The following is a 55,991-nucleotide window of genomic DNA, read 5'->3' as shown; positions in this document are numbered from 1 at the left end:
CCCGGGTCAGGTCGTTCGGGACCTCGAGGTACAGGGTGCCGGCGAGCACGCCCTTCGGCTCGACCAGGTTCAGGAACCCGTGGAGCTGCGGCGTGATGCGGGGGTCCTCGGCGAGGAGTCCGAGTACGGATGACCAGAGGTCCTCGACGGGGTCGGCCGGCATCGTCATGTCGCGCTCGTCTCCAGGGGTCGTGTCGTGCGTTCGCTGCCGGACGAGGGTGCGTCCTGCGGGGTCGGACATGCCGTGGCGTCCTCGGCGACCGCACTCGGGACCAGGTCGTCGCCGGCGGATCGTCGGTGGCTCCGGGGGCTTCGTCGACGCCTCGTTGCCGCGGAGGTTCCCACAGGGTTGTCCACAGTGTTGTCCACGACCACCTCGAGCCGTCCGACAGGAGTACTTCCCTGTCGTACCGGCCATCGGGGCGATCGATCACACCACTGTAAAGGACCGGACCGAGTCCCACCGAACGGAAGTTGTCCCCAATGTGGAGAATGGGCTCGAGCGACGGCAGACCCGACGGCGCCGACGCAACCGGTCCGGGCGGGGTTTGACCTGCTCGCCGCTGTCACGTACCGTTAACCAGTTGACTGCGGCCCTTTGGTCGCGCCCATCTGCGTCGTTCGACACCCGGACGGCTACACATACGTGACGGCTCGCCGCGAGCAGCCGTGTGGAGAACATCATGAGCAAGCGCACCTTCCAGCCGAACAACCGCCGCCGCGCCAAGAAGCACGGCTTCCGCCTCCGCATGCGGACGCGTGCCGGCCGCGCCATCCTGTCGGCGCGCCGCGCCAAGGGCCGTACCGAGCTCTCGGCCTGATCAGGCTCACCGCCTGATCCGGTCCTCGGTCTGACCCCGGCGTCGCAGTGTTGGCCAGCGCCAACCGCATCGTGCGCGGGGATGACTACCGGAACGTCGTGCGTCGTGGTCGCAAGAGCGCCACGGCGCACGTCGTCGTGTCCGTGGTCCGTCAGCCGGTCGATCGCAACGGACCGACGCGGTTCGGCTTCATCGTCGCGAAGACGGTGGGGAACGCCGTGACCCGGAACCTGATCAGGCGGCGGCTCAAGGCGATCGCGCACGACCTGCTCGCCGAGACCCCACAGGGCTTCGACGTGGTGGTCCGTGTACTGCCAGCCGCATCGCAGGCCGGATGGCCTACCCTGCTCGAAGACGTCACGCGCTCCTTCGCGCGCGGGGTGGAGAAGGCAGCATGAACCGCACTCTGTGGACCCGGCTTGCCTGGGTCATCGCGTTGCTCCCACGCAACGCGTGCGTCGTCGTGCTCCGGGCCTACCGTGCGGTGATCTCCCCGCTGTACGGCAACGTCTGCCGCTACCACCCGTCGTGCTCCCGGTACGCCCTCGACGCGATTCAGCAGTACGGCGTCGTGCGCGGATCCGCCATGGGCGCCTGGCGCATCGCCCGTTGCAACCCCTGGGCTGCTGGTGGCATCGACGACGTCAAGGAACGTCGTCACCCGTTCGTCGTCAACCGGTTCGGGTTCGTCCTCGCGCCGATCCCGCAGCAGCCGCACCCCGCGGTCGGAACGGTTCGGCCGGTCCTGCTCCCCCAGCGCACTCGAAAGGCGTAGCCGTCCCCATGGACATCATCGGAACGATCCTCTGGCCGCTCAAATGGGTGGTCTCGGCCATCCTCGTCGGGTTCCACTGGATCTTCGAGAACATCGGCATGGACCCGAACGAGGGCATCACGTGGGTGCTCTCGATCATCTTCCTGACGTTCGTCGTCCGCGCAGCGTTGATCCCGATCTTCGTCCGGCAGATCAAGTCGCAGCGCCGCATGCTCGAGGTCGCGCCGCAGCTGAAGAAGATCCAGGACAAGTACAAGGGCAAGAAGGACCAGTTCTCGCGTGAGGCCATGAGCCGCGAGACGATGGCGCTCTACAAGGAGACCGGGACCAACCCGCTCAGCTCCTGCCTGCCGCTGCTGCTGCAGATGCCGATCTTCTTCTCGCTGTACTCGGTGCTGCACGAGGCCCAGATCAACAAGACGGGCATCGGCCTGCTGACGAACGACCTCGCGGCGTCGTTCGGCAACGCGGCCCTGTTCGGTGCTCCCCTGCACGAGACGTTCACGAACGCCTCCGGGTGGGAGGTCCGTGCGATCGCGGGCTTCATGATCGTCGTGATGACGGCGTCGCAGTTCATCACGCAGCTGCAGCTCGTCGCCAAGAACATGTCGCCGGAGACCAAGGAGTCTCCGATGTACCGCCAGCAGAAGATGATGCTGTACATCCTCCCGCTGGTCTTCGTGATCTCGGGTCTGAGCTTCCCCCTCGGTGTCATGTTCTACTGGCTCGCCTCGAACCTCTGGACGATGGCGCAGCAGTACTTCGTCATCCGCAGCATGCCGACTCCCGGCTCCGAAGCCGCTCTGGCTCGTGAGGCCCGCCTGGCCAAGAAGGCACAGCGTCGCGGAACGGCCACCCCGGTCCTCGCCGAGGCTGGTGCCGGCGCCGGTGCGACGGAGATCGAGCCCGTGCGCGTCACCACCCAGCGTCAGCAGCCGGTCGGCAAGCAGCGCCAGAAGAAGAACGGGAAGAAGTAAGTGACCGAGCAGGACACCGCAGGCGCCGTCGAGACGACGGAGACCGAGACCGAGGACGTCCGCGACGAAGCGGACATCGCAGCGGACTACATCGAGGAACTCCTCGACATCTGCGACCTCGACGGCGACATCGAGATCGAGGAACGCGCCGGTCGGGTGTACCTGTCCGTCACCGATGACGGCGAGGCACTCCGCGTGCTGTCGAAGCCCGACACCGTGACGGCGCTGCAGGAGCTCACCCGGATCGCCGTGCAGGCCGAGACCGGCGAGTTCAGCCGGCTCATCCTCGACGTCGGTGGCTCGCGGGATGCCCGTGCTGACGAGCTGCAGCGGCTCGTGGACACCGCTGTCGAGCGCATCGAAGCCGGGTCGTCGTCGGCTGCGCTCCCCCCGATGTCGTCGTACGAGCGCAAGCTCGTCCACGACCTGGTCGCTGAGAAGGGCTTCCACTCGGAGTCCGAGGGTGAGGGTCGGGACCGCCACACGGTCGTCACCCGATGACGGACGCACCCGTCCCGACCGAGGCAGCACCGGTGCTCGAGGCTGAGCCCGCGGCGGCTGCAGCACTCTTCGGTGACCAAATCGAGGTTGCGCGCTCGTTCACCAACGAGCTCGCGCGGCGGGGTGAGGAGCTGGGCCTGATCGGCCCGCTCGAATTGCCCCGCCTCTGGACGCGACATATCCTCAATTCCGCGTTGCTCGCACCCCTCCTGGAGGCCCGGGGTCGCGTTGCCGACGTCGGTTCAGGAGCAGGATTGCCGGGTCTCGTGCTCGCGATCGCCCGTCCGGACGTCGAGTTCGTCCTCATCGAGCCGATGGAGCGCCGGACGGATTGGCTTCGCAGTGAGTCTGATCGGCTCGGCTTGCAGAACGTCACGGTGCTCCGCGGCCGTGCTGAGGACGTAGCGGACGACGTCGTGGTCGACCAGGTCACCGCACGCGCCGTCAGCGCCCTGTCGAAGCTCATCCCCCTCACGGTGCCGCTGGTCCGCTCCGGCGGCCAGCTCATCCTGATGAAGGGTGCGCGGGTCGACGAAGAGATCGAGAAGGCCCGGAAGGTCATCCTTCGGAAGCGCCTCTCGGATGTCGAGGTGCTCGAGCTCGGAGAAGGTGTGGTCGACGAGACCACCCGCGTCTTCCGGGCTACAGTTGACTGACGCTGCGGCTCGGGCCGGGTCATCCGGCCGCCAGTGGCTCCGCGTTCCACGTGAAACATCGAACCGGGGAAGAGGCACTCGTTGAGTTCATCGACCGACTACGACGCGTCGACACCGCTCGCTCGCGAGATCGCCGACTTGAACCGTCGCCGCCGCGCGATCGCCACGCAGCAGTTCCCGCTCCCTTCTGAGACACGGATCATCACCGTCTCGAACCAGAAGGGTGGCGTCGGCAAGACGACGACGACCGTCAACCTGGCAGCGGGCCTCGCCCATGGCGGCGCTCGTGTCCTGGTCATCGACCTGGATCCGCAGGGCAACGCATCAACCGCGCTTGGCGTCGATCACCAGGCGGAGGTCGCGAGCATCTACGACGTGATCGTCGACGAGGCACCGATGGCCGACACTGTGCAGGCCTCCCCTGAGTCGGACACCCTCTGGTGTGTGCCGGCCACCATTCACCTCGCCGGCGCCGAGATCGAGCTCGTGTCACTGGTGGCACGTGAGCAGCGTCTCCGGACCGCGCTCGACATGTACCTGCAGTCGCTGGACGAGCCGTACCACTACGTCTTCATCGACTGCCCGCCGTCGCTGGGCCTGTTGACGATCAACGCCTTCGTTGCCGCGCAAGAGGTACTGATCCCGATCCAGTGCGAGTACTACGCGCTCGAAGGACTGAGCCAGCTGCTGCGGAACATCGAGTTGATCGAGCGACACTTGAACCCGAACCTCCGGGTCTCCACGATCCTGCTGACCATGTACGACGGCCGCACGAACCTGGCGAACCAGGTGGCGAACGACGTCCGGGAGCACTTCGGTGACCAGGTCCTCAAGGCGATGATCCCCCGCTCCGTCCGCGTGAGCGAAGCACCGAGCTACGGCCAGAGCGTCGTCGCGTACGACGTGAACTCCACCGGGTCGCTGTCCTACCTGGAAGCGGCCGCCGAGATCGCAGCACGAGGAGCGAAGCACTGATGGCACCGAAGCGAACCGGACTCGGCCGAGGCATCGGCGCCCTGATCCCAACGGCGACCGATCAGCAGGACCGTCCCGTCGACGTGTTCTTCCCGACCGGGGGCTCGCCGGCATCCGCTCCGACGGCAGACGAGCTGGTGGCCGTGCCGGGAGCCCGACTCGCGAACGTCAATCCGCTGGACGTGATCCCGAACGCGCAACAGCCGCGGAAGGAGTTCCGCGAGGAGGAGCTCCAGGAGCTCGTGCACTCGATCCGCGAGATCGGTGTTCTGCAGCCCATCGTCGTCCGGCCGATCCCCGGCGCGACGGGCACCGAGCCCCAGTACGAGCTCATCATGGGTGAGCGCCGTCTGCGGGCCACGAAGGAACTCGGCCTGAGCACGATCCCGGCGATCGTGAAGGACACCCCCGATGACGCAATGCTGCGGGACGCGCTGCTGGAGAACCTCCACCGGGCGCAGCTCAACCCCTTGGAAGAGGCATCGGCGTACCAGCAGCTCCTCGCAGACTTCGGGATCACCCAGGAGCAGCTCGGGCAGCGGATCGGTCGATCGCGCCCGCAGATCACGAACACGATCCGACTCCTGCGGCTCCCCTCCCCCGTGCAGCGGCGAGTGGCCGCAGGCGTGCTCTCTGCCGGACATGCTCGTGCCATCCTCGCCGCTCCGGACGCCGAGGCGATGGAGTACCTGGCCGAGAAGATCGTCAACGAGGACCTGTCCGTCCGTGCTGCTGAGGCGATCGCGCAGCAGCTCTCCGCGAAGACGCCGCCGGCGAAGCCGAAGACCGAACCGTCGAAGCGTCAGGCGCACTTCAACGACCTCGCTGAGCGGCTCGGCGACCGCTTGAACACGCGGGTGAAGATCGCAGTCGGTGCTCGCAAGAGTTCCGTCACGATCGACTTCGCAAACGGCGACGACCTGAACCGGATCCTCGGTGAGCTCGGGGTAGAGGACCTCGAGGGCTGAACCAGCTTCGCGCAGCTCTGTGCGGCGCTGTGACGCCCTGGGGCGCCCGGGCTGGGGTTGGCGCACCTGCGGCTCATTTCGGCAGCCCTGGTGGCAACGCAGCGTGCCGAGCGGCTGCTCCAGCAGTGAGGGTGGTGGGCCTCAGGTGAGATGGTGGTGACGTGACCACCATCGGCTCGCCCTTCATGCCGGCGGTTCGAGGGAGGTTCCTCCGCGCGGTCGACCCGAGGTTTCGTGAGTTCGCTCTCGCGGGATCGCGTTCCGCCGGCCGCTACTCCAGAGCGGACGAGACAACGCTGTACCTCAGCTCTTCAGTTGACGGGGTGCGTGCCGCGATGATCGCCCACAATGAAGCCCGGCCTGATTCGCTGGACATCGTCGCGGTCGACGTCGAGGCGTCCGGCATCGCCGTCAGGCCATCGCCGAGGCTGGGGGGCACCGCGGTCCTGGATGGTGCGTGACCGCCTCATAGACGTCGGTGCGAACAGTTTGATCGCGCTATTGCGAAAGAGCCCGGGCCACTGGCACCTGGTGCTGTTCCGGTGGAACATGGCGGAAGCGCCGAGCGTCCGTCTGCTCGATACACTCTGCTTCGGCCAGTGAAGCGACGTTCCACGTGGAACATCGAGGCTCGGCCGCAGAGCAGCGGGACACGATGTGCCGGTGTTCCACGTGGAACATCGGCTGCAGGGTCAGGCGCGGTGGTCCCGGATGGCCTGCTCTGCGAGCTCGGCGTAGGTCCAGCCGAGGTCGAAACCGGACGCGGACAGCGCCTGCGGCAGCAGTGACGTCTCGGTGAGCCCGGGGAGCACGTTCGCCTCAAGGAACCAGGGTGTGCCGGCCCCGTCGATGATCAGGTCGACGCGGGACAGATGCCGGAGTCCCAGAGCTACGTGCGCGGCCACCGCAGCCTCCGCGGCTGCTCCGGCGAACTCATCGGACAGTCGTGCGGGGGTGTAGAAGGTCGTCTCCCCCGCGTTGTAGCGCGCTTCGAAGCCGTAGATACCGTTGCGCGGCACGATCTCCACGGCGGAGAGCGCCACGGGGCCGTCGCCGGTGTCGATGATCCCCACGGCGACCTCGGTGCCACGGATGAGCTGCTCGACCACGACGTCGTCGCAGTACGTGTACGCCGTCACCATGGCCCGGGGCAGGTCCTTGACGTCATCGACGAGGGTCACGCCCTGCGCACTTCCGCCGCGCGCCGGCTTCACGGCGAGCGGTACCGGGTGCTCGGTCGCGATGGCCTCGAGGACACCGACAGCGCCGAGCTCGCGGAACACGTCGTGGGAGAGCGTCACCGAACGAGGGGTACGGACGCCGGCGCGGGCGACCAGTGCTGACGCCGTGGGCTTGTCCCATGCCAACCGGGCCGACGTCGAACGTGAGCCGACGAACGGGATGTCCACGGCCTCCAGGATGCCCCGCAGGGCACCGTCCTCACCGGAGGCGCCGTGCAGGGCCGGCCACACGACGTCCGGGCGTGATTCGGTGAGAGCCGGCAGGAGCATCGCGTCGGCGTCGCGCAGGTCGACCTGCCAGCCGTAGCCGGTCAGTGAGTCGGCGACCCGACGACCGGAGCGGAGGGAGACATCGCGTTCGTGCGAGATGCCTCCGGCGACGACGACGACGTGACGACGGGTGAGCTCGGCCATGCGGGGTCCTCCGGTGTGGAACTGCGGTGCTGTGCGATCAGTACCGAGGAAAAGCGCTGATCAGGAGATGTTCGGGGGCGGTGCACTGACGGACGACGTCTCGCGGACCACCGTGTTCGGGCGGGTGGTCGGGCCGAACGTCTCGATGAGTTCGAGTTCGTCGTTGACGACGTTGGCGAGTCGCTTGACGCCCACCCGGATCTGCTCCGGGGTCGGGTAGCAGAACGACAGACGGATGTGGCCGCCTCCGCGTCCGTCGGCGTAGAAGGCCGTGCCGGGCGTGTAGGCCACGAGCTCCTTGACCGCGCGCGGCAGCATGCCCTTGGAGTCGAGTGACTCGGGCAGGGTCAGCCACACGAAGAAGCCGCCGTTCGGCTTCGTCCAGGACAGGTCGGGCAGGAACTCCCCCAGTGCGGACAGCATGGCGTCACGACGCTCGGCGTAGATGCCCCGGAAGGTGTCGACCTGACCCTTCCAGTCCGCGGCGTCGAGGTACGCGTTCACGACGTACTGGCCGAAGGAGTTCGGCGCGAGGACAGCTGATTCGTTGGCGAGCACGAGCTTCTCGCGGATGGCGTGCGGTGCGAGTGCCCAGCCGACGCGGAAGCCCGGTGCGAGGGTCTTCGAGAAGGAGCCGAGGTACACCACGCCCTCTTCGTCGATCGATCGGATCGCCTGCGGCGCGGGCTCGTCGAACCAGAGGAGCCCGTACGGGTTGTCCTCGAGCACGAGGATGTTGTTCGACCGGCAGATGTCGAGCACCTCGATGCGGCGCTCGCGGCTCATGGTGACGCCGGCGGGGTTGTGGAAGTTCGGGATCGTGTAGAGGAACTTGATCCGCTTGCCCTGGGTGCGGAGGTTCGCGATCGCCTCGCGCAGCGCCTCGGGGACGAGACCGAGTTCGTCCGTCGTGACGTGCACCGTCTCGGCCTGGTACGACCGGAAGACCCCGATCGCGCCGACGTACGACGGTGACTCGGCGAGCACGACGTCACCCGGGTCGATGAACAGTCGTGTGACGAGGTCGAGGGCGTGCTGCGAGCCCGTGGTGACCACGACGTCCTCGGCGCTGGCACGGATGCCCTCGAGGCTCATGACGTCCACGATGTGCTCACGGAGGGATCGCAGGCCCTGTCCGCCGCCGTACTGGAGCGCCATGGCAGAGTGCTCGTTCATGACACGGTCCAGGGAGCCCGTGACGAGCTCTCTGGGCAGCGCGGAGACGAACGGCATGCCGCCAGCCAACGAGACCACTTCGGGGCGCGAGGCGACGGCGAACAGGGCTCGAACCTCGGAGGCGCTCAGCCCGGCGGTGCGCTGGGCGTAGGAGTCGTACCAGGGGTCGAGGCTGTTGCCGTTCGTCATCGAGTGCTCCGTTCAGTGGGACATTCCCGCCACACTACGACATCGGCCCGGGGAACCAGGGTTCCACGACGGGGCCGATCGTGATCCGGTGCCCTGCGAAGGCCTCGCCCAGAGAGATTGGCGACGCGCCACTCACCCGCACGTAACAGGACTATAACATTGCGTGTGAAACCTCGTATATGACCGTTACCGTCAATTCGAGGCCAAATGGTCTCAGCGGGGGCTGGCGCGATCCAGCCCAGGTGTATCGGAAGGCAGACAGACAATGAGGTTCAAAAAGTCATCCTTGATCTTGGTAACAACGGCCTTGGTCAGTACCTTCTTCTTCGGAGCTACAGCGGCCCAAGCCTCCCCCGGCGACCCGCGAGCTGCGCTCGGTCCTTGTAACTCGCCTCAAGCCATCAAGTTCTCCAATAGTGGGATCAACGGGGGCACATCGACCATCCAAAACTGCTTCTCCTCCAAGAAGCGTGTCGCGATGAGGATTCACAACGTCGTTGGTCTGATCGGTTGGGATCAGAACGGGAGTTGTGTGACCTTGAATCCGGGCGCGAAGACCAGTATGCGAAATGCAACGACAAGTTACGGCTTCGGTTGGGTGTCCTGCTGACGGGTAGGTAAGAAACCACCAGCCCGCTTCGACGGCCGAACACGCTTGGACGAAGAAAACGCCCCGCCCTCCGATGCAACGGAGGGCGGGGCGTTCGGTGGTGCTGGTGCGACCTACGCGAGGAACTCGGCGAGGTCGGCCTCGAGCGCGGGCTTCGGCTTGGCACCGATGACGGTCTTGACGACCTCGCCGCCCTTGAAGACCTTCATCGCCGGGATCGACGTGATCTGGTAGTTCATGGCCGACTGGGGGTTGTCGTCCACGTTGAGCTTCACGATCTCGATCTTGCCGGCGTGCTCTTCGGCGATCTGGTCGAGGATCGGCGAGACCGCGCGACACGGGCCACACCACTCGGCCCAGAAGTCGACGAGGATCGTCTTGTCGGACTTGAGGACCTCGTCCGAGAAGGTGGCGTCGGTGACAGCCTTGGCGTTGGACATGTGTGCTCCTTCGAGAAGTCGTTCAGGGGGTACAACGGCGATGCCGTCGTGGTATTCCGAGGCGGGTCAGGCCCGTGCGGCGATGACGTCGACCATGGCGGGCTCGGTCGGGGCGACGCCCTCGGCCTCGTCCGTCAGTGCGTCGTCGAGCTCGGCGAGGTACTTCTCGGCGTCGAGCGCGGCGACCGTGCCCGAACCAGCCGCCGTGATGGCCTGACGGTAGGACGGGTCGATGACGTCACCGGCGGCGAAGACACCCGGCAGGTTGGTCTTCGACGAACGGCCCTGGACGGCGATCGTGCCCTCGGGCGCGATGTCGATCTGGCCGTGGATCAGGTGCGTGCGCGGGTCGTTGCCGATCGCGATGAACAGGCCGTCCAGCGCGAGCTCGGACTCCTCGCCCGTCACGGTGTCCTTGAGCGTGACGCCCTCGACCGCGGAGTCACCCGTGATGCCGGTGACCTCCTTGTTCCAGGCGAACTCGATCTTCGGGTCGTTCATCGCGCGGTCCTGCATGATCTTCGACGCACGCAGGGAGTCCTTGCGGTGGATGACCGTGACCTTGTCGGCGAAGCGGGTGAGGAACGTTGCCTCTTCCATCGCGGAGTCGCCACCACCGACGACGGCGATGTTCTTCTGTCGGAAGAAGAAGCCGTCGCAGGTCGCGCACCACGAGACACCGTGGCCGGACAGGCGCTCTTCGTCGGGGAGCCCGAGGTGACGGTAGGCCGAGCCGGTGGCGTAGATGACCGCGAGGGCCTCGTACGTCTCGCCGGAGCCGACGGTGACCTTCTTGACCTTGCCGGTGAGGTCGACGGAGACGGCGTCGTCGTACAGGACCTCGGCACCGAACTTCTCGGCCTGTTCCTGCATCTTGATCATGAGGTCGGGGCCCTGGATCCCTTCGGGGAAGCCCGGGAAGTTCTCGACCTCGGTCGTCTTGGTGAGTTCACCGCCCGTCTCGACACTGGAGGCGACGATGAGCGGCTTGAGCTCTGCGCGCGCTGCGTAGATGCCGGCGGTGAACCCGGCCGGGCCGGAACCGATGATGATGAGCTGGCGCATGCCTGATTGCCCTTCCGTTGCGTCTGACCGGGTCAACCCATCGTACCGGCGAGGCATTCCACACGCCCCGTGAGCGTGCGGTGCCTGGCAGGGATCAGCGGCCGAGCTTGCTGCGGAGCATCCGGACGGCGTTGCCGATCTCGCCGTTCTTCGCGACGACGAGGGCTCCGAAGTACACGGCGACCATCGCGGCGCCGGTGAGGATGATCGTGATGAGGGCACCGGTGCGGTCGGACATCGCGAACCCGGCCTCCGAGAACGCGCCGAAGAAGTTCACGACGAGGAGCCCGACGACGCCGGAGATCAGCGCGGCGATCACGAACTGGACGTGCGACCGGGTGATGACCGGACCCTCGATGCTCCCGAGCCGCTTGCGGACGAGCACGAGTGCGACGATCGTCTGCGCCGACCCCGCGATGGTGGTGCAGGCGGCGACCCCGATGCCGATGACCGAGGTGGGGAACGTCGAGACCGCCAGGGCCCCGATGACGAAGAGCACCGACTGGATGCACTGCATGAGGAACGGGGTGCGGTGGTCGTGCATCGCCCAGAAGACGCGCTGGATGACGAACAGCATGCTGAACAGGACGAGACCAGGCATGTAGGCGACGAGCACGGCACCGACCTGCAGGGCGCTCTCGAACGTGCCCTCGTACAGGCGGCCGAACGGGACGGCGACGACGATCAGCGCGACCGAGGCGAAGACAGTGAAGAGCCCGACGATGCGCAGTGACAGCGACAGGTTGCGGCGGACCGCGTCGAGGTCGCCGCGTTCGGCGTCGTGGCTCATGCGGGTGAAGTACGCCGTCGCGATGGACACCGTGATGATCGAGTGCGGGAGCATGAAGATCAGCCACGCGTTGCCGAGCACGGCGTTGCCCGGACCGTCGTCCCGGCCGAGCCATGCGACCTGTGACTGCACGATGCCGGCGATCTGGGTGACGAGGATCATCGCGAAGAGCCAGCCGGCGGCGGTGCCGGTGGACTTGAGGCCGACGCCGCGCCACCGGAAGTCGGGGCGGAACGACAGGCCGGCGCGCTTCCAGAAGAACGGGAGGAACGCAGCCTGGGCGAAGACGCCGAGCGATGCGCTGCCGGCCAGGAGTGCGATCTTCGCCGGCGTCCACTGGTCGAGCTGGCTGCCGCTGGTGCCGTACAGGGCGATGAACACGACGAGGCCACCAATGGCGATGACGTTGTTGAGCAGCGGCGCCCACGTGAACGGCCCGAAGACCTGCTTCGCGTTGAGGACCTCGCCGAGCAGCGAGTACATCGCGTAGAAGAGGATCTGCGGCAGGCACCAGAACGCGAAGGCGACGGCGAGGTCGGTCGCCTCGGGCCCGGAGCCGACCGATGAGCTCGTGTAGAACCGGACCAGCAGCGGTGCGAACACCGTCGCCACGATCGCGATGACGATGAAGACGGAGCCACCGAGCGTCACGATCTTGTTGACGTACGCCTGCCCGCCGTCCGTACCGGTCTTCATCGCCCGGACGATCTGCGGGATGAGCACGGCGGACAACAGGCCGCCCGCGATCAGCGCGTAGATGTTGTTCGGCAGCTGGTTCGCAACGGCGAAGGCGTTGGCCGAGGGGCTCGCGTTCTGCCCGATCGCGTACGCCAGGACGAAGGTCTTCGCGAAACCGAGGATGCGGCTCACCATCGTGCCGGCGGCCAGCATCGCGCTCGCCCGGCCGAGGCTGCGCTCGGCGACCGGCTCGGCGTCGACGTCGGGCTGGGGCTGGCTGGTGCTGATGGTCGGCTCCTCGGGGTCGCGGTCGTCCGCGACGGTGTTGCGTGCGGCGTCGGACGGGAGGCTCGGCTCGGCTCCGGCGCGCGCGATGGCGTCCTGCAGGGGGCCTTGGTCCACCGCCGCGGTCGCCGCTCCGGTGGCCGTGCCGGCCGTGGACGCGGCCACGCTGGGGGCGGGGGCCGCTCCGGAGCGGTGATCCGTGCCTCCAGGCCGGGTGGTGGACGCCTGCGCGCCCCCGACCGTCGGCTGGACCGCCAGGGGGCGGTTCGGGTCGTCGTCGTCCTCGTCGTCGAGCTCGCCGTTGCGGCGGCGGATGCGCTTGCGGATGCTGCGGAAGATGCCGAAGCCGAAGATGCCGATCAGGGCGATCGCGGCGGCCGCGGTGATGACCGTCTCCCACTGCGCCTGCACGTTCAGCTCGACGGTCGCGGGCTGGGCCACGGCGACGCCGGTCGGGCTCGAGAGCGACATCGTCAACTCGACCTTGCCGTTCGCGACCGACTGCACGGGGACGGTCGCACGGGTGGAGGAATCGGGCTGGATCTCGACGACGATGTCGTTGCGGACGACCCGCAGCGCCGAGTTGGACGGCTGCACGGACAGGTGCACCGTGACCGGGTAGGCGGAGCTGTTGCGGATCGACACCGGCAGGGACGACCGGTCGCCGAGCAGGGTGAGGCTGCTCGAGTCGACGATGCCGACCTCGGTGGTGCTCTTCGCCCAGGCGGCCGTGCGGGCCTCCACCGCGGCGGCGAGGCCCTGGTCGTCGTCGCGCCACGCGTTCGAGGCGAGCGCGAGCAGACGGAGCCGAGCCGGGGCGGTCAGCTGGTTCGGGTCGCCGAGGATCGTCGCGAACGCGGAGAGCCCCTGTTCCCCCCGCACGAGTCGCTGCAGCTGGTCGATGCGGGCCTCGCCGGTGGACGCGCTGGCGAGCGTGAGCGACCCGGCGACGGCCTTCGAGGCGGTGGAGAGGTCGGCCGGGGCGACCCAGGCGGTGCTCTCGAGGGCGTCCAGCGCCTGGCTGAGCCGGGTGGAGTCGGACGGCCACTCGCGCCCGAGGGTCAGCAGGATCGGCCCCGTGGCGGTGGCGGCACGGGCCGAAGTGGCCAGCGTCGCGGTGAGCTCGGACATCGTCGACGACCAGGTCTGCCGGTCGGTGGCGGCGGCGGCTCGGCGGAGCATCGACGACATCGACTGGTCGGAGACGAGTACATGGTCGTCGCCGATCTTCTCGGATGCGGTGATGGTGGTGTCCGCGCCGGCCGAGGTGTTGCCGCTCGAGACGATGGTGGTCTTCGTGCCAGCACGCTCGAGGGCGGGCAGGTCGGCGGAGGACACCGTGCCCTCGGTCGGCCAGGCGATCGAGTCCATCGAGTACGGGAAGTCGAGCAGGGACTCCGTGGTCGGCAGCGTCTCCTGCGCCTGGTCGGCACCGTCGTCGGTCGTGGTGCCGTCGCTCGAGGCCTCGGTGGGGGCCGGCGACGAGGTCTGCCCCGGTGTGGCCGTCGGAGTCGGTGCCGGGGTCTCGGCACCGGGGAAGTTCTCGGACTTGACGGACTGGTCGAGGGAGATCGGCGCCAGGATGCCGTCGGACCCGGCCTGGCGCAGGCCGGTGACGTCGGCGTCGGCGTAGGGCAGCGCGAAGGTCTCGTTGCGCAGTGCTTCGAGACGCTGCAGCCAGGTGATCGCACTCGACGGGGCGTTGTCGCCGAGGATCCGGATCGAGGCGATGATCCGCGGGTCCACCGCCACGGCGACGTTGTGGTCCTCGGCTGCGTCGAGCTGCTGCGTGAGCGTGCCGTCGACCGAGGTCGCGGCGGCCAGCACGGGGGCGGTGAGGATGCCGTCGGTCGACTTCGGCACGGTGATCGGCATCGCGACCGAGACGCTGACCGGGGCCTGTTCGAAGTCCGGGTACCAGGTGATGGCGGAGCGGTCGACGGCGAAGGCGTCGCCCGCCGTGTACTCGGCCGCGATGCGGCGGGCGCCGAACGAGGAGTACCCGCCGAGCGCCACGTTGCCGGAGACGATCTCGACCGAGTCGATGGTGATCGAACGGTGCGCCGGGATCGCCGGGATGTCCACGGAGTCCATCGGGGCGCCGAGGTAACCGGTTGTGGTGGTGTCGCTGAGCCAGCTCGCCAGGACGTCGCGCGTGCTCACCGAGCGGAAGATGTCGAACTCCGCGGTGCCGGCCGGCAGCGCCGCGTCGGTGTCGTTCGTGACGGTGACCGACAGGGTGAGGTCCTGGTCGCGCTGGACGACGCCACGGTTCGCGGGGGCGATCGAGATGGTCGCCTTGCCCGCGTCTGCGGCGGCCGGATCGGCGACGTGGCTCTTGGCTGCGGACACCGTGGCGGCCGAGGCGTGATCGGTGGCGACGGGCGCGACGACCAGGCCGAGCGCGACGAGGGTCGACGCGGCTGCGGCGAGCGTGGTGCGGAGCATCTGCATACGGGGAGCGGGCCACGGGGTCGGTTCGGGCCGAGCACGAGTGTATGAGGCGCGACCATGAACAGGTCCCGTGCGCGCGCGGCTTGTGGAGAACTCGGGGCCTCGATCTGGGAGGATGAGCACCGTCATGCAGTCCGTTGCCCAGGCCGTCGAACGACTCGACGCACTCGCCACCACCGAGCCCGTCGACCTCCTCGCTCGGGCCTTCGCCGACGCCGGACACGAACTCGCCCTCGTCGGCGGCCCCGTCCGTGACGCGTTCCTCGGCCGTCCGGTGACCGATCTGGACTTCACCACCGACGCCCGGCCGGACGAGATCCTGCGGATCGTCGAACCCATCGCGAGTGCCACCTGGGACGTCGGTCGCCAGTTCGGCACCATCGCCGCACGGGTCGCCGGTGAGCAGGTCGAGATCACCACGTACCGCAGCGACATCTACGACGGCGAGACCCGCAAGCCCGAGGTCGCGTTCGGCGACACCATCGAGGACGACCTGCTCCGTCGCGACTTCACCGTCAACGCGATGGCCCTGCGGCTGCCGGACCGCGAGCTCGTCGACGTGCACGGCGGCGTCGAGGACCTGCTCGCCGCACGGCTCCGGACGCCCCAGACCGCGGTCGTCTCGTTCCGCGACGACCCCCTGCGGATGATGCGCGCCGCACGGTTCACGTCCCAACTGGGCTTCACCGTCGACGACGACGTGCGGGCCGCGATGCAGGACCTCGTCGCATCGATCGACATCGTGTCCGCCGAACGGGTACGCGACGAACTCGTCAAGCTGCTCAACACGGACGACCCGGTCCCCGGCCTCCGGCTGCTCGTCGACACCGGGCTCGCCGAGCGGTTCCTGCCCGAGCTGCCCGAGATGCGGCTCGAGGTCGATGAGCACCACCACCACAAGGACGTCTACGAGCACTCGCTCACCGTGCTCGAGCAGGCCATCGGGTACGAGGCCGAGCGGCACGCCGGCGATCCCCCGGACACCGTGCTCCGGCTCGCGGCGCTGCTGCACGACATCGGCAAGCCCGCGACGCGCAAGCTCGAGCCCGGCGGCGCCGTGAGCTTCCACCACCACGACCTGGTCGGTTCGAAGATGGCGAAGAAGCGACTCCGCGCGCTCCGCTTCGACAACGACACCATCGCCGCGGTGTCCCGCCTGATCGAGCTGCACCTGCGTTTCTTCGGGTACACCGAGGGCGCCTGGACCGACTCCGCCGTCCGCCGCTACGTCCGCGACGCCGGACCGCAGCTCGAACGGCTGCACGAGCTCACCCGTTCGGACGTCACCACCCGCAACCGCCGCAAGGCCGACCGGCTGGCGTTCGCCTACGACGACCTCGAGGACCGCATCAAGGTGCTGTCCAAGCAGGAGGAGCTCGAGTCGATCCGTCCGGACCTGACCGGTGACGACATCATGCGGATCCTCGACATCCCGCCGGGGCGTGCCGTGGGCGAGGCCTACCGGTTCCTGCTCGAGGCCCGGATGGACGAAGGACCCCTCGGACCGGAGACGGCCGAGGAGCGCCTGCGCGAGTGGTGGAGCACCCGAGGCGACGCCGACGCCTGAGGCGACACCAGCGCCCGAGGCGACCCGACGCCTGAGACGCGACCGTCTGTCGGGCGGGACCGCTCTCCACAGGCCGGTGGCGCGCCTCCAGGCAGTCCGGTAGGCTACCCAGGTTGCCCCTCGCGCACCTGCGTGGTCTGGGGCACATGCATCAACCCTCCTGCCCCGGGAACCGCCCGGGGCCGCTGAGACCAGAGGAGGTGGGTTCCGCATGCACCAGTACGAACTGATGGCGATCCTCGACCCCGAGATCGATGAGCGCACCGTCGCTCCCAGCCTGGACAAGTTCCTGGCCGTGATCCGCAACGCGGGTGGCACCGTCGACAACGTGGACGTCTGGGGCCGTCGCCGGCTCGCTTACGAGATCGCGAAGAAGTCCGAGGGCATCTACGCCGTCGTCGACTTCACGTCGTCGCCCGAGGCCGCCAAGGAGCTCGACCGTCAGCTCGGTCTCTCCGAGGCCGTGCTCCGCACGAAGGTCCTCCGCGCTGAAGAGGGCATCGCGCAGGTCGCCGCCCAGAAGCAGCGTGACGAGGCTCGCGCGGCCCGCAAGGCCGCCAACGCCTCCGCAACCGCGACCGCGAGCGCCGAGTAACCCGTGGCCGGCGAAACCGTCATCACGGTGGTGGGCAACCTCACCGCGGACCCCGAGCTGCGCTACACGCAGAACGGGCTCGCCGTGGCGAACTTCACCATCGCGTCGACCCCTCGCACGTTCGACCGTCAGGCGAACGAGTGGAAGGACGGCGATGCGCTGTTCCTCCGCGCGAGTGTGTGGCGCGAGTTCGCCGAGCACGTGGCGGGGTCGCTGACGAAGGGCTCGCGCGTCATCGCGCAGGGTCGTCTGCGTCAGCGTTCCTACCAGGACCGTGAGGGCCAGCAGCGCACGAGCATCGAGCTCGAGGTCGACGAGATCGGCCCGTCGCTCCGCTACGCGACCGCACAGATCACCCGCGCAGCGGGTGGCAGTGGCGGCGGTCGTGGCCAGGTCAGCGGCGGCGGCAGCGCCCCCGCGGGCAACGGCGGCGGCAACTGGAACAACAACGGTGGCGGTCAGTCGGACGCGCCCTGGTCTCCCCAGGGCGGCCAGCAGGGTGGCGGCAACGCACAGTCGAACGACGTGTGGAGCACCCCCGGCGGCAACTTCGACGACGAGACCCCGTTCTGATCCTCAGCGTTCCGACGGACACACAACTTTTCTTCTAAGGACAAATCACTATGGCTGGAAAGAGCACCGGCGACCGCCGGAAGCCTCGCGGCAAGGGCGGCAAGAACGCTGCTCCCGCGAAGTCGATCAAGGTCGGCGTCATCGACTACAAGGACGTTGCGACCCTTCGCAAGTTCATCTCGGAGCGTGGAAAGATCCGCGCCCGTCGCATCACCGGCGTCTCCGTCCAGGAGCAGCGCCTCATCGCCCGTGCCGTGAAGAACGCCCGTGAGATGGCGCTCCTCCCCTACGCCGGCTCCGGCCGCTGATCGGAGGTCGACACATGTCGAAGCTCATCCTCACCCACGAGGTCTCCGGCCTCGGTTCCGCTGGCGACGTCGTCGACGTCAAGAACGGCTACGCCCGCAACTACCTCATCCCCCAGGGCTTCGCTGTCGCGTGGTCCAAGGGCGGCGAGAAGCAGGTCGAGTCGATCCGTGCCGCGCGTACCGCGCGCGAGCTCGCCACCATCGAAGAGGCACAGGACCTCAAGATGAAGCTCGAGAACGCGACCATCACCCTGTCGGTCAAGGCCGGCAAGGACGGTCGTCTGTTCGGCTCCGTCCGTCCGGGCGACGTCGCTGACGCCGTCCAGGCGCAGGGCGTCGGCTCGCTCGACAAGCGCAAGGTCGAGGTCCCCGCGACCATCAAGACCGTCGGTGACCACGAGGCCACCGTGCGCCTGCGCGAGGACATCACTGCCGTGATCTCGCTCAAGGTCGTCGCTGCCAAGTAGCACTGACGTTCCGCTCCACGACGGGCGGGTCTCCTCCGGGAGGCCCGCCCGTCGTTGCGTTCCGGGGGCGGTCGCGCGGCTTGTCCCACGGCTGTCGCCGACATGGTCACGGGCCTGGAGGCGCGGCTCGACTCGGGCTGGCTGGTTACGGTTCAGACGGGGTCGCGCTGGCTGGGAACAGGCCGAGAACTCTTCCCACAGGAGGGGTCCTTGTCAAGTCGTTTTACACAGTGGAAACGTGTCAAATCGGAACCTTCAAGGGGTACTTGAACCCCACTTTTCCACACACCGTGTGCAACAGAAAACCCCAGGTCAAATGGTCGAAAGTGTGTTCGTACGGGTCTTTTTCCACAGGCCCGTCCACCGTTCTCCACACAGCGCTCCGGCGTGTTCCGCAGGCTCTCCACAGAGTTATCCACAGGGCCGTTTGTTGGGGATAACTCTGGGGCCGTACGTTGGCCCAGCGACTCGGGGATGTCGGTTGCCGGGGGTAGAAACAGGGGTGCGGGTTCCGGCCGGTGGGTGCTGTCCCGCCGGTCCAGGTCCGTGTCGTCAACAGAGGAGAGCGTGTGTCGATCGCACATCTTGAGCCCGCACCGCAGGACTACGCGGAGCGCGGTATGGAACGCACCCCGCCGCACGACATGCTCGCGGAGCAGTCGACCATCGGTGGCATGCTCCTGTCGAAGGACGCCGTCGCCGACGTCATCGAGACCGCCCGTGGCGTGGACTTCTACGTCCCCAAGCACGAGGTCATCTTCGACGCGATCCTGTCGCTCTACTCGCACGGTGAGCCCACCGACGTCATCGCCGTCACCGACGAGCTGACCAAGACCGGGCTGCTGTCCCGCGCCGGCGGCGCCGAGTACCTGCACAGCGTCACGAGCATGGTGCCGACCGCCGCGAACGCCGGCTACTACGCCGGCATCGTCGCCGAGAAGGCGGTGCTCCGCCGCCTGGTGGACGCCGGCACCCGCATCGTCCAGATGGGGTACGCGTCCGAGGGTGAGGTCACCGACCTCGTCAACAGCGCGCAGGCCGAGGTCTACAACGTCGCCGGTGGTGTGCAAACCGAGGACTACGTCCCGCTGACCGACGCCATCTCGGCCGCGCTCGACGAGATCGAGGCCGCCAAGGGCCGCGACGGCCAGATGACCGGGGTGCCGACCGGGTTCGCGCAGCTCGACGGCCTGACGAACGGCTTCCACCCCGGACAGCTCATCATCGTCGCCGCCCGACCCGCCCTCGGTAAGTCGACGCTGGCGCTCGACCTGTGCCGCGCCGCCGCGATCAAGCACGACCAGACCGCCGCGTTCTTCTCGCTCGAGATGGGTCGTGCCGAGATCGCGATGCGTCTGCTCTCCGCCGAGACCAGCGTGCCGCTGCAGAACATGCGCAAGGGCACCGTGGACTCCCGCGACTGGACCACCATCGCGCAGACCCGCGGTCGCATCAACGACGCCCCGTTCTTCATCGACGACTCCCCCAACATGACGCTCGTCGAGATCCGCGCCAAGTGCCGTCGACTCAAGCAGCAGCACAACCTGAAGCTCGTGGTCATCGACTACCTGCAGCTGATGACCTCGGGCAAGAAGGTCGAGAGCCGCCAGCAAGAGGTCTCCGAGTTCTCGCGTGCCCTGAAGCTGATGGCCAAGGAGCTCCAGGTCCCCGTCATCGCCCTGTCGCAGCTGAACCGTGGCCCGGAGCAGCGTGCCGACAAGAAGCCGGCGATCTCCGACCTCCGTGAGTCCGGCTCCATCGAGCAGGACGCCGACATGGTCATCCTGCTGCACCGCGAGTCGGCGTACGAGAAGGACAACCCGCGTCAGGGTGAGGCGGACCTGATCGTGGCGAAGCACCGTAACGGACCGACGGACACCATCACCGTGGCGTTCCACGGGATGTTTTCGCGGTTCGTCGACATGCCGCAGTAGGCGCGTGTGTCGCCGCGCACACAACTTGTCTCCTTCGCGCACAACTTGTCGCCGGAGCGCGTTCCTCGGTGCTGCCTCAGTCAGGGGTCGTCAGGAGCAGCGTGCCGTGCGCGCTAGGTTGTTGTCGCGTGGACATGGGGTTCTGCGGGGTCGTGCTCGAGCGGGACGCGCAGCGATCTGGCCTCCGCGCTGGCGTCACCCGACTGGAAGTGCCGCGCCCTTCCGCGGGCGCGTGAACGGTGTTGCGTTTAGCGCCCCTTCACCGGGCATTTTCGCGGGACAGTCATGCGGGAATCCCCAGGTCAGACAAGACACGGGGAAGTTGTCGTGGTTGTCGCCGCCAGCGGTGTGCCGGTGGACGACCGGCTACCGGGACTCCATGGTTCGATCAGTCGTGCGCTCGCACGGGCGCGAAGTTCGAGGATAGGAACGCATCGGATGGCTAAGTTCTTCAACTCGCCTCATCCAGTCGCAGAGATGGGGCTCGGGGCGGTTTTCGTCATCATGGGCGTCGTCGTCGGACCGATGGTTGCGGTTCCGGAAGATCGCGTGAATCAAGGGCCTCTGAACATGATTCCGACGCCGGTGCTGGTCGGTGTTCTCGTCGTGTGTGGGGTCGTCGTGTTCGCGCAAGGGCTCGGCACTTGGATCAGGCGAAAGCGCCTGAGGTAGGAGCCGGTGGCCGATCGGCTACCGGGCACCATTGTTATCGTTGAGGTCGAGGCAGGAGGAAGCGCGTCTTGAGCCAAAACTGGGCCCCCCTCATCACCGGACTCATAGGAGCCGGATGCCTGGCAGCCGGCATGCTCACCAGGAAGATCATCGCGTCCGTCCGTGGACGGAATCCCCGCGAGATCAGTCGTCGCGAGCGCCCTAAGGAAGCCGAAGCGCGGGAGGCCAGCCATGCGGTCGAGCCCGGCGGGTCAACGCCTGGTGTCATCGACAGTGCAGACGAGTCGACCGAAAACGACGCCGGGTAGACCATCACCTCTACGGTTGCTCCTCCCGACGGATGGAGGTGATCAGGTTCCTGCCCTCGCCACTGTCCGGCAGCGGATCGGCTATCGGGACTGGTTTAGCCTCGTCCGATGGTGGATCTCGATGCTCGTCTCGTCGCGTTGTACGACGAAGACAACCCTGACGGTGCCGACAGTGACTTCTACCGAACGCTCGGCATGTCGATGGCCGCGCGATCCGTAATCGACCTTGGGTGCGGAACCGGCTCACTCACCGTGAGCATGGCCGACGCCGGGATGTCTGCAGTCGGGGTCGATCCCTCAACGACGATGCTCGACTACGCCAAGCGCCGGCCCGGCGCTGACGGCGTGACGTGGGTACTGGGGGATAGTCGCGACCTCCCGAACGTCGGCGCCGACTACGCCGTGATGACCGGCAACGTCGCGCAGCACATACCCGATGGGGACTGGCAGCGGACGCTCGCCGATCTTCACCGTGCACTCCGCCCCGGCGGGACCCTCGCGTTCGAGAGTCGGAATCCCGCCGCCGAAGCGTGGCGCGCTTGGTCCGCGCCGGAGCACACCATCCGCGAGACCACGAGCGGTTCTTTGGAAGAGTGGTCGGAAGCTCGGGAGATCTCGCCCGGAGTCGTCCGCCTGGTCGCTCACAACACCCTCACCGACACAGGCGAACAGCTCTCATACCCAGAGGACCTGTTCTTTCGCGAGTCGAGCTCGAGCATCAGCTCGAGCACGCAGGCTTCCGAGCCGAGGCGGTGTACGGCGACTGGCGGTGCGGTGCGTTGACCGACTCGTCCCAAGTCTTGGTCCTGGTTGCCACTGCCCGGTAGCCGATCGGCTATTGAGACACATATCGGTGTGGTCGTCGGATGGGAAACGTGCTTGCTGCCAAGCTCAACGAGGGCAGTCTGGTTACCGTCCGTGAGCGTCAGGAGTGAGATGCCGCAGCCGAAGGTTGCTCGTGAGTCCGTGTCGTTCTTCGTCAGCAGCCCGGAAGCGGTGTGGGTATGGGAACCGGGACGAGGCCTCATTAAGCTCACCGCGCCGTTCCGAGAGAACCCCCGCGACCTTCAACTCTCGGCCGACGGCACGACGTTACGGTACGGCTACGGCGGATCCCCGACACTCCCAGATCGACGATTTTCGTTGGACCTACTGTCTGGGGTCGAGACCAAGGAACCAGCGTGGCCGAGCAACGCGCGGATCTTCTACAGCAGCCCCGCCGACGAGTGCCGCGTCGAGTGGGTCGACTGGGTGAACCACCACCCAACCCAATCGATCTACCGGCTTCGCAACGACGCAGGGGACCAGATGTGGTCACAGCTTCCGTTGACCACGCTGGAGGACGGGTGGATTGAACTTCCGTCGCGATTCACGCTGGGGAGCAATTTCGGGGGTGACGCGTTGCAGTTCTCACCCGACGGACACCGACTCGTGATCAACTGCGACTGGTGGGGTCATCCGGTGGGTGCGATCCAAGTGTTCGACCGGACAGCCGGGCTCATCCATCAGCGGTACGGGTTCGTCACCGAGGGGTCCGGAGTGTGGAGCCCGAACGGTCAGAAGCTCCTCGGACGGACCATCTCCATCGGCCGGTCGTTCGAGTACCGCGTGGAGGTATTCGACCTCGAGCGGCGAGATACGACGCCCATCCCGATCGATTCTGACGACTACCAACGGGCTGACGCCCCATGCGTCGGGTGGCTCGACGACGATCACGTCTTGCTCTACACGAGGCACCAGCGCACCATCACCTTCCATGCGTTCCACATCGACACCGGAGAACGCACGGAGGTCAACACGTTCCGCCTACCGATGCCCGCTGGCTCGATGAACGATCTCCACATCGCATCTAGAGTCGTGGCCAACCGGCCCGGCGCCCTTCTCTGACTCTGGCGCGTCGCAACGACCGGTAGGGGATCGTCAATCGAGGCACCTTGATGCCGGACGGTGACACTCGGCCAGGCGTTTTGTGGTGAGCTAGCCGGATGCGCATCAGGTCAGCGGCCGTCGTCGTCCGAGACGAGAGCCTGCTCGTCATCGATCGGTTGAAGAACGATCGTCACTACTGTGTGCTCCCTGGTGGCGGGGTCGAGGAAGGCGAGAGCCTCCGCGAAGCGTGTCAGCGCGAGCTGCGTGAGGAGATGGGCCTTGATGCGAGCATCGGCGACCTGCTCGACGTACCAGTGGATAGCCGTTCCCGCGGCTTACTTCGTGGCGCAAGTGCGTCCTGGTCCGTTGGTGCTGGGTGGCCCAGAGATCGAACGAGCATCAGAACTGAACCAGTACGAGCCGAGGTGGGTGGAAGTGAGTTCGCTCGCGCAGATACCGCTGGTGCCGGACGCGGCCAGGCAAGCGGTGCAGCTGGTCCTCGACGCGCACCGGTAGCTGATCGGCTACCGGACGGCTCCCGCTGGCGTGTGTACCCACGGTCGTCAAGCGCGCGCGAACCCGCCCCGCGCCGAGCCGCAAGCAACGCCTGACCATCGTCGGGCTCGCAGTATTGGCGATGGTGGTGGGCGCCGCGGTCCTGCAGCTCTCTCGGTGAGGGATCGGCTCCCGAGACCGCCGTGGAACCGTCGAAACCGCGACAAGATGTTCGGTCAGATCGAGAGACACGGGCGGCGTCGCCGAGACTCGTGAGCCGAGTTGGCGACGAGGAGTGAGTCCGTCGACAGCGTGGGCGCGCGACGCCTCGCCAACGTCGCATCGACTAGCGGGCGATCGTGAGGGCCCCGTTGTCCTCGCGGATGCGGCCGTCCTTCGGCACCCACACGCGCAGGCCGTCGAGCCTGCCCGTGGTGAAGGACGAGGCGTCGTCCTGCAGCAGGTTGGTCACGGCCTCCGGTGCGGGGAGCCGCTGGTCGCGTCCGACGACGATGGCGACGTAGGGGCCGCGGTCGAGTCGGTTGGTGCCGTGGTCGCCGACGTACGGCTGGAAGAGCGTGGGAGTCGCCGACACGAACAGGATCCGACCGTCGGGCACATCGTGGTCTTCGAGGTACCCGGGCAACAGAGCGATCCCGGTCGGGTGCGCCCGCGCGACGGCCTGGCTCACCCGGAACGACGGGACGACGAGCGTCGCGACGAGGACCAGCACGACCGGGACGGTCAGGGCCCTCGGGGGGACGGTGGCGAGTCGCGCGAAGCCGATGGCGGCGAGGACCAGCAGGAACGGCATCCACGCGGTGTAGTAGGTCGGCAGCGCGATCTTGGCGACGACGACGTAGAACCCGACGAGCAGCACCAGGGATGCGCCGACGTACGCGACCAGGCGGTCCGCCCGCACCACCAGGGCAGCGAGCACACCGATCGCGAGGACGACGAGCATCCCCTTGCCGGTGCCGTCGAGCAAGAACCGGAAGCTCGCCCACCACGGTGCGAATGTGTAGATCTGCCCGTCGATCGTGATCGGGTGCCCGTTGGTGTTCTGCCCCTCCTGGAACGCGACCATGTACTGGATCGCGGAACGGATGCCCATCGGGACGTACAGGGCGACGAACGTCACCGTGAAGGCGGCGACCCAGAGCACGCCACCGACGAGGCCCTTCCGCCATGCCTTGAACACGACCGGGAGCAGCAGGAACGCCGGGAGCAGCACGACGGTCGACAGCTTGGACGTGACCGAGGCAGCCATGAGCACGCCGGACACGGGAGCGAGCCACCAGGCCCGTTCGCTGCGGATCCACCACCACGCGGCGACGATCGCGAACACGGCGAAGGCCGTCATCACCGGGTCGAGCAGGGCGAGCCGGTCGACCCGGGCACCCGCACCACCACGCGGAGTCAGCCACCACAGCGACGCCGCCAGCAGGGCACCCCAGTACCCGATCTCGCGACGCAGCCACAGGTACAGGACCACGCCGACCGCGAAGGTGAGCACGCCGACGAGGACCCGCGGGCCGATCGGACCCTGGCCGGTGAGGAGCTGCACGAGCCCGAACAGGTACTTGGCCGTCGGCGGGTGTTCGCGGTTCGCGGTGAAGTCGCCGTGGACGTACTGCCACCCGCTCCGCAGGTAGATGTTCTCGTCACCGGTGATGTTCGAGCCGGCTAGGTTCCAGAAGCACTGGTAGAGCGCGGCGATCACGACGAGGGAAGCGATCGTCAGGCGGAGGCGGAGGTCGCCGGCGAACCCGGACACTCGTGATGGCACCAGACGAACCTACTGGCCCTTCGACCGTCATCGCTTGTCCTCGTCCGGCTTCTCGGGTTCACTGCGCTCATGGGTCTCGTCGAAGCATCAGCGTCAGCATCCTGTGCAGTGTCCGCTCCGGACTGCGACGACACGATGGCCGCGTCCGTCGACGTGCTGCCTGCCGTGGTGATCGCAGCGGCCGTGGTCGTCACGGTGCTCGTGGTCTTCGTCGTGATCGCCCTCCGCGGGCGGCGGCACCGGTAGGACCCCGGGATCTTGACCGGCGGATACCTCCACGTGTTAGGTTGTGCACAACCTAATGGAGCACAACGTGAAACTCGCCAACTGGATCGACCTCGTCACCGGTGGCCTGCTCGCCGGGCACGGCATCGCCACGGTTCGCCGCACCCCGCTGCGTGCTCGAGCCCAGCAGATGCAGCGACGTGGATTCGAGCCGGGCGTCCCACACGCACTCGGCATCCCAACCCTGGAAGTCCTGTCCGGGCTCGGACTCGCCACCGCAGCGGTCCGCCGTGCCCCGGGGAGCGACCTGGACGGCACTGGCTCCGCCGTCGCGGCGACGGCCCTCGGTGGGACCCGGCTCGTGATCGACCGCGAAGACGGCTCGGTGACGAGCACGACCGGCGGTGCTGCCGCACTCACACTCGCCGGCGTGCTGCGGCTGCTCACCTCGACCCGCGGCCGTCCGGTCGCCCGGATCCTCACGCTCGGTTCCGCCGCTGCCGCGATCACGTTCGAGGCCGGACGCCGACGCCGCGTCCTCAGCAGCCGCTGACCTCGGCCCCCCACTCCACCGAACCCCACCACGACCGTGAAAGGCACCACCCCGATGGCAACCCGCACCCCCGCAGTCCGCTCCACCCGCCCCCGGACCATCGTCCGCATCCTTTTCGGCGCGCTGCTCACCTGGGCCGGCATCAGCCACCTGACCGTGGCCCGCGAGGAGTTCCAGGCGCAGGTGCCGAAGTTCGTGCCGCTGCCGACCGACGTCACGGTGATCGCCTCCGGTGTGGTGGAGATCTCCCTCGGGGCTGCGCTGATGCTCCTGGCTCGGCGTCAGGTGACGGTCGGGTGGGTCGTCGCGGTGTTCTTCCTGGCGGTCTTCCCCGGCAACATCGCGCAGTGGATGCACCACCGCGACGGGTTCGGCCTGGACACCGACACCAAGCGCTTCGTCCGCCTGCTGTTCCAGCCCGTGCTCATCGCCGTCTCGCTGTGGGCGACGAACGCGCTGCGCAAGCGCCGCTGAACCGGCGTGCGCGAGCGCCGCTGACCGGCGCTGCACTCGCGCGACCGCGACCATGGGGCAGAATCGGCCCCATGAGCGGGGACGACATGGACCAGCCGCGCGTGGTCGCGGTGAGCAAGGACGACGAGCACCGGTTCAGCAAGCCGTTGGTCGACGCGGTGACGCTCGTTGCTGGGTGGGGCATCGAGGGTGATGCCCACGCCGGCACGACCGTGCAGCACCGTTCCCGGGTCGCGCGTGACCCCTCCCAGCCGAACCTGCGCCAGGTCCACCTGCTGCACGCCGAGCTGTTCGACGAGGTCGCCGACGCCGGGTTCAGCGTCGAACCGGGACAGATGGGCGAGAACGTCACGACCAGTGGCATCGACCTGCTCGGGCTGCCCAAGGGAGCAGTGCTGCACCTCGGCGACGACGCCTCCGTGCAGGTCACGGGCCTGCGGAACCCGTGCCAGCAGATCAACGGCTTCGAGCCGGGGCTCCTCCGTGCCGTGTTGGGGCGTGCCGAGGACGGCACGGTCGAGCGCAAGGGCGGGGTGATGAGCGTCGTGCTCACCGGTGGCACGGTCCGGCCGGGCGATCGCATCCGGGTCGAGCTCCCCGACGGTGAACGACGACCCCTCCAGCCCGTCTGATGAAGCAGCGCGTGCGACGCGTCCTGGTACTCGGCGGAACCGGTTGGCTCGGGCGAACGATCGTCGACGAGCTGTTGGCCGAGGGCGCCGACGTCACCTGCCTCGCCCGCGGCACGACCGGCAACGTTCCGGAGGGAGCGCGCTTCGTCCAGGCGGATCGAGCCCTGGCCGGCGCGTACAAACAGGCCACCGGGAACTGGGACGAGGTCATCGAGCTCGCCAGCGCCCCCGAACTCGTCGCCCCGGCGCTCGACGCCCTCGCCGACCGGGCCGCGCACTGGACCCTGGTGTCCACGGTCTCGGTGTACGCGGACAACGACGAACCGGGCGCCGACGAGTCCGCCCGGCTGGTGGAGCCGAAGGACCCGTCCGAGTACGCCGACGCGAAGGTCCTCGCCGAGCGCATGACGCGGCTCCGGCTCGGGTCTCGGCTGCTCATCGCACGTCCGGGGCTGATCGTCGGCCCCGGCGACCCGAGTGACCGGTTCGGGTACTGGCCGGCACGCCTCGACCGCGGTGGGCCGGTGCTGGTGCCGACGACGGCGGAGCGGTTCGTCCAGGTGATCGACGTCGCAGACCTCGCCGCCTGGCTCGTCCGGGCCGGGCGCGACGGGTTCGTCGGCACGGTCAACGCCGTGGGCGCTCCGGTGCCGATGCAGGACTTCTTCCGGTGCGTGGCCGAGGTCACCGGGTTCGACGACGAGCTGGTCACGGTCGGCGACGACGTCCTGCTTGCAAACGACGTGGCCTACTGGGCCGGCCCCCGATCACTCCCCCTGTGGATCCCGGTGTCGGAGGGCGGGTTCGCGCAGCGCTCCGCGGTGGCGTTCACGGACGCCGGCGGAGTGACCGGACCCCTCCGAGACACCGTCGTGCGCGTGCTCGAGGACGAGCGTGCCCGCGGGACGGATCGGGAACGCCGTGCTGGCCTCACCTCGACAGCGGAACGGGCGATCCTCACCAGGTAGACGCGCGGTCCCCGCGAGCGAGATCAGGACGCGGCGGCAGCCTGTTCGTACAGACTCGTCGCGAGGTCGTTGAGCACCTCGTGCAGTTCGCCCTTGTGCGCCCCGTCGACGGCCCGGAGCATCGCTGCGTACCGCTCCTGGTAGTCCGACACGACGACATCGCCCGGAGGCAGCAACCGCAGCAGTGAGCCTCGGCGATCGGCCGGGTTCGGTGCGCGCTCGAGCAGGCCGGCGGTGCTCATCCGGTCGATCATGTTCGTCACCGCGCCCGAGGTCAGCCCCAGGTACCCGGCGACCTCGGTCGGCGTGGAGTACCCGGTGTCACTGATGAGGACCAGGGCGCGGAGGGCGTTCTCATGCACGCCCGCCCGGGCGCTGAGCTGACTCACCAGGCTCGCGTTCGCACGCACGACGGCGGTGAACGCGGCCATGAGATCGGCCGCGTCGTCGTCGTTCGGTGCTGCTGCCACGAGGGCCTTCTTCCGTGTCGGGAACCGGGGGACAAGGGGCGTCCCCCGCACTGGGGTAAGTATACGAGTGGTCAACTTGGTGAATCAGTGACTATCTTAACCATTGAAGCAAAACAGCCCGAATGCCTTGCTTCCCCCAACTTCCTGCAACCACCACCGAACGAAGAGGTACCCCGTGTCCACCAAGCTCCGCACCTCCGCACTGAAGCGGATCCGCTTCGCCCCCGTGGCGCTCCTCGCGGGTATCTTCGCCGCCGTCCTGCTCTCCCTCTCGCTCACCGGCACCCTCTCCGGGTTCGCCGCGAGCATCACCAACAGCAGCAACACCGCCGGCAGCGGCACGCTGATCATGCAGGAGCAGAACGCCGGCGCGACCGTCACCTGCCTCAGCACCGACGGCGGCTCGGTCTCGACGAATTCGGCGACCTGCTCGACGATCAACAAGTTCGGCGGCAGCACGACGATGACCCCGGGCAACACGGTCAACACCGCGATCTCGATCAAGAACACCGGCACCGCGAACGCCAGCACCTTCACGCTGAACCCGGGCGCCACGTGCACCCAGTCGGCGAACGGCTCGGCCAACGGCACCGCGACCGATCTCTGCGCCAAGATGAACCTCGTCGTCACCTCCGGTTCGACCACCGTGTTCAGCGGCACCCTCGCCAGCTTCAAGGGTGCGGCGGCGTCGGCCTTCACGATGCCGCAGGCCCCGGCCGCCGGTGCGAGCGTCCCGTTCAACTTCGCGGTGACCCTCGACTCCTCGGCCGGCAACACCTACCAGGGCCTCGCCGCCTCGGTCCCGATGACCTGGACCTTCACGGCCTGATCCAGCCTGATCCAGCCTGATCCGGCCTGATCCGACCCCCCCCATCACCCCTCCCCCAGACCGGCGACGCTCGGCCGACCCCCCTCCGGTCGAGCGTCGCCATTCCCCTGAATCCCCGGAGCAGAGCCCATGAGCCAGACCGCAGCGATCCCGCTCAGCGGCATGCTCGACCGCCCCGTCCTCCGCGGCCGTCAGGTCACCCGCTCCGAGACGGTCCTCGCCTGGTCGGTCGCCGCGATCGCTGCACTGCTCCTCACCGCCGCCGTCCTGTTCCTCTCCGCCGGCGGCCGCTGGTTCGTCGTCGAGACCCCCTCGATGGGCGAAGCCGCCCCGGTCGGCACCCTCGTGCTCGACCTGCCGGTGGACGTCGCCACGCTCAGCGTCGGCGACATCGTCTCGTTCGAGACCTCCGCCAACCCGGACGTCGTCTACACGCACCGCATCGTCTCGATCGACGCGGACGGCGGCATCCACACCCGCGGTGACGTCAACGGCGCGACCGACCCGTGGACGCTCACCCAGGCCGACGTGATCGGCACCCCCGCGCTCCTGGTCCCGCGCATCGGCTGGCTGCTCCGTGCCGCCCCGATCCTGCTCATCGGCACGCTGATCATCCTGACCCTGACCAGCGCGTTCACCGACCGGGTGACCCGCACGTGCCTGCGGATCGCGGGCAGCGCCCTCACCGTCTCGTACGCGGCATTCGTGTTCAAGCCGTTCGTCAACGTGACGACGATCACGAACACCTCGAGCCCGACCGGGGTCGAGGCCACCGTGATCTCGTCGGGGATCTTCCCGGTCCGCGTCGACGCCCACGGCGGCAACAGCGTCCACCTGGTCGACGGCGAGATGGGCAAGGTCGTCATCCACGAGCTGACGAAGAACGGGCACTACCAGCTCATGTCGAACATCGACCTCGACCCCCTGGGTTGGGTCGCCCTGTTCGCCGTGTGCCTCGTGCCGCTCGTGGCGTGCCTGGCGGTCGGCCGCGTCGAGGCGGTGCGTCCCTCGTGATCCTTCGTCGCCTGCGCGACGGTCGCGTCGTCGCCGTCCTCCTCGTGGTCGCCCTGGCCGTCGTCGTCCTGCTGAACCAGTTCGCCCCGACCCGCTCGGCCTACACCGCACGCGTGACCAACAGTGCGAACACGGCCGCGACCGCCCCGTACTTCACGTGCACGGGTGCCGTCGGCGCGGACACCGCGAACGCCCTGTTCGCCTACCGCCTGACCGAGGCCTCGGGTTCGAAGACGGCCACCGACTGGTCGGGTCGCGGCGCGAACGGCACCTACCAGGGCACCATGACCGCGACCACGCCGAGCCCGAACGCCTGCCCGCGTGACAGCGGCAGCGCCTACGCGCTCAACGGCTCCACGAGCTACGTCTCCACCCCGCGCTCGTACGCCAACCCCACGACCTTCAGCGAGGAGGTCTGGTTCCGCACCACGGTCGCCGGCGGCATGCTCATCGGCTTCGGCAGCAGCCAGACCGGAGCGTCGAGCCAGCACGACCGGAAGCTCTACCTGACCACGACCGGCCAGCTCGCGTTCGGTTCCTACAACGGCGCCACCCAGGTCATCACGTCGCCGACGGCTGTGAACGACGGCTCCTGGCACCACACGGTGGCGACGATGTCGCCCACCAACGGCATGCGCCTGTACGTCGACGGCACGCTCGTCGCGTCGAACGCGGCCTTCAAGAGCCCCGAGAACTTCACCGGGTACTTCCGCGTCGGCTACGACGTCGTCAGCGGGTGGCCGGGTTCCACGAACAACCCGTACTTCACCGGGTCGATGCGGTACGCCGCCGTCTACGGCACCGAACTGACGGCCAGCCAGGTGGCCGCGCACGCGGCCGCCGGTTCCTGACGCACTGACTGCCGGACTGGAGGCTCGTGGCCGTGCCCGCCACGAGCCTCCAGTCCGTCCCCTGGTCACGTCGAGAACGTGGGCCGGGTTTGCGGACCGGGCCCACCAACCCGCGGATTCGGGGCGACGAATCCCGCTGATCAGGCCTTTTCGTGCCGTGGGCCGTGCCAGGATCGTCAGGTCCTGAGACGTCGGAGTCTCCATCCGACCGTCTCGAAAGGCGCCACCCCCATGTCCTTCTGGGCCCTCTTCCTCATCGCGCTCGGCGTCTCCGCGGACGCCTTCGCCGTCGCCCTCGGCAAGGGCCTGCACATGAAGCGCTTCGACGTGCGGCACGCGATCGTGATCGCGCTGACGTTCGGGGTGTTCCAGGCGGTGATGCCGTTGCTCGGCTGGCTGCTCGGGTCCGCGTTCGCGCAGTACATCGCGGCCTTCGACCACTGGGTCGCGTTCGGGCTGCTTGCGCTGATCGGCGGGAAGATGCTGTGGGAAGCGTTCTCGAAGCACGAGGACACCGAGCAGGACACCGATCGGCTGCCGGTCCGCGAGCTCCTCGTACTGGCGGTCGCGACCAGCATCGACGCCCTGGCGGTAGGCGTCACCCTGGCGTTCCTGCCCGTCTCGATCGGCGGCGCGGTGCTGCTCATCGGGATCACCACCGCGGTGCTGTCGTTCGTCGGGGTCCTGGTCGGTCGCCGTGTCGGTGCCCGCTTCGGCAAGCCGGCGGAGATCGCGGGTGGCGTCGTCCTGATCCTGATCGGCCTGAACATCGTGCTGGAGCACACCGGCGTCATCGGCTGAGGCCACGGTCGGAACCGACACCGGACAGACGGGAGGCCCGTGGCGAACTGCCACGGGCCTCCCGTCTGGTGCTGGTGAGCGTCAGTAACTGCCCAGGCTGCCCGCCGGAGCGTTCGCGACGACAGCGATCACGAAGATGATCCAGATGATGCCGAACACGAGCGACAGGGCGCTGATGATGATGCCGGCGAGGGCCAGGCCGCGGCCGCGCTCCCCGGTCTTCTTGATCTGCGAGAGCGCGATGATCGACACCACGAGGCCGGCGATGTTCACCACGAAGGCCAGGACGAACCCGACGATCGCCATGACGTTGAAGCGGTCGGACGACGGCTGCATCGGAGCGCCGTAGGGCTGCCCGCCGGCGGCGTAGGGGTTCGGGTTCTGCTGGTTGTACTGGGGCGTGCCGTCACTCATGGCGCCGCGTCCTCTCTGGTCAGGGGGATGTCTACACAGGAAACGTACAGGACCAGGGGGCCGCACGGGGCGGTGGGATCATGCAGGACCGCACCCGTCAGATGTCGAGCACCCCGTCCACCGCGTCCGCTCGGTCGGCGATGTGCCCGCTGTCGATGTCCTCGTCCAGGTGCACGCCGACGTAGGTCCAGTCCTCCATGTGCCCGGCATCGTCGAACACCCGGTAGCGCCGACGGAGCCGCAGGTACGGCACGGCGCGGTGCTCGAACGACACCACGAGCTCGGTCGCCGGCCACTCGCCCTCGACGGTGACCTCGACCGCCCGGTAGTCACTCGCCGACCGGCGGGGCTCCGGGTGGTCGCGTGTCCACAGGATGCCGGGCTGGTCGAGGGCCTCGAACACGTCCACGAGGTCCGCGACCGCGCGCTCCCGTGCGGCAGCGTCCAGGTCGTGCAGCGGCCAGTGCGCGCCCTCGACGTCGGTCAGGTCGAACTGCTCCGTCCACGGAGCGCGGGCTGCTTCCAGACGCTCCTGTTCGTCCTCCCACGACGTCTCGTCCTCGTCGCTCGCGGCACGGGACGGCAGGTCATCGGTGGTGACGACGCTGGGCAGGCCGACAGCGACGTCGAGGTCGACCTCCCGAGCGTCGTAGTGGTAGGTCAATCCGCCCGTCGGATCGGGCGTGCGCCGGGGTCCGGTGGGCATGTACCGGATGGTGAGGACCGAGCCGGTACGGCGGACGTCCTCGACCAGGTGGTCGACGGCGATCGTCGTCCGGCTGCCGTCGGTCCGGACGAGCACGAGCTCGGTCGGCGGGGTCGGCAGGGGTGGCGCGGGATCGGCCGGTGGTCCCGACCGACGAGGGAAGTCGTCCTCGTCGTCGTCGGCGTCGGGTCCGGCACTCCAGAAGTAGCGGGGGCGGACGTCGTGATCGTCGTCGTCCGGCAGCTCGGGGTCGTCGTCCTCCGGCTCCTCGCCGGCCGCCAGCGTCGCCGCCCACTCCTCCGGCGACGGCCAGAACGGCTCCGACGGCGCCCACGGCAGGGTCTCCGGGTCGACGCCGTCGAGCGGGTCGTCCGAGTCCTCGTCGTCGTCCTCCGGATCCTCGAGGCCCTCGTCCTCGTCCTCACCCATCCACATCGACGCGTCACGCGGGTCGCCGATCCACAGCCCCTCGACGTCCGCCCCGAGCACCCGTCGATCCCCGAGGTCGACCGCGCACGTCACCCCGGTCGGCGTGACGTGCACGGCGGTCCGGGACATCTCGTCGAGGTCGTCGCCCACCTCCTCGCGCGATCCGTAGACGACCCAGGCGCCCCCGTCGGTCGCGAGGACCCCGACCTCGTCGACCGCACCGTCCGGCAACGGGGCGTCCGGCCACGTCACCCACCGCACGTCGTCGCCCGTGACGACCGCCGCGACCGGTCGCGTGGCGTCCGGCACGATCGTCGCGTCACCGACGCCGACGGCGTCGACGGGCTCGAGGAAGCTGCTCATGCAGCGACCGTACCGCGGCCCTGTGGCCGGCCCGTGAACGGCCGGGAGGCCCGTGGCGGGCCCGCACCGTGCCTCCCGTCCGCCCGGTCCCGGTCCATCTGCCGGACCCGCCGCAGCGGTCGGGCGCATGATGGGCGGATGGCACGCATCCTCGTCACCGGATCCACCGACGGCCTCGGGCGGGGAACCGCCGACTCGCTGCTCCGCAGCGGGCACGACGTCGTCGTCCACGCGCGCAACCGGGCCCGCGCCGAGGCGGTCGCCGACCTGGTGGAGCGCGGCGCCGAACTCGTCGTCGCCGACCTGGCGGACCGCGACGCCGTGATCGCCACCGCTCGCGAGCTCGACGCCGGCACCCCGCTCGACGCCGTCGTGCACAACGCCGGCGTGATCTCGGGCCGTTCCCTGGTGCCCGTCAACGTCGTTGCGCCCTACCTGTTCACCGCGTTGCTGCGCTCGCCGGGGCGGCACGTGTACCTGAGCAGCGGGATGCACCGGGGTGGCCGTCCGCGCCTGGACACCGTCGACTGGACCGGCGCTTCCGAGACGAACTCGTACTCCGACACGAAGCTGTTCGTGACGGCGCTCGCCGCCGAGGTGCCGCTCCGACGCCCGGGCGTGCTGAGCAACGCCGTCGACCCGGGCTGGGTGGCGACCAAGATGGGCGGGGCCGGCGCTCCGGACGACTTCGAGCTCGGACACCGCACGCAGGAGACGCTCGCGACCGACCCGGACCAAACCGTGACAGGCGGTTACTGGTTCCACGGGGATCGGCAGGAACCGCACCCGGCGGTGGCCGACCAGCGGTTCCGCACCGACCTGCTCGACGCGCTCGCCGAGGCCACCGGCATCACGCTCTGAGTCGCTGACGGAACCGCCGCGACCGGTCGGGTGCTCCTGCGAAGGCGTTCGTGGTGTCCGGACCACGATGGGCACGAGACGACGAACGGAGGACCCGGTGACCCTCGGCCTGCACAACGGATCGAGTGGGTGGCAGCGCGTGCGACGGCACGGCCTGCTCCTCGCGAACGTCGCCGTCTTCGTCGTGTGCTTCGTCGGCATGGTGTTCGCCGGGTGGCGAGTGTCCGCGGCGGACGCACTCCAGCACGGCGAGGCGGCCGTGTCGCTCTGGGGCTTCCTGACGAGCGGCGACTTCGCCGAGGCCACCTTCGAGAACTGGGAGAGCGAGTTCCTGCAGATGGGCGCGTACATCGTGTTCACGGTGTTCCTGTTCCAGAAGGGGTCGAGCGAGTCCGAGCCCCTGGACGAACAGAGCCCGCAGGACGAGGACCCCCGGGAGCACGCCGACGACCCGAAGGCCCCGTGGCCGGTGCGCCGGGGCGGGATCGTGCTCGTGCTGTACGAGAACTCCCTGCTGATCCTGTTCGCGGTGCTGTTCCTCGGCAGTGTCGTCGGGCACGTGATCGGAGGCGCTGCGGCCTACAACGAGGAGCAGCTCGAGCACGGCGACAGCGTGGTCTCGGCGTGGGGCTACCTCGGCACGAGCCAGTTCTGGTTCGAGTCGATGCAGAACTGGCAGTCGGAGTTCCTGGTCATCTCGGTGATGGTGATCGCCACCGTGTCCCTGCGGCAACGAGGGTCGAGCCAGTCGAAGCCCGTGGCCGCGCCGAGGGAGCAGACCGGCGCCTGAGCGCGGCCGAGACCGGACGGGAGGCCCGTGGCGGACCCGCCACGGGCCTCCCGTCCGGTCCGGACCACGCTGGTGCGGTAGGTTCCTGCCGAACGCAGTCCGCACGTGAGAGGGGGCGCCCGATGGCGCAGGGGCACCGCTCTCCGCCCACGATGAGCGACGTCGCCGCCGTGGCGGGTGTCTCGAAGAAGACCGTCTCGAACGTGCTGTCCGGCTACGAACACGTCTCCGTCCGCACGCGCGACCGTGTGATGGCCGCCGTCGACGAGCTCGGCTACGAACTCAACGTCTCGGCCCGGAACTTCCGCGCCGGACGCTCCAAGGTGCTCGGGCTCGCGGTGCCGGAACTGCGGCAGGCGTACTTCGCCGAACTCGCCGACGCCGTCATCCGCGCTGCCGGAGCCGTGGGCTACACGGTGCTCATCGAGCAGACCGCGAGCGGCGTGCGTGAGGCGGACGCGATCACCCGGATGCGCGAGCACTCGATCGACGGCATCATCTACAGCCCCCTGACCGTCCGGCCGAGCGACGCCGCCGCACTCGAGGTGAAGTTCCCCCTCGTCGTGCTCGGTGAGCCGATCCCGGACGCCCCCGTGCCGTTCATCGCCATGTCGAACGCCGACGCGCTGCGGGACGCGACCGCCCACCTGCTCGACGCCGGTCGCCGGTCGATCGCGTTCATCGGCTCCGACCCGTCGGGACCCGTGCGCACGGCGCAGGAGCGACTGCGGGGCTACCGCGAGGCGCTCGACGACCACGGTGTGCCGTTCGCGCCCGAGCGGGTCGTGCCGACCGCGCTGTGGCACCGTGCCGAGGGCGCGGCGGCTGCACGGCAGCTCCTCGACGCCGGCGTGCCGGTCGACGGGATCGTCTGCTGCAACGACGCGCTCGCGCTCGGGGCGATGAGTGCCCTGCAGCTCGCGGGCCGGACCGTGCCGGACGACGTCGCGGTCGTCGGGTTCGACGACATCGAGGAGTCGGCGTACTCGACCCCGGCGCTGACGACGGTGTCGGCCGACCTGGACCGGGTCGCGGCGACGGCGGTCGGGGTGCTCGTCGCCCAGCTGGAGGAGGGTGCCCCGGCGACACCGGGGGTGCTGCGCTCCCCGCACGCCCTCGTCGTCCGGGCGTCGTCCGGTCCGTTGCGTTCGGTTGCTGCCTGACCCGGTGACCACGGGTGCTCCCCGACCCCTTGACCGGGCGGTCGAGCACCGGCTACTGTCCACATTTACACCGGTGTAAATCCGGGATGGACGAGGTCCGCACACCGACGTGCCGGACGGATGGCAGGTTTTCGATGAAGAAGCACATCGCGGTCGTCGCGCTCGCAGCAGCGGCGTCGCTCTCCCTCGCCGGGTGCGCCGGCTCCCCCGGGTCGTCGGGTGACGGCGGCCACGTCGACCTGACGTTCTGGCACGGCTACACCGAGGCCGACGGCAAGGTCCTGGACGGCATCGTCAAGGACTTCAACGCCTCGCAGGACAAGGTCACCATCACGACCCAGACGAAGACCTGGGCCGTGATCGACGACACGATGCTCCCCGCCCTGTCCGCGAAGAAGGGCCCGGACCTCGTCGCGATGACCTCCGACCGGCTGCCGGTCTACGCGCAGAAGAAGGCGCTGGTCGACCTCAGCGACTTCTACGCCGACGACGCCAACAACACCGGGGACCTGAAGGAACAGGCCGTCGCGATGGAGCGGGTCGACGGCAAGGAGTACGGGGTGCCGAGCGGGTTCGTCCCGCTCTCCGTGATCTACAACAAGAAGCTGTTCGCAGCGGCCGGCATCGACTCCTTCCCGACCACCTGGGATGAGTGGGTCGCCGACGCGAAGAAGCTCACGAAGGACGAGAACGGCGACGGCACCCCCGAGCAGTACGGGCTCGTGCTGCCGGACCACCAGACCGTCGGCAACGGCATCTGGCCGAGCCTGTTCGCCGGCAACGGCGGATCGATCACGAACGAGGCGGGCACGAAGTCCACCATCGACTCCGCCGCGAACGCCGAGACGCTCGAGTACTGGGCGAAGGCGGTGCGCGACGACAAGATCTCGCCGACCGGTGTCGACGGCATCGCCGCGGACAAGCTCTTCACGGCCGGCAAGACCGCCATGGAGATCGGCGGCCCCTGGATGGCCGGCGTCGCCGAGGCGTCGGACATCGACTACGGCATCGCGGCGATCCCGGCGGGCCCCGAAGCGCAGGTGGCCTCGGCCATCGGCATCTCGCTCGGTGTGACGGCCCAGACCGACGACGCGAAGCAGGCCGCAGCCGAGCGGTTCCTGCGCTACTTCAACGAGCAGTCCGTCGCGACGAAGTGGGCCCTCGGGTCCGGCTGGCCGCCGCTCCGCACCGACGTCACCGCCGCGGACGTCGACGAGAACCCGACCGTCGCGACGCTCACCGGGCTGCCGGGCACCACGATCCCGCTCCTGCCCGGCGTGGTCGACAGCGCTGACGTGCTCACCGCCGTGGACACCGCGACCCAGAAGGCGATGGCGGGCGGGGACCCCGGATCGCTCCTCGCCACCGCCGACGCCGACGTGCAGTCGGCCCTGAAGTAGCAGCAGCGGCCCTCGGAGGACCCTCGTGACCACGCAGCAACTCGGCCGACGCCGTCGGTACCGACCACCGGGCCAGCTCGGCGGACGATCGCCCCTGAACGGCACGTTCCGCCGCCGCGCCACCATCGTCGGGTTCCTCGCACCCGCGATCGTCATCCTCGGGGCGTTCGTGCTCTGGCCGATGCTCTCGGCGCTCCGGCTGTCGTTCACCGACGCCAGCGGGTTCGGCGACCCGTCGTTCATCGGCTTCGCGAACTACGTCCGGGTCTTCACCGACCCCGACGTCCTGCGGTCCATCGGCAACACCGCGCTCTACTCGGTGCTCTTCACCCCCGTCGCGATCGTCGTCGCCCTGGTGCTCGCCCTCGTGCTGAACCACCCGGCCCTGCCGTTCCGCGGGTTCTTCCGGTCGGCGCTGTTCCTGCCGTTCATCGTGTCCCTGGCCGTCGCCGCGTTCGCGTGGTCGTACCTGCTCGACCCGCAGATCGGCCTGCTGAACCACTGGCTGCAGCTCGTCGGCATCCGGCTCGGCAACGTGCTGCAGGACCCGACGCTCGCGATGCCCACCGTGGTGCTCGTGGCCGTGTGGAAGAACTTCGGCTTCTACATGGTGATCTTCCTGGCCGGGCTGCAGGAGATCCCCACGAGTCTGTACGAGGCAGCGCAGCTCGACGGCGCGAACGGCCGCCAGCGGTTCGCGAACGTCACCTTCCCGATGCTGAGCAACACGATGGCGTTCGTCGTGATCGTCGCCCTCATCGCTGCACTGCAGGCGTTCGACCAGATCTACGTCCTGACCGGCGGTGGTCCGTACCGGTCGACCGAGACGATCGTCATGCAGATCTACCAGTCCGGCTTCAAGGACCTCGACCTCGGGTTCGCGAGCGCCCTGGCGTACGTGCTCCTCATCGCGACCCTGCTGCTCAGCCTCGTGCAGTTCCTGTTCTTCGGGAAGCGCGGAGAGGACACCGCATCATGACCGCGCTCCCCCGTCCCGCGACCGTCGTCCGACGCAGCACGGTGGCCCGTCGCCAGCCGTCGATGCGGTGGCTCGGCTTCGCAGCCGTGGCCGTCGTGACCCTGGCGGTGCTGCTCCCCGTGCTCGTGATCGTGTTCACAGCGTTCAAACCGGCGAGCGAGGTCAACGCCTACCCGCCGACGCTGTTCCCGCACACCTGGACGCTCGACAACTTCCGGGCGATCTTCACGCAGCTGCCGTTCGGGCGGCTCATCCTGAACAGCTTCGCCTTCGCCGGCGGTGTGACGGTGTTCGCGCTGGCGTTCGACGCGCTCGCCGCCTACGCCCTGGCACGGCTCGACTTCCGGGGCAGCAAGGTGCTGCTCATCGTGATCGTCGCCAGCCTGATGATCCCGTTCCAGGCGACGCTCATCCCGATCTACCAACTGGTGTCCGACCTCGGGTGGGTGAACACGTTCGCGGGGCTGATCGCGCCGCGCGCGGCCGACGCCTTCGGGATCTTCTTCCTGCGGCAGTTCTTCGTGTCGCTCCCCCGCGACCTGGACAACGCGGCGCGGATCGACGGGGCCTCGGAGTGGCGGATCTTCCGGAGCGTCGTCCTGCCGAACGCCGTCCCCGCCCTGCTCACCCTCGGCATCTTCACCTTCGTCAACAACTGGAACGACCTGCTCTGGCCGCTGGTGTTCACCACCGACCAGGACATGGGGACCATCACGTCCGGCCTCACCCTGCTGACCGGACCCGGCGGGATCATCCCGCAGGGCGTGATGATGGCCGGCGCCCTGATCGCCGTGCTGCCCCTCGCCGTCATGTTCCTGCTCGTGCAACGCCGCTTCATCGAGAGCGTCGCCAGCACCGGGCTCAAGTGACGACGACACCGCACGAGCCCGGAGCGGCCGTGCCCACCACGAAACGAGACACCATGCACTGGTCCGACGACGGCAGGCTGCACTTCGCCCTGGGCATCGAGGACACCTTCGTCCCGCAGGCCCGACCGGGTGAACGGCCCATCGACGAGTACGAGCTGACCGACCACTACCGGCAGTACGCGGCCGACCTCGGGCTGGCGGTGGACGTCGGCGCCGAGCTGCTCCGCTGGGGCGTGCCCTGGTACCGGGTCGCCCCCGAGCCGGGCGTCTGGGACTGGTCGTGGGTGGACGGCGTCATGGCGCGGTTCCGCGAGACCGGCCTGCGCCCCGTGGTCGACCTGCTGCACTACGGCACACCGCTCTGGCTCGACGGGCAGTTCGCCCACCCCGACTACCCGGCGCACGTCACCGAGTACGCCGCCCGGTTCGCGGCGCGGTACGGCGACGTCGCCACCGACTACACGCCGGTCAACGAGCCCGTCATCCACGCCCTGTTCTCGGGTGAGTACGGGTACTGGCCCCCGTACCTGACCGGCGCGGAGGGGTCGGCCCGGATCGCGTCCGCCCTGGCCAAGGGGTTCGTCTCGACGCAGCACGCGATCACCCGCGAGCTCGGAGACGCCGCCACCTTCGTGCACGTGGACGCCGGCATCCGGTACGTGGGCGATGTCGACGCCCCGGAACACCGCGACACGGTCGCCCGCCTGCGCGCCCAGACGTTCCTGGTCGAGGACCTGGTCACCGGTGGCGTCGACGACGCGCACCCCCTGGTCGGTCGGCTGCGCTCCGGGGGTGTCACCGACGCCGACCTCGACTGGTTCCGGCAGCACGCCGTCCGGCCCGACGTGATGGGCGTCAACTACTACCCGCTGCACTCCACCGAGGTCTTCGAGGCGGGGGTTCACCACGGCGGCGGGTTCGCCGACCCGCGGCCCTACGAGGACACCGGCGTCGAGGGGCTCCGCGACGTGCTCACCACCTACGCCGAGCGCTACGGCGCCCCGGTCATGCTCACGGAGACGTGCGTCACCGGTTCGGTCGAGGAGCGCATCGGCTGGCTGGACGCCTCGGTCACGGCCGTGCGGGAGCTCCGTGACGAGGGCGTGCCGGTCGTCGGCTACACCTGGTGGCCGCTGTTCGACATGTACGAGTGGACCTGGCGGCACACGGACGCCCCACGCCAGGAGCACCTGCTCACGATGGGCCTCTTCGACCTCGTCGAGGACGGCGCCGGCGGCCTCGACCGTCGCCGCAACCCGGTCGCCGACGCGTTCGCTGCGCACACGCGAGAGGAACGGGCCGTGGCAGCGGCCCTGTCGGCGACCACCTGAGGGTCTGGAGGCGCGGGTCGGGTCGGTCCCGCGCCTCCAGTCCGTCTCCGCGCACCACCACTGCACCACCAACCGAACGGAGCACCATGTCCCTCCGCCTCGGCGCCGCTCCGGCGCCTCGTCGACGCCGAACGCTCGCGCTCGTCCTCACCGCTGCCGCCGCCGCGGCAGCCCTCGTCGCCGGTGTCACCGGCCCCCTCCCCGCCCAGGCGGTCACGACCGGCAACGGAGCCCTCGTGTACTCGCCGGCAGCGGGTTCCTCGTTCAACCCCGAGGGCGGCCGCGCTGCCGGCACCACCTACGCGAAGAACATCGTCCTGAAGAACAGCGGATCGGCCAACGGCCAGCAGTTCGTCACCTTCGACCAGCTCGTGCTCGAGAACGGCGTGCAGGTCTACCCGATCTACCGGAGCACGGACAACGGCACCTCGTGGAGCCGCGTCGCCACGGTCAAGCCGAGCACCCAGTTCCCGACGCTCACCCGCACCGCGCAGCCCTCGCTGTACGAGACCCCGGTCCAGCTCGGCACGATGCCGGCCGGCACGCTGCTGCTGAGCGGCATGATCATGCCCACCGACCGCTCGAGCAGCCGACTGGTCATGTACAAGAGCCTCGACCACGGGCTGACCTGGTCCTTCGTGAGCACCGTCGACACCGGCGGCCCGGCCACCTACGACCCGAGCCCGAGCTCGACGACCTCGACGGTGTGGGAGCCGTCCGTCGCCGTCGACGCGAACGGCGGGCTGGTCACCTACTTCTCGGACGAGCGGCAGAAGGCGAACAACGTCCTGCAGGCCGTCAGCTACCGGCGCTCGACGGACGGTGGCCTGACCTGGGGCGGCCTGGTCAACGTGTCCGCACCGACCAACAAGAGCGACCGTCCGGGCATGATCACGGTGACGAGGATCCCGAACGGCAACTACGTGGCGACGTTCGAGGTCGTGAACCGGCCGAGCCAGACGAACAACACGGCGCCGGTGTACTTCAAGACCTCACCGGACGGTCTGAACTGGAGCCCCGAGACGAGCATCGGCACCAAGATCGCGCTGCCGGACGGCCGTGGCGTCGGGTCGTCGCCCGAGGTGCGCTGGGTGCCGACCGCCGGCAACGCCAACGGCATGATCGTCGTCTCGTCCAAGTGGTCCCTCGACAGCGCGGGCAACATCGACGGCGGCCAGAACTTCGTCGTGAACCGCAACCAGGGCACGGGCTCGTGGGAGCAGCTGCCGTACGCGGTGACGTACGACGCGCGAGACGCCGAGGGCGGGACGTTCAGCGGCTTCGCCCAGGGCTTCGACTCGAGCGCCGACGGCAAGACGCTGTACCAGGCGACGAACGTCGAGAACCTCACCACCACGTACAACGACGTGCGGGTCGGGTCGATCCCGATCAACGCGCAGCGGTACGAGGCCGAGTCCGCGGTCCGGAACGACACGAGCACCGTCACCCAGGCCGACGCGGTCGGCGGCGCGAAGGTCGGCAACATCAACAACGCGACGAGTTCCGTGCAGTTCACGGTGCAGGCCGCGACCGCGGGGACGTACACGGTGAACGTCCGGTACGACAACGGCACGGGTGCGACGAGCACGCACGCGCTCGCGGTCAACGGCGCCTCGGCCGGGTCGGTCAGCTACGCGCCGACCGTCAACTGGGGCCGGTTCGGATGGGCACAGAAGACGGTCACGCTGAAGGCCGGCGCGAACACGCTCACCTTCACCAAGGGGACAGGGTTCGCCGAGCTGGACCAGATCCAGGTGTTCCAGCCCTGACGCCGCACCCGCGGCCCTGGTCGTGACCAGGATGCGGACGGGAGGCCCGTGGCGGACCCGCCACGGGCCTCCCGTCCGTCCTGGTGCCGCGTCTCAGGCCGCGACCGGCTCCGCAGGTCGGTCACGCAGTGCCGGGCAGTGCTCGGCGGTGGGGTGCTCGGTGATCGCGATGACCTGGTCGAGGCGCCCCCGGACCGCCTCGAGCTCGGCCAGCTGCGCGGTGATCCGGTCCCGCTCCGCGATGAGCAGCGCGAACGACTCCGGCGTCGACTCCCCACGGTCGACGCAGGGCAGCAGCTGCACGATCGTGCGGCTCGCGAGCCCGGCGGCGAACAGCTGCTGCACGAGCTGGACCCGCTCGACGGCTGCGTCCGTGTAGACCCGCTGCCCGCTCGCGGTGCGCGACGCGGTGAGCAGCCCCTGCTCCTCGTAGTACCGCAGCGAGCGGACGCTGACGCCGGTCTCCGCAGCGAGGTCACCGATGCGCATGGTGCTCCGATCCGGGGCTTGCCCCTGACATGGATGTGAGGTCTTAGCGTAGCCGAGCCGCTGCGGGAGACACCCGCGCGGCAGGAGGAGACACCATGGACATCGCTGGATCGGTTGCACTCGTCACCGGCTCGAACCGGGGCATCGGACGCCGCTTCGCCCTGGAGCTGCTGGAGCGCGGAGCGTCGAAGGTCTACGCGACCGCACGCCGACCCGAACTCGTCGACGTCGAGGGCGTCGTCGCGCTGCCCCTCGACATCACCGACCAGGCCTCGGTCGACGCGGTGGCAGCCGCCGCGGGGGACGTGACGCTGCTCGTGAACAACGCCGGCATCTCGACGCAGGGCTCCCTGGTGACCGACGACCTGACCATCGTCCGGAAGGCCATGGACACGCACTTCTGGGGCAGCCTGTCGATGATCCGCGCCTTCGCACCGGTGATCGAGCGGAACGGCGGCGGCGCGATCGTCAATGTGCTGTCGGCCCTGTCGTGGTTCGCGGCGCCCGGCGCGGGTGGCTACGCCGCGGCGAAGGCGGCCGAGTGGAACATGACGAACGCCGTCCGCCTGGAGCTCGCCGACCGGGGCATCAGCGTGCAGGGACTCCACCTCGGTGCGGCCGACACCGACATGATGGGCGACTACGACGGCCCGAAGACGGACCCGACGGACGTGGCCCGTGCGGCACTCGACGGTGTGGAGCGTGGCGTGGCCGAGGTGCTCGTCGACGACTGGAGCCGGATGGTGAAGGCGTCGCTCGCCGATGCACCGGAGCCCTTCTACGCGCAGATGGCCTGAGCCGCCGCCCCTGACTGGGGGCGTGTCCCCGCAGCGCAGTCCTGGACCCGCTGCGTGGTCATCGGCGAGCATGGACCCCGATCAGGAGCGGGGGGCACGTCGCCTGCCGCTGGAAGGGAACCATGCGTCCTGTCAGGAACGCGCTGAGCACCGGGGCGATCGTCGCGATCCTCGCCGGTCTCACCATCACCGCAGCACCCGCCCAGGCGGCGACCCCGGGGGCCGGCGCGAGCTGCGCCCCCGGGACGCTGTCGGTGCAGACGCTCGAGAGCGGCTGCACGGCGACGTCCGGCACGGTCGTGACGCCCGACGGCCGCACCTTCGCGCTCCCCGCGCCGGGTGAGAGCGTCATGGCGAGCAGCTCGGCCGCCCCCGGGGCGCCCGAACTCGCCGACGTCCTCATCGCGAACAACGGCTCCGCCGGTGTCGCCGTCCGCGTCGACGAGGCCTGGACCGGTTCGGCCCCCGCCGTCCAGCAGGAGCGTGCGCAGAGCCAGGCCGCGACGGCACAGGCCGGTCCCGCCGCGACGACCGCTGCGACCACGAAGTGCACGAGCACGGCGTACAAGGCGTCCGGCTACACCTGGCCGAGCACGGTCAAGTGGTACTACAACCAGACCGACCAGAAGTCGACGTACGCCAAGGACGCCCTGCGCAAGGGGGCGAACGCCTGGAACGGCACGATCTCGGCGTGTGACCGCACCGTCACGTCGACGGCAAAGAACGACTACCTGCGTCTCGCGACCCAGAAGCCCAACCTCACCAAGGACGGCGGCTGCTCGCAGAACAACGGCTACAACGTGATGGGCTGGGGCAAGCTCCCGACCGGCACCCTCGGTGTCACGTGCGTCTGGTTCGACGGCAACGGCAACGCCCGCGAGGCCGACCAGCGCTACGCCACCGGCTTCAAGTGGAGCTCGACGGCCACCTGCTCGGGCGCGCGCTTCGACACCCAGGTCGTCGCGACCCACGAGTGGGGTCACCTGTACGGCCTCGACCACGTGAAGACCGGCACCGGCCAGGTCATGGAGCCGTCCGGCGGCTACTGCGAGCTCGACGGCCGCACGCTGGGCCGTGGCGACATGACGGGTATCTCGACGCTCTACTGAGCTCGACGATCTGCAGAGAGTCGGACGGGGTCGTGGCGGAGAACCGCCGCGACCCTATCCGTCTGTGGGTCTCGGTCAGGCCGCGTCGGCGCAGTCGGTCTTGGTCGGACCGCGTCGGCGCGGTCGGTCTTGGTCAGACCGCGTCGGCGCGCAGGAACTCCGCCACCGGCGTCGACCCGGTGTTGAAGCGGAACGTGTTGCCGGCCGTGCCGGGGTTCTCGACCACGTCGGCGACCACGTGCGCCACGTCACCGCGCGGCACCTGGGTCGACGAGCCGTCCCAGTCGACGGAGCCGGTCGGCTCGTCGTCGGTCAGGGTGCTCGGGGCGACGATCGTCCACTGCAGCCCCGAGTCGCGGAGCACGGCGTCGGCGATCATCTTCGACTGCGCGTACGCGAAGAAGTCCTGGTCCTGCGGGACGCCGTGGTCGAGCTGCGAGCCCGAGAACGACACCATCACGTACCGGTCGACGCCGGCCTGCTTCGCCCCCTGGATCGACAGCACCGCAGCGTCGCGGTCGATCGCCCAGGTCCGGTCGACGGACCCGCCACCGGCACCGGCCGACCACACCACGGCGTCGTGCCCGCGGACGAGTTCGGCGAAGTCGTTCAGGGACTGCTGCTGGATGTCCGCGACGAGCGGTTCGCCGCCGTGTGCTCGGATCTCATCGGACTGGTCGGCGTTCCGGATGACGGAGGTGACCGTGTGTCCGCGCTCGGACAGGATGCGGGTGGCGAGGAGTGCGACCTTGCCGTGGCCGCCGAAGACGATGACGTTGCTCATGGGCCGGACGCTACTCGGGGCGGCTCCGTGCCCGGGGAACGCTCGATGTCCGCTCGGCGTCCGCCCGACGTCCGCCTGTCGCCCGCGATGCTCGGAACACCCGAGGTCACCGTGCGTACCGTCGGGGGCAACACGACAGGAGTCACGATGAGCAAGCAGCACGAGCAGCACACCCTGGTCCGCACCCTGGTCCTCGGCATCATGAGCGGCGGCCGGAGCGCCACCCCGCTCGCCGTCCTCGCACTGAACCACGACCGGTCTTCGCTGAAGGGTTCGTGGCAGCAGTGGAAGGTCTTCAGCACCCCGGTCGGCCGCGGGCTGCTCGTGGCCTCCGCCATCGGTGAGCTCATCGGCGACAAGCTGCCGAAGACCCCGAACCGCATCGCCCCGTCCGCACTGCTCGGACGGATCGCGTCCGGTGCCCTCGCCGGTGCCGCCCTCGGCACCACGGGCAAGCGCGACCTGCGCATCGAGGGCGCGATCCTCGGTGGCGTCGGTGCCCTCGTCGGCAGCGTCGTCGGCTGGGGTGCGCGCAAGGCCCTCGGGGGTGCGGGCCTGCCCGACCCCGTCGTCGCGCTCGCCGAGGACGCCGCGACCATCGCCGGCTCCGTGAAGGTCATCACCGCCGACTGAGCGTGCCGCTCGTGCGCGGCGGGCGCGCTGCGCTTGCTCGCCGCGGGCGCCGCGCTCGCCGCGGGCGCGTTTCGTGAGCAGGAACGGTCGGGTCGCACCGCCGCACCCGACCATTCCTGCTCACGATCCGCACGCCTCGGCCTACGGTGGCCCCCATGCACATCGTCGTCATCGGAGCCACCGGCCACATCGGCTCGTTCCTCGTCCCCCGTCTCGTCCGCTCGGGTCACCGGGTCGTCGCCGTCACCCGCGGCACGAGCACCCCGTACGCCGACGCCCCGGAGTGGCAGCAGGTCGAGCGGATCACCGCCGACCGCGAGCAGGAGGACCGCGACGGCACCTTCGGCAGCCGCATCGCCGCGCTCGGTGCCGACGCCGTCGTCGACCTCGTCTGCTTCACCGAGTCCTCCGCCGCAGCGCTGGTCGACGCGCTCCGTGGTACCGGCACGCACCTGGTGCACTGCGGCTCGATCTGGCGTGCGGGGACGTCGCACGTGCTGCCGGTCACCGAGCAGAACGCGACCCCGCCGTTCGGCGACTACGGCGTTCAGAAGGACGCCATCGCCCGGATGCTCAAGGAAGAAACCGCATCAGGCGGTTTGGTCACGACGTCGCTGCACCCCGGTCACATCAGCGGTCCGGGCTGGACGCCGATCGGTCCGCTCGGCAACCTCGACACCTCGGTGCTGACGAAGCTGTCCGCCGGCGAACCGCTCGAGGTCCCCGGTCTCGGCGCCGAGACGATGGCACACGTGCACGCCGACGACGTCGCGCAGGCGTTCCAGCTCGCGGTCGAGCACCGCGATGCGGCGGCGGGCGAGGACTTCTTCGTCACGGCTCCGACGGCGCTCACTGCGCGCGGGTACGCCCACCTGGCAGCGTCGTGGTTCGGCCAGGAGGCCCGGCTCGAGTCCGTCACGTGGGACCGGTTCCGCGAGACCACGGCTCCAGAGCACGCTGACGCCAGCTGGGAGCACCTGTCCCGCAGCCAGGTCTTCAGCACCGAGAAGGCGCGTCGTCTGCTCGGCTACGCGCCGGCGTTCACCGCCGAGGAGACCGTGCTGGACGCCGTGCGCTGGCTCGTCGACCACGGTGAGCTCGAGGTCGCGAACCCCCTGGTCCGCTGAGCCCCGTGGTCAGGCCCGCTCCGGCTCGACCACGAGCCCACGGTTCCGGTGCACGACCCAGACCGTCGCGGCGAATCCGGCCAGCACCGCGGCGCCGATCGTGACCGCCGTCCAGCCCCCGGCGTTCCACAGCACCGACGCCAGCGCGGAGCCGATCGCACCGCCGATGAAGTTCGAGGTGACGAACGCCGTGTTGAGCCGGCTCCGCGCGGCCGGGTCCACCGAGAAGAGCCGGGTCTGGTTGAGCACGTTCGCGGCCTGCACGGCGACGTCGAGCAGCAGCACGGCGAGCAGCACCACGACGATCGAGTGCGCACCGATCCCGGCGACGACCAGGGAGACGAGCAGGAGCACGATCGCTCCCCCGGTGACGGGTACCGACAGTCCCCGGTCGTGCAGTCGCCCGACCCGCTGCGCCGCCACGGCGCCCGCGAGCCCCACCAGGCCCACCAACCCGATGCTGCTGGTGGAGAAGTCGTAGGGGTCGCTGCTCAGCAGGAACGTCAGCGCGGTCCAGAACATCGTGAACACGGCGAACACCGACGAGCTGATCACGAGCGTGACCTGGACGGTCCGGTGGGTCCGGACGGCACGGAACACAGACAGGATGAGCTGCGGGTACGGCACCCCGCCGCGGGCCTCGAGCTCCGGGATGGCGCGCCGCAGCAACAGGGCGAGGACCACCGCGACGACGGCGGCGAGCACGTAGATCGCACGCCACCCGAACGCGTCCGCGACCAGGCCGCTGATCGTCCGCGACACCAGGATGCCGGTGAGCACCCCGGAGGCGATCGTGCCGACGACGCGTCCGCGCTGCGCGGGGTCCGCGAGGTCCCCGGCAAGCGGGATGAGGAGCTGCCCGGCGACCGTGGTCAGCCCGACCAGTGCCAGGGCGACCAGGAGCGTCGCGAAGGTCGGAGCGATCGCGGCGAGCAGCAGCGCGACGGCGGAGGCGACGAGCACCCAGGGGATGAGGTGCCGGCGGTCGAGGACGTCCCCGAGCGGCACGACGAGCAGGATGCCGAGGGCGTAGCCGACCTGGGTTAGCGTGACGAGCAGCCCGGCGAGCGACGCCGAGGTGCCGAGCGACGATGCGATGTCGTCGAGCAGTGGCTGCGACCAGTACAGGTTGCCGACCGCTGCTCCCCCGGCGACGGCGAACAGCAGGGTCCGGCCCGTCGACATCGAGTGGTCGGTGGTCATGCTGCGGGTGCTCCCTCGTTCACGGCGGCCAGGGCGTTCAACGTGCGCGGGTAACCGATGAGCGGGACGAGCACGGTCAGGACGTCCAGCATCTGCTGGCGGGTGTTCCCGACGTTCAGGTTGCCGGCCACGTGCCCCTGCACCTGGGCGTCGGCCCCGCCGAGCGCCGCGAGCAGCGCGAAGGTCAGGAGTTCACGGGTGGGCAGCGACAGCCCGTCCCGGCCGACGGTGTCCCCGAAGCAGTTGCCGGACAGGAACCGCTGGAAGTGCACGGCGTCCGCGGCGGCGTTCTCGTACATCGCGTCGATGCGGTCCGCACCGACGACGGAGCCCTGCACCGCTCGGCCGCGCTCGAGTCGGTCCGCCGGGGTCGTCGTCGACTGTCCGGCCAACGGCAGGGTGACCCCGCGGGCGACCAGTACGGCGTTGGTGATCGTCAGGAAGTCGCCGACGCGTGCGGAACCGACGTAGGCCACGGCCTGGTAGACGATCTCCTTCGCCTCGGTGGGCGAGAGCGGGCCGTCGAGGGCCTCGTCCAGCAGGTCGCGGAACGCCGTCGGCGCCCCGGCCGCGATCGTCGCACCGAGCTGGACGACCACGCGGTCGTGCTCGCTGAGTGATGCGTTCCGCAGGGTCTCGTCCACGAAGTCGGCGTGGTACCGGGCGAACTCGGGGTCGGTGTCGGCGAAGGTCATGTCCTCGACGCTAGGGCCGACCGCAGGACCGTGACAGGTGCTGTCCTCCCCCCTCAGCCGTCACCGTCGCCGGAACAGCTCCCCCAGGTGCCACGGCCCGGGCGCGAGCCGCACCGCTGCCTCGGCTCGGACCCGTTCCTCGAGTTCACGGTCGCGGGTGAGCTCGTGGATCTCCTGCTCGGCACGCCACCGGAACCGCAGTCGGCCGAGGAACCCGGTCGGCGGAGCCGGCACGACGGTCTCGACGGACTCGGTCTCGTTCACGCGTCCTCCCCGGCAGCAGCAGCACCAGCGACGGAAGCGGTCGACACAGCCGCCGCACTCGTCGCACCGGTCGCGCTCGTCGCCGCGAGGTTCGCCAGCAGCTGCAGCCGTTCCTCGGACGCCGACCCGGGCTCGGTGCCGTACACGACCATGGTCAGCCCCGAGTCCGTGACGAGCTCCATCGTCTCGTAGCTCATGTCGATGTCGCCCACGTCCGGGTGGTGCACGCGCTTCACACCGCTCCGGTGCCGCATCACGTCGTGAGCGGCCCAGCGCCGCCGGAACTCGTCACTGCGGGTGGAGAGCTCCCCGATCAGGTCGGTCAGTCCCTTGTCGTACGGCGAGCGGGCCGCCTCGGCGCGCAGGGCGGCGACCACGTCGCCGGCGACCGAGTCCCAGTCTCGCCAGAACTGCTGACCGCGCGGGTCGAGGAACGCGAAACGCGCGGTGTTCGGGGTGCCGGAGCGCGACAGGAACAGCGGCGAGTACACCGCTCGGGCGAGCGCGTTGCCGGCGAGGAAGTCGAACCGGCCGTTGCGGACCCAGGCCGGGGCGCTGATCGAGTCGAGCACCCGCTGCACGTTCGGCCGGACCTTCGACGTCGGGGTCGTCCGGCGCGAGGCACCCGAAGCGTTCTGCAGACGGGCCAGGTCGAACAGGTGCGCGTGCTCGGCATCGTCGAGACGCAGCGCACGGGACAACGACTCGAGGACGCTCTCGGAGACCCCGGTCAGGTTCCCGCGCTCGAGGCGGACGTAGTAGTCGACGCTCATCCCCGCGACCAGCGCGAGCTCTTCGCGCCGCAGCCCCTTGACGCGGCGGACCCCACCGAAGTCGGGCAGACCGACCTGTTGCGGCGTGACGCGCTCGCGGCGTGTGCGGAGGAAGTCGCGCACTTCGCTTCTGGTGTCCATGCGTCCACGGTACGGCCGGCCGGGTGCCGGAAGCAGGGGTTGGTGGTACCCGTCAGCCGAGGGTCGGCGGTCGTAGCGTCGTCGGCATGGAGACAGTCACCCTGAACAACGGACTCGAGATCCCCGCCATCGGTTTCGGCGTGTTCCAGAGCGCCCCGGAGGAGACCGTGGACGCCGTCCGCACGGCCCTGGAGACCGGGTACCGCCACATCGACACCGCCGCCGCGTACGGCAACGAGCGCGAGGTCGGCGAGGGCATCCGCGCCTCGGGCGTCGACCGCGACGACATCGTCGTCGAGACCAAGATCTGGGTCTCGGACTACGGCTTCGACGAGACCCTGCACGCCTTCGACAAGGCCACCGGCAAGCTCGGCTTCGACATGATCGACGTGCTGATCCTGCACCAGCCCGCACCGGACCGCTTCGAGCAGACCGTGCAGGCGTACCGGGCCCTCGAGCGCCTGTACGCCGACGGCAGGGTCCGCGCGATCGGTGTGAGCAACTTCATGCCCCACCACCTGCGCTCCTTGCTCGAGCAGTCCGACGTCATCCCGGCGCTCAACCAGGTCGAGCTGCACCCGTACTTCACCCAGCCGGACGTCCAGCGCGCCGACGCCGAGCACGGCATCCTCGACCAGGCGTGGTCCCCCATCGGTGGCATCACGTTCTACCCCGGCTGGGGCGACGAGCGGGTCAGCGTGATGGACGACCCGACGATCCGGTCGATCGCCGAGGCGCACGGCAGGACGCCGGCGCAGGTGATGCTCCGCTGGCACGTGCAGCAGGGGCGGAACGCGATCCCGAAGTCGACGAACCCCGGTCGCATCGCCGAGAACTTCGCCGTCTTCGACTTCGCGCTGACGGACGACGAGCTCGCGCGGCTCGACGCCCTGGACACCGGCCGTCGCAACGGCCCGGACCCGGACGGGACGGACACGAGCCGGTTCGACCGGGTGATCCCGGAGGTCTGACGCGACCACGGGCGGCCTGGAGGCGCGGTGCGGGCCCGCCCCGTCCTCCCTCGCAGGCTCGGTCGGCGCGGCCCGCGTGACGCTGGCGCGTCACCGCTGAGCGGGCCGCGCCCGACCATGCGGTGGTCGCGACCACCGCATCAGGCGAGCTGGCGCGCCCGCTCCGCGATGCCCTCGGTCGCCGCCCACGACGCCAGCACCCGCAGGGCGTCGGCCGTGGGGCTGCCCGGGGTCGCCGGATAGATCGTGAGCGAGAGCCCCGGGTCCTCGGCGAGTTCGAGCGTCTGGAAGTGCAGTTCGAGCGGCCCCACGACGCTGTGCCGGAACGACTTCACGCCGGCGTAGTGGCGGCGGACGTCGTGCGCTGCCCAGAGCTCGCGGAAGTCGTCGCTCCGCATCGACAGCTCGCCGATCAGCGCGGCGAGGTCCTTGTCGTTCGGGGTCCGGCCCGCTTCGCGGCGCAGGATCGCGACGTTCGTGTGCGCGGCCCGCTGCCAGTCCTGGTAGAAGTTCCGCGCTTGGGGGTCGAGGAAGATGAAGCGCGAGAAGTTCATCGGCCGCGCCGGTGCCGCGACCAGGTCCGAGTGCATCGCGAAGCCGAGCGCGTTCGCGGCGACGATGTCCTGCCGGTTGTTGATGATCATCGCCGGGGCGTCCGTGACGACGTCGAGCAGGTACTGCAGCTCCGGTCGGACGGCAGCGACGGGCACGACACGACCGGCGCGACGCGGGGTCTCGTTCTGGTGCTGCGACAGGTCGCGCAGGTGCTCCTGCTCGGCGGGGTCGAGCTGCAGGGCCCGGCCGATGGCGTCGAGCACGCTGTCCGAGACCCCCTGCAGGTTGCCGCGCTCGAGCCGCGTGTAGTAGTCGATGCTGACGCCGGCCAGGCGCGCGACCTCTTCGCGACGCAGCCCGGTGACGCGACGCCGCGTGCCGAAGGTCTCGACGCCGGCCTGCTCGGGGGTGATGCGGGCGCGACGGCTGGAGAGGAAGTCGCGCGCTTCGCCGCGGTGGTTCATGCCGTCACGGTACTTCGCCCCGTCCGGCGCGAGCGAGGGGCTGCGGGAACCCCTTTCACGTGCGCGTGAACGGGACGGAGACGATCCGGTCGTCCCCGCTCGACGGCGTCCCGCGGCCGTCGGTGTTGTTCGTGACGAACCAGAGCGTGTCCGACGGGCCCTCGAGCACCGTCCGGATGCGGCCGAAGTCGCCCGCGAAGTACTCGGTCGCCGTGCCGGGGTCGTCGGCCGGGATCGCCCGGAGCACCTCGCCCCGCAGGTTCGCGACGAACACCGTGTCGTCGACGACGGCGAGGCCGCTGGGGGACGCCTCGTCGGTGGACCACTGCTGCACGGGGTCGACGAAGCCCTGGTCCTCGCCACCGGTGCCCTCGACCTCGGGCCAGCCGTAGTTCGACCCGGGCTCGATCACGTTGAGCTCGTCGTGGGTGTTCTCACCGAACTCCGACGCGAACATCGTGCCGTCCGACGACCACCCCATGCCCTGCACGTTGCGGTGCCCGAGGCTCCACACCGGCGACCCGTCGACCGGGTTGTCGGCGGGGACGTCGCCGTCCGGGGTGAGCCGCAGGATCTTGCCCGCGAGTGACTCCTCGTCCTGCGCGTCCGTGCTCGCGCCGGCGTCCCCGACGCTCGCGTAGAGCATGTCGTCGGGCCCGAACGCGATCCGCCCGCCGTCGTGGAACGTGTTCTTCGGCAGGCCGTCGATGATCGTCGTCGCCTCGCCGAGCCCCCACGACCCGGTGCTCCCCGTCAGCTCGTACCGCTGGATCCGGTTGCCGTCGTCGGCCGTGGAGTACACGAACAGGTCGTCGTCGTGCAGCGCGAGCCCGAGCAGTCCGCCCTCGCCGCCGTGGCTGACTCCGTCGACGGTGCCGACCTGACGGGTGGTGCCGTCGGACCGCAGCTCGAGCACCCGGGCCGAGTCGCGCTCGCTGACCAGTGCGTCGCCGTCGTCACCCGTCAGGACCACCGACCAGGGAGCCTCCAGGCCGGTGACCACGTCGGTGGTGTCACCGTCGAGCGCCACCTGACCGGCCGACAGGTCGGCGGGCGCAGTCGCGCGCGCCGACGGCGAGCCGCCTCGGTCGGATCCGTCCCGCTCTGCTCCGTCGCCGCTCGTGCAGGCGGTGAGGGCGAGCGCTGCGACGGCGGCGAGGCCGGCCACCGACCAGAGGCGGCGGCTGCGGGGCGTTCCGGCGGGTGTGTCCACGATGATCCTCCCGGGGTCGTGGGTCGATCACACACGCTGCGTTCGGGAAACCCCTGAGGGGGTCTGTCGGCACCTCCCGACGGTGCGCACGGCGGCCTACCGTCGTCGGCATGCAGATCGAACCGAAGCAGCCGACCGTCAAGAACCCGCCCGAGCAGTTCACCGGCGACGTGTACCTCGACGCCATCGCCTCGCCGAAGGAGCCCGGTCAGACGATGACCGTCGCCAAGGTCCGGTTCGTGCCCGGCGCCCGCACCGCCTGGCACTCGCACGCCAAGGGGCAGACCCTGCACGTCACCGAGGGCGTCGCGCGGATGGGCACCCGGGACGGCCGCGTCATCGAGGTGCAGGCTGGACAGACCGTCTACACGCCCGCCGGCGAGGAACACTGGCACGGCGCGACCCCCACCGACTACATGGAACACCTCGCGATGCTCGAGGCCGCCGACGACCCGGCGACGACCACCACCTGGCTCGAGCACGTGAGCGACGAGGAGTACACCGCATGACCACCATCGCCATCGTCGGGGCCGGCAAGGGCCTCGGCCTCGCCGTCGCCGAGCGCTTCGCCCGTGAGGGCTTCGCCGTCGCCCTGATCTCCCGCAACCAGGACCGCCTGGACGGCCTCGCCGCGGAACTGCGCGAGCGCGGCCACACCGCAGCCGGGTTCGCCGCGAACGTCCGTGACGGGGACTCCCTGCGCACCGCACTCGAGCGCGCCACGGAGCAGCTCGGCCCCATCGAGGTGCTGCAGTACAGCCCACTCCCCGCCAAGGAGTACATGCGCCCCGTGCTCGAGACCACGGCGGACGACCTGGTCGGCCCGATCGAGTTCTCGGTCTACGGCTCGGTCAACGCCGTGCGCCAGGTGCTGCCCGGCATGCGCGCCATCGGCCACGGCACGATCCTGTTCGTCAACGGCGGCAGCGCGGTCCGACCGGGCGCCCGCGTCACCGGCACGTCCGTCGCCTTCGCCGCCGAGAGCGCCTACGCGCAGCTGCTGCACGACGCCGTCCGCGACGAGGACGTCCACGTCGGCCAGCTCATCATCCCGTTCGGCATCGACGACGGGCAGCCCGAGCACTCCGGGGAATCCATCGCCGACCGCCTGTGGGCGATCCACACGGACCGCGGCGACTTCCGCACCTACGCGGAGGCGCTGCCCGAGCTCGCGTGACCGCGGCGCTCGCCGTTTCGTGAGCAGGAATGGTCGGGTCCGGCACAGCGACCCGACCATTCCTGCTCACCATGTGACGGACGGGAGGCCCGTGGCGACGCCGCCACGGGCCT

61 protein-coding genes (1 of these 61 only partly in view) are annotated in these 55,991 nt (G+C 69.3%); 43 read left to right on the top strand and 18 right to left on the bottom strand.

The features are described from left to right. Positions 1-169, bottom strand: the start of a protein-coding gene (dnaA, locus tag BIU91_RS02820; RefSeq protein ID WP_071404155.1) for a chromosomal replication initiator protein DnaA. It extends 1,286 nt beyond the left edge of the window; only the first 169 of its 1,455 coding nucleotides appear in the window; the start codon lies at positions 167-169; its stop codon lies beyond the left edge, outside the window. Between the two features lie 514 nt (positions 170-683). Between dnaA and rpmH the strand changes: the two genes are divergently transcribed. From rpmH to BIU91_RS19295, 9 genes are all read left to right on the top strand, one after another. Then, positions 684-821, top strand: a complete 138-nt coding sequence (gene rpmH, locus BIU91_RS02815) for a 50S ribosomal protein L34 (RefSeq protein WP_022889115.1) — start codon at positions 684-686, stop codon at positions 819-821. A gap of 47 nt (positions 822-868) precedes the next feature. Continuing rightward, positions 869-1,219: a ribonuclease P protein component gene (gene rnpA / locus BIU91_RS02810; protein ID WP_071404131.1), complete on the top strand. Its 351-nt coding sequence runs from the start codon at positions 869-871 to the stop codon at positions 1,217-1,219. Further along, entirely contained in the window at positions 1,216-1,596 is a 381-nt protein-coding gene (yidD, locus tag BIU91_RS02805) for a membrane protein insertion efficiency factor YidD (protein WP_071404130.1), read from the top strand. Before rnpA ends, yidD begins: the two co-directional genes overlap by 4 nt. Before the next feature lie 8 nt (positions 1,597-1,604). Continuing rightward, a complete protein-coding gene (gene yidC / locus BIU91_RS02800) occupies positions 1,605-2,573 on the top strand; it encodes a membrane protein insertase YidC (protein ID WP_027466913.1) in 969 nt (322 codons plus the stop codon). Then, a complete protein-coding gene (locus tag BIU91_RS02795) occupies positions 2,574-3,074 on the top strand; it encodes a R3H domain-containing nucleic acid-binding protein (RefSeq protein ID WP_071404129.1) in 501 nt (166 codons plus the stop codon). Next, positions 3,071-3,730, top strand: coding sequence for a 16S rRNA (guanine(527)-N(7))-methyltransferase RsmG (gene rsmG / locus BIU91_RS02790; protein WP_071404128.1), 660 nt, complete (start codon positions 3,071-3,073; stop codon positions 3,728-3,730). Before BIU91_RS02795 ends, rsmG begins: the two co-directional genes overlap by 4 nt. 81 nt (positions 3,731-3,811) lie before the next feature. Then, positions 3,812-4,705, top strand: a complete 894-nt coding sequence (locus tag BIU91_RS02785; RefSeq protein WP_269149421.1) for a ParA family protein — start codon at positions 3,812-3,814, stop codon at positions 4,703-4,705. Next, entirely contained in the window at positions 4,705-5,673 is a 969-nt protein-coding gene (locus BIU91_RS02780) for a ParB/RepB/Spo0J family partition protein (RefSeq protein WP_071404126.1), read from the top strand. The genes BIU91_RS02785 and BIU91_RS02780 overlap by 1 nt, the downstream gene beginning before the upstream one ends. Positions 5,674-5,834: 161 nt before the next feature. Beyond that, entirely contained in the window at positions 5,835-6,134 is a 300-nt protein-coding gene (locus BIU91_RS19295; protein WP_253183670.1) for a hypothetical protein, read from the top strand. Positions 6,135-6,365: 231 nt separating this feature from the next. On the opposite strand, the gene BIU91_RS02770 is transcribed toward BIU91_RS19295, so the two are convergent. The 5 genes from BIU91_RS02770 to BIU91_RS19290 form a co-directional block, all read right to left on the bottom strand. Continuing rightward, positions 6,366-7,328 (bottom strand): D-alanine--D-alanine ligase, encoded by a 963-nt coding sequence (locus tag BIU91_RS02770; RefSeq protein WP_071404125.1) that lies wholly within the window; start codon positions 7,326-7,328, stop codon positions 6,366-6,368. Between the two features lie 60 nt (positions 7,329-7,388). Then, the gene (locus BIU91_RS02765; protein ID WP_071404124.1) at positions 7,389-8,693 is read right to left on the bottom strand and encodes a PLP-dependent aminotransferase family protein; all 1,305 of its coding nucleotides are present in this window, start codon (positions 8,691-8,693) and stop codon (positions 7,389-7,391) included. 723 nt (positions 8,694-9,416) lie between these two features. Next, positions 9,417-9,743 (bottom strand): thioredoxin, encoded by a 327-nt coding sequence (gene trxA, locus BIU91_RS02760; protein ID WP_017887828.1) that lies wholly within the window; start codon positions 9,741-9,743, stop codon positions 9,417-9,419. Positions 9,744-9,809: 66 nt separating this feature from the next. Further along, positions 9,810-10,808, bottom strand: coding sequence for a thioredoxin-disulfide reductase (trxB, locus tag BIU91_RS02755; RefSeq protein ID WP_071404123.1), 999 nt, complete (start codon positions 10,806-10,808; stop codon positions 9,810-9,812). Positions 10,809-10,902: 94 nt separating this feature from the next. After that, positions 10,903-15,015: a DUF6049 family protein gene (locus BIU91_RS19290; protein WP_253183669.1), complete on the bottom strand. Its 4,113-nt coding sequence runs from the start codon at positions 15,013-15,015 to the stop codon at positions 10,903-10,905. 127 nt (positions 15,016-15,142) lie between these two features. Between BIU91_RS19290 and BIU91_RS02745 the strand changes: the two genes are divergently transcribed. From BIU91_RS02745 to BIU91_RS19485, 10 genes are all read left to right on the top strand, one after another. Beyond that, entirely contained in the window at positions 15,143-16,582 is a 1,440-nt protein-coding gene (locus tag BIU91_RS02745) for a CCA tRNA nucleotidyltransferase (protein WP_071404153.1), read from the top strand. 211 nt (positions 16,583-16,793) lie between these two features. Beyond that, complete coding sequence (rpsF, locus tag BIU91_RS02740; RefSeq protein WP_027466903.1) at positions 16,794-17,177, top strand: 30S ribosomal protein S6; 384 nt, start codon at positions 16,794-16,796, stop codon at positions 17,175-17,177. Positions 17,178-17,180: 3 nt separating this feature from the next. Then, a complete protein-coding gene (locus BIU91_RS02735) occupies positions 17,181-17,750 on the top strand; it encodes a single-stranded DNA-binding protein (RefSeq protein ID WP_071404122.1) in 570 nt (189 codons plus the stop codon). A gap of 50 nt (positions 17,751-17,800) precedes the next feature. After that, positions 17,801-18,058 (top strand): 30S ribosomal protein S18, encoded by a 258-nt coding sequence (rpsR, locus tag BIU91_RS02730; RefSeq protein ID WP_017887834.1) that lies wholly within the window; start codon positions 17,801-17,803, stop codon positions 18,056-18,058. A gap of 14 nt (positions 18,059-18,072) precedes the next feature. Further along, positions 18,073-18,525, top strand: coding sequence for a 50S ribosomal protein L9 (rplI, locus tag BIU91_RS02725; protein WP_027466901.1), 453 nt, complete (start codon positions 18,073-18,075; stop codon positions 18,523-18,525). Positions 18,526-19,145: 620 nt separating this feature from the next. Further along, on the top strand, positions 19,146-20,459 hold the full coding sequence (dnaB, locus tag BIU91_RS02720) for a replicative DNA helicase (RefSeq protein WP_017887836.1): 1,314 nt from the start codon (positions 19,146-19,148) through the stop codon (positions 20,457-20,459). A 438-nt stretch (positions 20,460-20,897) separates the two neighbouring features. After that, positions 20,898-21,131, top strand: a complete 234-nt coding sequence (locus BIU91_RS02715) for a hypothetical protein (RefSeq protein WP_071404121.1) — start codon at positions 20,898-20,900, stop codon at positions 21,129-21,131. 416 nt (positions 21,132-21,547) lie between these two features. Next, positions 21,548-22,222 (top strand): class I SAM-dependent methyltransferase, encoded by a 675-nt coding sequence (locus tag BIU91_RS02710; RefSeq protein ID WP_253183668.1) that lies wholly within the window; start codon positions 21,548-21,550, stop codon positions 22,220-22,222. Positions 22,223-22,405: 183 nt separating this feature from the next. Then, complete coding sequence (locus BIU91_RS02705; protein ID WP_139196851.1) at positions 22,406-23,326, top strand: hypothetical protein; 921 nt, start codon at positions 22,406-22,408, stop codon at positions 23,324-23,326. Positions 23,327-23,424: 98 nt separating this feature from the next. Continuing rightward, the gene (locus BIU91_RS19485; protein ID WP_084740466.1) at positions 23,425-23,919 is read left to right on the top strand and encodes an NUDIX domain-containing protein; all 495 of its coding nucleotides are present in this window, start codon (positions 23,425-23,427) and stop codon (positions 23,917-23,919) included. Between the two features lie 230 nt (positions 23,920-24,149). On the opposite strand, the gene BIU91_RS02700 is transcribed toward BIU91_RS19485, so the two are convergent. Beyond that, positions 24,150-25,592 carry a glycosyltransferase family 39 protein gene (locus tag BIU91_RS02700; protein ID WP_084740464.1) on the bottom strand — a complete coding sequence of 481 codons (1,443 nt, stop codon included), beginning with the start codon at positions 25,590-25,592 and terminating at the stop codon, positions 24,150-24,152. A gap of 108 nt (positions 25,593-25,700) precedes the next feature. On the opposite strand from BIU91_RS02700, the gene BIU91_RS18735 reads away from it, so the two are divergent. From BIU91_RS18735 to BIU91_RS02680, 5 genes are all read left to right on the top strand, one after another. After that, entirely contained in the window at positions 25,701-25,838 is a 138-nt protein-coding gene (locus BIU91_RS18735; RefSeq protein ID WP_171907757.1) for a hypothetical protein, read from the top strand. A gap of 67 nt (positions 25,839-25,905) precedes the next feature. Beyond that, a complete protein-coding gene (locus BIU91_RS02695) occupies positions 25,906-26,370 on the top strand; it encodes a hypothetical protein (RefSeq protein ID WP_139196608.1) in 465 nt (154 codons plus the stop codon). Between the two features lie 54 nt (positions 26,371-26,424). Continuing rightward, entirely contained in the window at positions 26,425-26,844 is a 420-nt protein-coding gene (locus BIU91_RS02690; protein ID WP_071404117.1) for a MauE/DoxX family redox-associated membrane protein, read from the top strand. A gap of 71 nt (positions 26,845-26,915) precedes the next feature. Beyond that, positions 26,916-27,476 carry an MOSC domain-containing protein gene (locus BIU91_RS02685; RefSeq protein ID WP_139196609.1) on the top strand — a complete coding sequence of 187 codons (561 nt, stop codon included), beginning with the start codon at positions 26,916-26,918 and terminating at the stop codon, positions 27,474-27,476. Between the two features lie 11 nt (positions 27,477-27,487). Further along, on the top strand, positions 27,488-28,444 hold the full coding sequence (locus BIU91_RS02680) for an NAD-dependent epimerase/dehydratase family protein (protein ID WP_253183667.1): 957 nt from the start codon (positions 27,488-27,490) through the stop codon (positions 28,442-28,444). Positions 28,445-28,467: 23 nt separating this feature from the next. On the opposite strand, the gene BIU91_RS19425 is transcribed toward BIU91_RS02680, so the two are convergent. Beyond that, a complete protein-coding gene (locus tag BIU91_RS19425) occupies positions 28,468-28,914 on the bottom strand; it encodes a MarR family winged helix-turn-helix transcriptional regulator (protein ID WP_071404114.1) in 447 nt (148 codons plus the stop codon). 175 nt (positions 28,915-29,089) lie between these two features. Here BIU91_RS19425 and BIU91_RS02670 point away from each other — a divergent pair, with 175 nt between their 5' ends. The 4 genes from BIU91_RS02670 to BIU91_RS02655 all read left to right on the top strand — a co-directional run bounded on the left by BIU91_RS02670 (position 29,090) and on the right by BIU91_RS02655 (position 32,409). Beyond that, positions 29,090-29,743 (top strand): hypothetical protein, encoded by a 654-nt coding sequence (locus BIU91_RS02670; protein WP_027466885.1) that lies wholly within the window; start codon positions 29,090-29,092, stop codon positions 29,741-29,743. 129 nt (positions 29,744-29,872) lie between these two features. Beyond that, entirely contained in the window at positions 29,873-30,757 is an 885-nt protein-coding gene (locus BIU91_RS02665; RefSeq protein ID WP_071404113.1) for a S26 family signal peptidase, read from the top strand. Then, positions 30,754-31,608, top strand: coding sequence for a LamG domain-containing protein (locus tag BIU91_RS02660; RefSeq protein ID WP_071404112.1), 855 nt, complete (start codon positions 30,754-30,756; stop codon positions 31,606-31,608). The genes BIU91_RS02665 and BIU91_RS02660 overlap by 4 nt, the downstream gene beginning before the upstream one ends. A 231-nt stretch (positions 31,609-31,839) precedes the next feature. Next, a complete protein-coding gene (locus BIU91_RS02655; RefSeq protein WP_027466883.1) occupies positions 31,840-32,409 on the top strand; it encodes a manganese efflux pump MntP family protein in 570 nt (189 codons plus the stop codon). Positions 32,410-32,490: 81 nt separating this feature from the next. On the opposite strand, the gene BIU91_RS02650 is transcribed toward BIU91_RS02655, so the two are convergent. Next, positions 32,491-32,823 carry a DUF4190 domain-containing protein gene (locus BIU91_RS02650; RefSeq protein WP_071404111.1) on the bottom strand — a complete coding sequence of 111 codons (333 nt, stop codon included), beginning with the start codon at positions 32,821-32,823 and terminating at the stop codon, positions 32,491-32,493. A gap of 97 nt (positions 32,824-32,920) precedes the next feature. Further along, positions 32,921-34,321: a hypothetical protein gene (locus tag BIU91_RS02645; protein ID WP_071404110.1), complete on the bottom strand. Its 1,401-nt coding sequence runs from the start codon at positions 34,319-34,321 to the stop codon at positions 32,921-32,923. 138 nt (positions 34,322-34,459) lie between these two features. On the opposite strand from BIU91_RS02645, the gene BIU91_RS02640 reads away from it, so the two are divergent. The 8 genes from BIU91_RS02640 to BIU91_RS02605 all read left to right on the top strand — a co-directional run bounded on the left by BIU91_RS02640 (position 34,460) and on the right by BIU91_RS02605 (position 43,483). Further along, positions 34,460-35,182, top strand: a complete 723-nt coding sequence (locus BIU91_RS02640; RefSeq protein ID WP_071404109.1) for an SDR family NAD(P)-dependent oxidoreductase — start codon at positions 34,460-34,462, stop codon at positions 35,180-35,182. Positions 35,183-35,279: 97 nt separating this feature from the next. Further along, complete coding sequence (locus tag BIU91_RS02635) at positions 35,280-35,972, top strand: DUF6766 family protein (protein WP_253183666.1); 693 nt, start codon at positions 35,280-35,282, stop codon at positions 35,970-35,972. A 152-nt stretch (positions 35,973-36,124) separates the two neighbouring features. Then, positions 36,125-37,135, top strand: coding sequence for a LacI family DNA-binding transcriptional regulator (locus BIU91_RS02630; protein ID WP_071404108.1), 1,011 nt, complete (start codon positions 36,125-36,127; stop codon positions 37,133-37,135). A 134-nt stretch (positions 37,136-37,269) separates the two neighbouring features. Then, positions 37,270-38,535 (top strand): ABC transporter substrate-binding protein, encoded by a 1,266-nt coding sequence (locus BIU91_RS02625; RefSeq protein WP_071404107.1) that lies wholly within the window; start codon positions 37,270-37,272, stop codon positions 38,533-38,535. 25 nt (positions 38,536-38,560) lie between these two features. Then, entirely contained in the window at positions 38,561-39,514 is a 954-nt protein-coding gene (locus tag BIU91_RS02620; RefSeq protein WP_035809298.1) for a sugar ABC transporter permease, read from the top strand. Next, positions 39,511-40,383 carry a carbohydrate ABC transporter permease gene (locus BIU91_RS02615; RefSeq protein WP_071404106.1) on the top strand — a complete coding sequence of 291 codons (873 nt, stop codon included), beginning with the start codon at positions 39,511-39,513 and terminating at the stop codon, positions 40,381-40,383. The genes BIU91_RS02620 and BIU91_RS02615 overlap by 4 nt, the downstream gene beginning before the upstream one ends. A 53-nt stretch (positions 40,384-40,436) precedes the next feature. Further along, positions 40,437-41,714: a family 1 glycosylhydrolase gene (locus tag BIU91_RS02610; RefSeq protein WP_071404105.1), complete on the top strand. Its 1,278-nt coding sequence runs from the start codon at positions 40,437-40,439 to the stop codon at positions 41,712-41,714. Positions 41,715-41,800: 86 nt separating this feature from the next. Then, on the top strand, positions 41,801-43,483 hold the full coding sequence (locus tag BIU91_RS02605) for a CBM35 domain-containing protein (protein ID WP_084740463.1): 1,683 nt from the start codon (positions 41,801-41,803) through the stop codon (positions 43,481-43,483). A 93-nt stretch (positions 43,484-43,576) separates the two neighbouring features. Here BIU91_RS02605 and BIU91_RS02600 read toward each other — a convergent pair whose 3' ends face one another. Further along, positions 43,577-43,972: a MerR family transcriptional regulator gene (locus BIU91_RS02600; RefSeq protein WP_071404104.1), complete on the bottom strand. Its 396-nt coding sequence runs from the start codon at positions 43,970-43,972 to the stop codon at positions 43,577-43,579. Positions 43,973-44,067: 95 nt separating this feature from the next. Between BIU91_RS02600 and BIU91_RS02595 the strand changes: the two genes are divergently transcribed. Together BIU91_RS02595 and BIU91_RS02590 are read left to right on the top strand one after the other, a co-directional pair. Beyond that, positions 44,068-44,769, top strand: coding sequence for an SDR family oxidoreductase (locus BIU91_RS02595; RefSeq protein ID WP_071404103.1), 702 nt, complete (start codon positions 44,068-44,070; stop codon positions 44,767-44,769). A 122-nt stretch (positions 44,770-44,891) separates the two neighbouring features. After that, entirely contained in the window at positions 44,892-45,878 is a 987-nt protein-coding gene (locus BIU91_RS02590) for a matrixin family metalloprotease (protein ID WP_071404102.1), read from the top strand. 133 nt (positions 45,879-46,011) lie between these two features. Here BIU91_RS02590 and BIU91_RS02585 read toward each other — a convergent pair whose 3' ends face one another. Beyond that, complete coding sequence (locus tag BIU91_RS02585) at positions 46,012-46,662, bottom strand: NAD(P)H-binding protein (protein ID WP_071404101.1); 651 nt, start codon at positions 46,660-46,662, stop codon at positions 46,012-46,014. 147 nt (positions 46,663-46,809) lie between these two features. Between BIU91_RS02585 and BIU91_RS02580 the strand changes: the two genes are divergently transcribed. Together BIU91_RS02580 and BIU91_RS02575 are read left to right on the top strand one after the other, a co-directional pair. Then, complete coding sequence (locus BIU91_RS02580; RefSeq protein WP_071404151.1) at positions 46,810-47,295, top strand: DUF4126 family protein; 486 nt, start codon at positions 46,810-46,812, stop codon at positions 47,293-47,295. Between the two features lie 155 nt (positions 47,296-47,450). Then, complete coding sequence (locus BIU91_RS02575) at positions 47,451-48,422, top strand: NAD(P)-dependent oxidoreductase (RefSeq protein ID WP_071404100.1); 972 nt, start codon at positions 47,451-47,453, stop codon at positions 48,420-48,422. Positions 48,423-48,431: 9 nt separating this feature from the next. Here the strand turns inward: BIU91_RS02575 and BIU91_RS02570 are convergent, their stop codons facing one another. Genes BIU91_RS02570 through BIU91_RS02555 form a run of 4 tightly spaced genes read right to left on the bottom strand, consistent with a single transcriptional unit; the run spans position 48,432 to position 51,498 of the window. Next, complete coding sequence (locus BIU91_RS02570) at positions 48,432-49,625, bottom strand: MFS transporter (RefSeq protein ID WP_071404099.1); 1,194 nt, start codon at positions 49,623-49,625, stop codon at positions 48,432-48,434. Continuing rightward, positions 49,622-50,320, bottom strand: a complete 699-nt coding sequence (locus BIU91_RS02565; protein WP_071404098.1) for a carboxymuconolactone decarboxylase family protein — start codon at positions 50,318-50,320, stop codon at positions 49,622-49,624. Before BIU91_RS02565 ends, BIU91_RS02570 begins: the two co-directional genes overlap by 4 nt. A 60-nt stretch (positions 50,321-50,380) precedes the next feature. Next, positions 50,381-50,584: a hypothetical protein gene (locus BIU91_RS02560; protein ID WP_071404097.1), complete on the bottom strand. Its 204-nt coding sequence runs from the start codon at positions 50,582-50,584 to the stop codon at positions 50,381-50,383. Next, on the bottom strand, positions 50,581-51,498 hold the full coding sequence (locus BIU91_RS02555) for a helix-turn-helix transcriptional regulator (protein WP_071404096.1): 918 nt from the start codon (positions 51,496-51,498) through the stop codon (positions 50,581-50,583). Before BIU91_RS02555 ends, BIU91_RS02560 begins: the two co-directional genes overlap by 4 nt. A gap of 86 nt (positions 51,499-51,584) precedes the next feature. Here BIU91_RS02555 and BIU91_RS02550 point away from each other — a divergent pair, with 86 nt between their 5' ends. Next, positions 51,585-52,469, top strand: coding sequence for an aldo/keto reductase (locus tag BIU91_RS02550; RefSeq protein ID WP_071404095.1), 885 nt, complete (start codon positions 51,585-51,587; stop codon positions 52,467-52,469). A 140-nt stretch (positions 52,470-52,609) separates the two neighbouring features. On the opposite strand, the gene BIU91_RS02545 is transcribed toward BIU91_RS02550, so the two are convergent. Both BIU91_RS02545 and BIU91_RS02540 read right to left on the bottom strand, forming a co-directional pair. After that, on the bottom strand, positions 52,610-53,488 hold the full coding sequence (locus BIU91_RS02545; protein WP_071404094.1) for a helix-turn-helix transcriptional regulator: 879 nt from the start codon (positions 53,486-53,488) through the stop codon (positions 52,610-52,612). Between the two features lie 55 nt (positions 53,489-53,543). After that, on the bottom strand, positions 53,544-54,701 hold the full coding sequence (locus BIU91_RS02540; RefSeq protein WP_071404093.1) for a PQQ-dependent sugar dehydrogenase: 1,158 nt from the start codon (positions 54,699-54,701) through the stop codon (positions 53,544-53,546). Between the two features lie 110 nt (positions 54,702-54,811). On the opposite strand from BIU91_RS02540, the gene BIU91_RS02535 reads away from it, so the two are divergent. Together BIU91_RS02535 and BIU91_RS02530 are read left to right on the top strand one after the other, a co-directional pair. Then, complete coding sequence (locus BIU91_RS02535; protein WP_071404092.1) at positions 54,812-55,210, top strand: cupin domain-containing protein; 399 nt, start codon at positions 54,812-54,814, stop codon at positions 55,208-55,210. Continuing rightward, complete coding sequence (locus tag BIU91_RS02530; protein WP_071404091.1) at positions 55,207-55,878, top strand: SDR family NAD(P)-dependent oxidoreductase; 672 nt, start codon at positions 55,207-55,209, stop codon at positions 55,876-55,878. Before BIU91_RS02535 ends, BIU91_RS02530 begins: the two co-directional genes overlap by 4 nt. Positions 55,879-55,991 lie beyond the last annotated feature (113 nt).

It is taken from the genome of Curtobacterium sp. MMLR14_002 (genome assembly GCF_001864975.1).
Lineage (GTDB): Bacteria > Actinomycetota > Actinomycetes > Actinomycetales > Microbacteriaceae > Curtobacterium > Curtobacterium flaccumfaciens.
The sequence above is the reverse complement of the archived record's forward strand: the minus strand, read 5'-3'. Positions and strand labels throughout refer to the sequence as shown.

Coding starts and splice junctions, on each gene's coding strand:
- rpsR (WP_017887834.1), top strand. CDS start 17,801: ATGGCTGGAAAGAGCACCGGCGACCGCCGGAAGCCTCGCGGCAAGGGC.
- BIU91_RS02685 (WP_139196609.1), top strand. CDS start 26,916: ATGAGCGGGGACGACATGGACCAGCCGCGCGTGGTCGCGGTGAGCAAG.
- BIU91_RS02550 (WP_071404095.1), top strand. CDS start 51,585: ATGGAGACAGTCACCCTGAACAACGGACTCGAGATCCCCGCCATCGGT.
- BIU91_RS19290 (WP_253183669.1), bottom strand. CDS start 15,015: ATGCAGATGCTCCGCACCACGCTCGCCGCAGCCGCGTCGACCCTCGTC.
- BIU91_RS02610 (WP_071404105.1), top strand. CDS start 40,437: ATGCACTGGTCCGACGACGGCAGGCTGCACTTCGCCCTGGGCATCGAG.
- dnaB (WP_017887836.1), top strand. CDS start 19,146: ATGGAACGCACCCCGCCGCACGACATGCTCGCGGAGCAGTCGACCATC.
- BIU91_RS02585 (WP_071404101.1), bottom strand. CDS start 46,662: ATGAGCAACGTCATCGTCTTCGGCGGCCACGGCAAGGTCGCACTCCTC.
- trxA (WP_017887828.1), bottom strand. CDS start 9,743: ATGTCCAACGCCAAGGCTGTCACCGACGCCACCTTCTCGGACGAGGTC.
- BIU91_RS02655 (WP_027466883.1), top strand. CDS start 31,840: ATGTCCTTCTGGGCCCTCTTCCTCATCGCGCTCGGCGTCTCCGCGGAC.
- BIU91_RS02710 (WP_253183668.1), top strand. CDS start 21,548: ATGGTGGATCTCGATGCTCGTCTCGTCGCGTTGTACGACGAAGACAAC.
- BIU91_RS02645 (WP_071404110.1), bottom strand. CDS start 34,321: ATGAGCAGCTTCCTCGAGCCCGTCGACGCCGTCGGCGTCGGTGACGCG.
- BIU91_RS02630 (WP_071404108.1), top strand. CDS start 36,125: ATGAGCGACGTCGCCGCCGTGGCGGGTGTCTCGAAGAAGACCGTCTCG.
- BIU91_RS02625 (WP_071404107.1), top strand. CDS start 37,270: ATGAAGAAGCACATCGCGGTCGTCGCGCTCGCAGCAGCGGCGTCGCTC.
- BIU91_RS02650 (WP_071404111.1), bottom strand. CDS start 32,823: ATGAGTGACGGCACGCCCCAGTACAACCAGCAGAACCCGAACCCCTAC.
- yidD (WP_071404130.1), top strand. CDS start 1,216: ATGAACCGCACTCTGTGGACCCGGCTTGCCTGGGTCATCGCGTTGCTC.
- BIU91_RS02590 (WP_071404102.1), top strand. CDS start 44,892: ATGCGTCCTGTCAGGAACGCGCTGAGCACCGGGGCGATCGTCGCGATC.
- BIU91_RS02555 (WP_071404096.1), bottom strand. CDS start 51,498: ATGGACACCAGAAGCGAAGTGCGCGACTTCCTCCGCACACGCCGCGAG.
- BIU91_RS02780 (WP_071404126.1), top strand. CDS start 4,705: ATGGCACCGAAGCGAACCGGACTCGGCCGAGGCATCGGCGCCCTGATC.
- BIU91_RS02575 (WP_071404100.1), top strand. CDS start 47,451: ATGCACATCGTCGTCATCGGAGCCACCGGCCACATCGGCTCGTTCCTC.
- BIU91_RS02640 (WP_071404109.1), top strand. CDS start 34,460: ATGGCACGCATCCTCGTCACCGGATCCACCGACGGCCTCGGGCGGGGA.
- BIU91_RS02770 (WP_071404125.1), bottom strand. CDS start 7,328: ATGGCCGAGCTCACCCGTCGTCACGTCGTCGTCGTCGCCGGAGGCATC.
- BIU91_RS02595 (WP_071404103.1), top strand. CDS start 44,068: ATGGACATCGCTGGATCGGTTGCACTCGTCACCGGCTCGAACCGGGGC.
- BIU91_RS02600 (WP_071404104.1), bottom strand. CDS start 43,972: ATGCGCATCGGTGACCTCGCTGCGGAGACCGGCGTCAGCGTCCGCTCG.
- BIU91_RS02615 (WP_071404106.1), top strand. CDS start 39,511: ATGACCGCGCTCCCCCGTCCCGCGACCGTCGTCCGACGCAGCACGGTG.
- trxB (WP_071404123.1), bottom strand. CDS start 10,808: ATGCGCCAGCTCATCATCATCGGTTCCGGCCCGGCCGGGTTCACCGCC.
- rpsF (WP_027466903.1), top strand. CDS start 16,794: ATGCACCAGTACGAACTGATGGCGATCCTCGACCCCGAGATCGATGAG.
- BIU91_RS02565 (WP_071404098.1), bottom strand. CDS start 50,320: ATGACCTTCGCCGACACCGACCCCGAGTTCGCCCGGTACCACGCCGAC.
- BIU91_RS02765 (WP_071404124.1), bottom strand. CDS start 8,693: ATGACGAACGGCAACAGCCTCGACCCCTGGTACGACTCCTACGCCCAG.
- rpmH (WP_022889115.1), top strand. CDS start 684: ATGAGCAAGCGCACCTTCCAGCCGAACAACCGCCGCCGCGCCAAGAAG.
- BIU91_RS02715 (WP_071404121.1), top strand. CDS start 20,898: ATGGCTAAGTTCTTCAACTCGCCTCATCCAGTCGCAGAGATGGGGCTC.
- BIU91_RS02570 (WP_071404099.1), bottom strand. CDS start 49,625: ATGACCACCGACCACTCGATGTCGACGGGCCGGACCCTGCTGTTCGCC.
- BIU91_RS02605 (WP_084740463.1), top strand. CDS start 41,801: ATGTCCCTCCGCCTCGGCGCCGCTCCGGCGCCTCGTCGACGCCGAACG.
- BIU91_RS02530 (WP_071404091.1), top strand. CDS start 55,207: ATGACCACCATCGCCATCGTCGGGGCCGGCAAGGGCCTCGGCCTCGCC.
- BIU91_RS02535 (WP_071404092.1), top strand. CDS start 54,812: ATGCAGATCGAACCGAAGCAGCCGACCGTCAAGAACCCGCCCGAGCAG.
- rsmG (WP_071404128.1), top strand. CDS start 3,071: ATGACGGACGCACCCGTCCCGACCGAGGCAGCACCGGTGCTCGAGGCT.
- BIU91_RS02690 (WP_071404117.1), top strand. CDS start 26,425: ATGGCAACCCGCACCCCCGCAGTCCGCTCCACCCGCCCCCGGACCATC.
- BIU91_RS02665 (WP_071404113.1), top strand. CDS start 29,873: ATGAGCCAGACCGCAGCGATCCCGCTCAGCGGCATGCTCGACCGCCCC.
- BIU91_RS19485 (WP_084740466.1), top strand. CDS start 23,425: ATGCGCATCAGGTCAGCGGCCGTCGTCGTCCGAGACGAGAGCCTGCTC.
- BIU91_RS02545 (WP_071404094.1), bottom strand. CDS start 53,488: ATGAACCACCGCGGCGAAGCGCGCGACTTCCTCTCCAGCCGTCGCGCC.
- yidC (WP_027466913.1), top strand. CDS start 1,605: ATGGACATCATCGGAACGATCCTCTGGCCGCTCAAATGGGTGGTCTCG.
- BIU91_RS02580 (WP_071404151.1), top strand. CDS start 46,810: ATGAGCAAGCAGCACGAGCAGCACACCCTGGTCCGCACCCTGGTCCTC.
- rplI (WP_027466901.1), top strand. CDS start 18,073: ATGTCGAAGCTCATCCTCACCCACGAGGTCTCCGGCCTCGGTTCCGCT.
- BIU91_RS02745 (WP_071404153.1), top strand. CDS start 15,143: ATGCAGTCCGTTGCCCAGGCCGTCGAACGACTCGACGCACTCGCCACC.